The organism is Maritimibacter sp. HL-12 (assembly GCF_900177545.1).
Classification (GTDB): domain Bacteria; phylum Pseudomonadota; class Alphaproteobacteria; order Rhodobacterales; family Rhodobacteraceae; genus Sinisalibacter.
Window position 1 is genome coordinate 2,219,618 of sequence record NZ_FXBQ01000001.1, and the last position, 56,810, is coordinate 2,276,427.

Below are 56,810 nucleotides of genomic sequence, written 5' to 3' on the forward strand. Positions count from 1 at the left end.
CGGCGGCGCTTGGCTCGCCATGGGATATCACCGGCGCCGCGCATCTCGATCCGGGGGTTGCCGGACCCGAGAGCGAGACCCGCGTGCGGATCGAGGGGCTGGCGGCCAGCGTGGATTACCGGATCGGGGCGCTCCAGCGCGAAATCTGCGTCGGCTGGGAGGTGTTTCGGGATGACGACAGCGTGGCGCTTTGGCGGCAGGTGCGCGACGTGGCACCCTTCGCGGATGAGCCTGTCGTGTGGCGGCTGTCGGTGAAGCCCTCGGCGGCCCCGGAGATTTCGGAGGCGCTCGGGGTGGTCGGGCTGGGCCACGCGGCCTTGTATGACTGGGGCGGCGGGCTGATCTGGATTGCGCCCGGGCCGGGGCATGACGATGCGGGCGCGCAAGCAATCCGCGCGCAGATCGCGGCCCATGGCGGGCACGCGACGCTGGTTAAGGCCCCGGCAGACTTGCGCGCGCGGATTGATGTTTTCCAACCTCAAACCGGCGCGGTGGCGGCGCTCAGCCGGGGCCTGAAGCAGCAATTCGACCCACGCGGCATTCTCAATCCGGGGCTGATGGGCTGATGCAGACGTTTTTCACCGATGAGCAGATGGAAGACCCCGGCATCGCCCGCGCCAACGAGATCCTGCGGGCTTGCGTGCATTGCGGCATGTGCACGGCGACCTGCCCGAGCTACCAGGTTCTGGGCGACGAGCTCGACAGCCCGCGCGGACGGATCTACCTGATCAAGGACATGCTCGAAGCGGGTCGCCCGGCCGATGAACGCACGGTGACTCATATTGATCGCTGCCTGTCCTGCCTTGCCTGCATGACGACCTGCCCCTCCGGCGTGCATTACATGCATCTCGTCGATCATGCCCGGGTGCATATCGAAAAGACCTATCGCCGCCCCTTCATGGACCGTTGGCTGCGCCGGGTTCTGGCATGGGTGATCCCGCACCCCGCGCGGTTCCGGCTGGTCCTGCGGGCGGCGAAGCTCGGGCGGCCGTTCAAGGCGCTGATGCCCGACCGCCGCTTGCGCGCGATGCTCGACATGGCACCCGACCGGCTGCCAAAGCCCAGCCCGGGCGACAGGCCGCAGGTGTTTGCCGTGCCCGACCGCAAGAAGCGTGTGGCGCTGATGACGGGTTGCGCCCAGCAGGTGCTCGATACCGATATCAACGCCGCCACGGTGCGGCTGCTCACCCGGCTGGGGGTGGAGGTGGTGGTGCCCGAGGGCATGGGCTGCTGTGGCGCGCTCACCCATCACATGGGGCGCGAGGCTGATGCTCATGCATCGGCGGCGGCCAATATCCGCGCCTTCATGGCGGAGGCGCGCGGGCAGGGGCTTGATGCCATCGTGATCAACGCTTCCGGCTGCGGCACCACGGTGAAGGACTACGGCCACATGTTCCGGGACGGTCCGCTGGCGGAGGACGCAGCGGCGGTTTCGGCGCTGGCCAAAGACATCACCGAGTTCCTGACCGATCTGGGCATTCCGGAGGGGGATATCGGCATGCGCGTGGCCTATCACGCCGCCTGTTCGCTCCAGCATGGCCAGAAGGTGACGGCGGCGCCGAAGGACTTGTTGCGGCGCGCAGGCTTCGAGGTGGTGGAGCCGGTCGACAGCCATTTGTGCTGCGGCTCGGCGGGCACCTACAACCTGATGCAGCCGGAAATCTCGGCCGAGTTGAAGGCGCGCAAGGTGACGACGCTGGAGGCGCGCGCACCGGAGGTGATCGCGGCGGGCAATATCGGTTGCATGGTGCAGATCGGATCGGGCACGGAGGTGCCGGTGGTCCATACGGTCGAATTGCTCGATTGGGCACTCGGAGGCCCGAAACCGTCCAAGCTCGGCGGCTGAGCCGGGCTTTCATCCGGGTGCCATATTCTCGCCCGATCCGCCTGCTATCCGGCGGTGAACAGAAAACACCGGGTTTCCCGCATGAAGTCACTGATCGCCCTCCTCGCGTTCCTCGCGGCACCACTCGCGCTCCACGCCGGCGAAGACAGCGGGTTGCGCAGCCTGATGACCGGCGACGACAGCCGTGGCTGGGAGGGTGTGGGCCGGCTCGACATCGCCGGTGCGAGTTTCTGCACCGGGGCACTGATTGCCGACAACCTCGTGCTCACCGCCGCCCATTGCCTCTACGACAAGACCACGGGCCGTCGCTATGCACCCGAGGAAATCGAGTTTCTTGCCGGCTGGCGGGCGGGGCGCGCGGAGGCCTACCGCGGCGCACGGCGCGCAGTGGCGCACCCGGATTTCCTGCCTGACGGCGACGACCGTGCCAGCGATCTCGCCCTGATCGAGCTGGACCAGCCGATCCGAAATGCCCGCGTAGCACCCTTCGCCACCGGCAAGCTGCCGTTCCTGACCCGCGAGGTGGGCGTGGTGTCCTACGCCCATGATCGCGCCGAGATGCCCTCGATGCAGAACGTCTGCCACGTGCTCGGGCGCTCGAAGGCGTCGCTGGTGCTCGATTGCGATGTCGATTTCGGCTCATCCGGCGCGCCGGTGTTCGACTTCTCGACCGGAACGCCCCGGATCGTCTCGGTGGTCTCGGCCAAGGCCTTCTCCGGCGAGATCGAGGTTTCGCTCGGCACCGACCTTGTCGCGCCGCTGGAAGAGTTGCGTGCGATGCTGGCGGCGGAGGGCGACGGCGTGTTCAGCCGGGTGCGCCCCACCGTGACCACGCTGGAAAGCAACGCGGCGGCGAACCGGACCGGTGCCAAGTTCGTGCGGCCCTGAGCGATGCGCGTCTGGGCTTCGAGGCTTCTCGTTTCGGTCGGCGTGGCGCTCGCGGCCCCGGCGCTGGCCGACAACACCGGGCTCGACCGGCTCACCCTGCGCAGCGATCTGCTCGGCTGGGAGGCGGTCGGGCGGCTCGATCTTGGCGACGGGTTCTGCACCGGGGTGCTGGTGGCCCCCGATCTCGTGCTTACCGCTGCGCATTGCCTGACCACGGCGCAGGCCGAGGGACGGGTAGACCGGCTGAGGTTTCGCGCTGGCTTGCGCGACGGCGAAGCGGTGGCGGAGGCAGGTGTTGCGCGGGCGGTGATGCATCCGGACTACCTGCCAGGGGTCGGGGTGAGCGCCGAGAACATTCGCCATGACGTCGGCCTCGTGCAACTGGCCACGCCGATCCCGGCCGGTGTTGCCGCGCCCTTCCAGGTGGAGAACCTGCCTCGGGCAGGCGCTGCGGTGAGCGTGGTGTCCTATGCCAGCGGCCGGGCCGAGGCCCCCGCGCGGCAGGCGGTTTGCACGGTTCTAGGGCGACAATCGGAGCTGATGGCGTTTGACTGCGACGTAACCTTCGGTGCTTCGGGTGCGCCGGTGTTCGATCTTGCGGGCCGCCGTGCACGGATCGTTTCGCTGATCTCGTCGGGCGGGGTGTCTGGGGCCGACGCCATCGCCTTCGGCATGGAACTGCCCGCCCGGTTTGCGGACCTGAAACATGCGCTGCGCACCGGGGCGGGCGTCTTCCCCGAAACCACCTTCGGCGCACGCCGGGTGACGGTCGGCGAGCGCGGCGCGACGGGGGCGCGTTTCGTGCGGCCCTGAGAGGTCTTGAACCGCGGAAATTCTCTCCTAATTCATGCTTGCGGACGCCGCCGAGCGGGTCCGTTTTCCGCCCGTCCCGTTGGGAGGGCCAACCCAAGTTGTCGCTCAAAGGAGGATGACCCATGCGCAATTTCGACCTTTCGCCGCTCTATCGTGCCACCGTCGGTTTCGACCAGCTTGCCGATATCATGGACCGCGTGTTCACCAATGACGTGAGCCGCGAGAGCTACCCGCCCTACAACATCGAGAAGACCGGCGAGAACGCCTGGCGCATCACCGTGGCGGTGGCCGGTTTCACCGATGCGGAACTGAACGTCGAGGTGAAGGAGAACGCGCTCCTGATCTCCGCCCGCAAGGCGGAAGATGACGACACGCCGCGCACCTACCTGCACCGCGGCATCGCCACCCGCGCCTTCGAGCGCCGTTTCCAGCTTGCCGAGCATGTGCGGGTGACCGGAGCGGTGCACGAGAACGGGCTGTTGCACATCGATCTCCTGCGCGAAGTGCCCGAGGCACTGAAGCCGCGCCGGATCGAGATTGCCAATGGCAACGGCTACGAGGCCAAGGCCATCGAAGGCTGAGGTTCAACTCGATTGACAGACGAGGCGCGCGGAGAACCGCGCGCCTTTTTTGAGGGAACGGCTCGCCGGGGCATGGTTTGGCACCGGCGCGGCGACGGCGAACCCGGTCAATAGCTGTAGTCGGCGTAGATCCGGCTGAGGTCCTGACCCCAGTCGCCCCAGTAGCGTTCCAGCAGTTCGTCGGCGGGGGTCTTGCCGTCTTCCACCGTGTCTTCGAGCGCGGTCAGGAAGTGGCGCTCGTCGGGGACCATGCCGCTGAAGCCGGGGCGGGCGCGGCGGCGCAGGCCTCCGCGCGAGATGTCGAGCACGTTTTCGGCGAGTTGATGGATGTGCAGCTTGCCGACCTGGCCTTGCAGCCCGTCGACGGAAGCCGCCACGCGCAGCGCCTCGCGGGTTTCGGCGTCCCACCCCTTGACGAGATCCCATGCCGCGTCGAGCGCGAGATCGTCGTAGAGCAGGCCGACCCAGAACGCGGGCAGCGCGCAGATCCGCCGCCACGGCCCCCCGTCGGCACCGCGCATTTCCATGAACTTCTTGATCCGGACTTCGGGAAAGATCGTGGTGAGGTGATCGGCCCAGTCCGACAGCGTGGGGATCTCTCCCGGCAGCGCGGGGAGCTTGCCCTTGAGGAAATCACGGAACGACTGGCCGCGCGCATCGACGTATTCGCCGTTCCGGTAGACGAAATACATCGGCACATCGAGGGCGTAATCGACGTAGCGCTCAAATCCCATGCCCTCTTCGAAGACGAAGGGCAGCATGCCGGTGCGGGCCGGGTCGAGATCGCGCCAGATCCGGCTGCGCCACGACTTGTGGCCATTGGGCTTGCCGTCGAGGAACGGCGAATTGGCGAACAGCGCTGTGGCCACAGGTTGGAGCGCGAGGCCGACGCGGAACTTCTTCACCATGTCGGCTTCGGAGGCGAAATCGAGGTTCACCTGCACCGTGCAGGTGCGATACATCATCTGCTTTCCGAGCGTGCCGACCTTGTCCATGTAGTCGGTCATCAGCCGGTAGCGGCCCTTGGGCATCATCGGCATGTCGTCCTGCGACCAGATCGGGGCGGCCCCGAGGCCGATGAAACCGGCGCCGATCTGGTTGGCGACGTGCTGCACCTCGCGCAGGTGTTCGTTCACCTCGTCGCAGGTCTGGTGGATCGTCGCCAGCGGCGCGCCGGAAAGCTCAAGCTGACCGCCCGGCTCCAGCGAGATGTTGGCCCCTTTCATTTCCAGCCCGATGATATGCTCGCCCTCGTGGATCGGGTTCCAGCCGTAGGCGTCGCGCAGGCCCTCCAGCATCGCCTTGATCGAGGTCGGCCCCTCGTAGGGCAGCGGCTTCAGCGTAGCTTTGTCGTAGCCGAACTTCTCGTGCTCGGTGCCGATCCGCCATTCCTCGATCGGCTTGCAGCCCGAGGCGAGATAATCGGCAAGCTGGTCGATGTGTTCGATCGGGCCGCCGCCGGATTGGGGGATGGACATGGGGGCCTCCGGGCTTTTCGTTTTTGCGTGATCTGCTTGGTGGGGCAAGGTGCGGGTGGTGTCAATGCAGGTGCGCGACCGGCCTCGTCCATATCACGATGCTGTGCTCCGGGCGGCTGCGACTGGCACGGATCGCCGCCTCGATATCGACACCGGGCAGCGCGGTGAGCGCATCGAAGAGCTGTTCGGTGCCCTCGGCGGAAGCGGGGATGGCGAGCGTTTCGTATCCGGTGCGAAAGTGCCAGACCGGAAGGCCGGAACGGTCTGGCCCGAGGCTGACCTCGGTGAGCAGATCGAGCGAGGCGATGCCGCCACCGACCGGCGCGAGGTAGGCGATCTGGCGTTCGTCCACCTCGACCACGCCAAGCCCGCCATGACCGCCGTGAAAGCGGGCGCGCTGGAGGCCGGCCCAGAGCAGCGCCGTGCCGCCGATCACAAGCGCCCAGCCGATCCAGCGGATCACCCCGAAGCCGGTGAAGGCCCACCACAGGGCGAGCGCGATGACCGCGCCGGCGGCGATCACCTCGCGCCAGCGCTGCAAGCCCTCGCGCACTTCGGGGCGAATGAAGCTCATGGGTTGGCTCCGATGGTCACGGGTGATTTCAGGATCGCGAGGGCGTAGGTGCCGACGCGGGCAAAGCCGATGGATTCATAAGCCCGGGATGCCGCCGTGCCGGAAGCAAAAAGGATCGCCGCGCGCACGCCGTTTTCGCGCTCTTGCGCCAGATGCAGCGCGACAGCGCGACGGGCGTGGCCTTGGCCGCGCTGGTCAAGCGGGGTGAACACGCCGCCGACCTGCACCATGTCGGGCAGGCGGGCGTTGAGCGCGGTCATCGCCACGGGTATGTCATCGACGACGAGAAGCCGGGTTTGTCCGGTCGCGATTGCCCGCCCGGCCCGCTCGCGGGCAAGGGCGGCGGCGCGGTCGGGCGGGGTGCCCAGGGCTTCCTGTTCGTAGGCATCGAACCAGAGGTGAAGCAGCGCGCGGTCGGCTTCTGTGGGTGGGCGGATGTCTCCCGGCAACCCGGGGATGATGAGTGCGTCGAGATCAAGGCGGTAAAGCGGCTCGGGCCTGTCGAGGGCGAAAGCGGCGCTGTGCAGCCCGAAGGCGCGCTTGGCTTGCGCCACCTGTGCGGCGGTGCCGGTGATCCCGGCGAGCATCCGCCCGGCGACGGCCTCGGCAAAGGCCGACCAGATCTCGGGCGGCGCGTCCGGTGACTGGCACATGGCAAAGCCCGCGTTGGTCAGGCCGAAGACGGCGATGGTGCCGCCATCGCCTTGCGCCAGCCAGTAGGCGGTGCCGTGCGGATGGCTGCGATCTTCGAGGCCGAATTCGCGCAGGTTGCCGCGCAGGAACATGCTGGTGTCGGCATGGTCCGCGAGAAACGCCTCGATCGCGGCCTCGTCACCGGGCATCGCCGCGCGCAGCATCACCAGTCCCCCAGCGTCGATTGCCAAAGCGTCAGCGCCGCGACGGCGGCGGTATCGGCGCGCAGGATGCGCGGGCCGAGGCTGACCGGGTGGGCCTGCGCCATTGCCCGCAACCGCTTGCGTTCGGGCTCGGAAAACCCGCCTTCGGGGCCGATGAAGATCGCCCATGGCGCGCCGCGGGCGGTGTCATCCGCAAGGGCACGAGAACGGCCAACCAGCGCCTCGTCGGCGAACATGATCCGACGCTCGGCGGGCCAGGTGTCGAGCAGCTTCTCGATCTTCTGAAGGTTCTCCACCGGGGGCACGAAGGTGCCGCCGCATTGCTCGGCCGCCTCGACCGCGTGGGCCTGCAAGCGGTCCTGCCGGATCCGCTCGGCATTGGTGAACTCGGTCTGCACCGGCAGGATTCGCGCGGCCCCCATCTCGGCAGCCTTCTCGACGATGAAATCGGTGCGCGCCTTGCGCAGCGGCGCGAAAACCAGCCAGAGGTCGGGCGGATCGAGTTGCGCGGCGCTCTGGCCGAGTACCGAAAGCCGCCCGCCGCGCTTGCCTGCTTCGGTCACCTCCGCTGTCCACTCGCCGGCATGGCCGTTGAACAGTGCCAGCCGCGCGCCGGGGCCAAGCCGCATCACGCCGAACAGGTAATGCGCCTGCTCGCGCGTCAGATCGACGGATTGCCCCACCCCGAGGGCTGTGTCTACAAAGAGACGAGTTTTCTCACGGGTCATCATGGGAGCACGATATGGCGGGCGAGAGCAAGAAGCCAGAGGCGGCGGACCAGGTTGCCGACGCGGTTCGTGGCAACTGGGTGGACCGTCATGCACCGGGCTGGAGCCGTCCCTATCTGCGGCTGTCGCGCGCCGACCGGCCGATCGGCACCTGGCTCTTGTTGCTGCCCTGCTGGTGGGGGCTCTTGCTCGGGATCGGCGAGACCGGCCAGACCGGCTGGCAGGATGCCTGGATCGCTCTGGGCGTGGCCCTCGGCGCGTGGCTCATGCGCGGGGCGGGCTGCACCTGGAACGACATCACCGACCGCGACATCGACGCCGCCGTGGCGCGCACAAGGTCGCGGCCGATTCCCTCGGGGCAGGTGAGCGTGAAGCAGGCGCTGGGCTGGCTTGTCGGGCAATCGCTTGTCGCGCTGCTCATTCTGCTCACCTTCCACCCGTCGGCGATCCTGCTCGGCTTCATTTCGCTCCTGCCGGTGGCGATCTACCCCTTCGCCAAGCGGTTCACCTGGTGGCCGCAGGTGTTTCTGGGCCTTGCCTTCAACTGGGGGGCGCTGCTCGCCTATACCGCCCATACCGGCGCGCTCGGCTGGCCCGCGGTGGTGCTCTATCTCGCCGGGATTTCCTGGACGCTGTTCTACGACACGATCTATGCCCACCAGGACAAGGAAGACGACGCGCTGATCGGGGTGAAATCCACCGCGCTGCTGTTCGGCGATGCCACCCTGCCGTGGCTGCGCGGCTTCCTGATCGCCACCGTGGTGTTGATGACACTGGCCATCGTGATGGCATTCGCGCCCGGGCGGTCGGTGCTGGCGCTGACCGCGGCGCTCGGCGGGGCGTGGTTCATGGGCTGGCACATGGCGTGGCAATTGCGGGTGCTCGACACCGAAGACCCCGACACCTGCCTGCGGCTGTTCCGGGCCAATCGCGACGCCGGGCTGATCCCCGTGCTGTTTCTTGCCACTGCGACCCTGCTGTGATTGCACCCGCTTGCCCGGCGGCTTAAGGAAGCGCAACTGGAACCAGAACCGGGAACCTGACCGCCCATGCGTCTTCCGCGTCTGTCTACCCTGCGCAACCACCCCGGGCTGCTGACCGGGGCGGTCTTCGTTGTTGCCGCGCTTGCCGCCATGCTGGTGGCCTGGGGCGCGCTCAAGGGCATCGAAACCGTCTCGAAAAGCGCTGTCGAACGGGCACTTCTGCTTGAGGGAGAAGATTGGGCCCGGGTCGAGACGAACGGCTTGCAGGTGATCCTCGAAGGCGCGGCGCCGACCGAGTCCGGGCGCTTCCATGCGCTGTCGATTGCCGGAAAGAGCGTGGATGCGAGCCGGGTGATCGACCTGATGCAATTGCCGCCGCCCAAGGACGTTACCCCACCGCGTTTCGCGGTCGAGATCCTGCGCAGCGAAGCGGGGATCTCGATGATCGGGCTGATCCCCGCCGCCGCTGACCGCGAGGCACTGGGCGAACGGATCCAGCAGATCGACCTGGCGCGGACGGTGACCGATCTTCTGGAAACAGCCGATTACCCGATGCCCGAGGGCTGGGACACTGCGACCGCCTTTGCCCTCGACGCGCTCGAAATGCTGCCGCGTTCGAAAATCTCGATCCGTGCCGACCGGGTAGCGATCGAGGCAATCGCGGAGTCAGGCGAGCAGAAGGCCGGCTGGGAGCGCCTGTTGCGTGCAAATCCGCCGCCGGGCGTTCGGGTTGCGCTCGATATATCCGCGCCGCGCCCGGTGATCACGCCCTTCACCTTGCGCTTCACGCTCGACGACGAGGGCGCACGCTTCGATGCCTGCACCGCCTCCAACGAAGCCGGGCGCAACAAGATCGTGGCGGCGGGGATCGCTGCCGGTGTGACCGGCCAGCCGGAATGCCCGATTGGCCTTGGCGAACCTTCGCCCGACTGGCCGGAAGCCGCCGCGCTCGGCATTGCGGCGCTGCACGACCTGGGCGGCGGGTCGCTGACCTTTTCCGATGCCGACGTGACCCTCGTCGCCGCCGAAGGCACGCCGCAGAACAGCTTCGACCGCGTCGTGGGCGAGTTGGAAACCGAGTTGCCCGACGTGTTTTCGCTGCACTCCGTGCTGCCCGATCCGGTGACGATCTCGGGCACCGGCGAGTCTGATGGCCCGCCGGAATTCGTGGCGACGCTCAGCCCCGAGGGCATGGTGCAACTGCGCGGGCGGGTGGCCGATGAACAGGAGCGCACGATCACGGAAAGCTTCGCGCGTGCCCATTTCGGGTCGCAAAAGGTCTATGCCGCGATGCGGCTCGATCCCGAGTTGCCGCGCGGCTGGTCGGTGCGCACGCTGGCCGCGCTCGAGGCGCTCTCGCACCTTGCCAACGGTTCGGTCGTGGTGCAGCCGCGCGTTGTGGATGTGCGCGGTGCCACCGGCGATACCGGTGCCTCGGCCGAGATTTCGCGCGTTCTGTCGAACAAGCTGGGCGAGGCGGAGGATTTTCGCGTCAACGTGCGCTACGAGGAGGCGCTCGATCCGGTGGCGGGGTTGCCGACCCCGCAGGAATGCGCCGCCGAGATCAATGCTGCGCTGACCGAGAGCAAGATCACCTTTTCGCCCGGTTCGGCCGAGATCGAGTCGTCGTCGGCCCGCACCGTCGACAAGATCGCCGAGATCCTGAAAACCTGTCCCGACGTGGCGATGGAGATCGGCGGTTACACCGACAGCCAGGGCCGCGAGGAAATGAACAAGGCGCTGTCGCAGCGCCGGGCCGACTCGGTGCTCTCGGCGCTGCTCGCCCGCCGGGTACTGACCACCAACCTCACCGCCTTCGGTTATGGCGAGGACAACCCGATTGCCGACAACGATACCGAGGAGGGCCGCGAGGCGAACCGGCGGATCGAGTTTCGTCTGATCGGAGACGAGCCTGCCGAGGGGGAGGCAGCGGAAACAGAGACGCAGGACGACGCGGAAACCGAAGATACGGGCGAGGCGGACGACGAAGAGATCGCACCGATTCGCCCGCTTGCCCGGCCCGTCGATCTGGTCGAGGAAGCAGACCGGGAAGCGGGTGACGCGGAGGTGGCCGACACCGCCGACGGGGAGGGGTCAGACCCCGCAGATGCGACCGAGACGGATGCGACGCCGCAGGGCACCGAGGTTCCCGACTCCGAACCCACGCCCGATGAAGGCGACGCGGATAGCACGCCCGATGAAGGCGATGAGGACGCCGCGCCCGGAGATGGCGATGAGGACCCCACACCCGATGAGGCCAGTGAGGACCCCGCCGATGCGACCGGACAGGAGGCTGACCCGGAAACGGATGGCGAGGCCTCCGACACCCCGGCGCAGGACGCGGCGGAAGATCCCGGCGATGCCGGCGAGGCAGAAACCGACGCCCCCGTTGTCGTCCACCCCGAGCTTGAGGGCATCCGCCCGCAACCCCGCCCCGCGCGCGACGACGGCTAGGCCCGCGCCAGAACGGAGAAACATATGAACAGAACCGAGTTCATCATCGTTACCGCCATCATTCTCTTCGTCGCTTTCGCGCTTGGGTGGTTCGCACATTGGCTGCTGCACCGCTTTTCGCGGGTGGCGTCGGGTGACGTGTCGGAGATCGACCGGCTGGCGCAATCGCTGCACGAGGCGGAGGAAACCCGAGATCAGGCGATCACCTACCTGCAACAGCGCGAGGCCGAAATGTCGAGCCAGTTGCACCAGGCCGAAGCCGAGTTGCGGGCCGCGATGGAGGGTTTGCGCGACGCGCGCCACGAGGCCGAGGAATTGCGCGCCTATATCGAACAGATGAACCAGCGCTGAGCCGAGGCGCGGCGCACATGCAAAACGGGGCACCCGAGGGTGCCCCATTTTTTTTCATGTCTGCGCGTCTCAGAGCGCGCGGGTGGCGAAATACCAGTCGATCACCTCGATATCGTCGCCCGCCTCGGCCACGCGCTTCTCGGCGGCGGCATCGGTGGCCGGCGGCGGCACGATCACGCGGTCGCCCGGCTTCCAGTTTTCCGGCATCGCGCAGGCGTTCTCGTCGGCCGTCTGCAGCGCCACCAGCAGGCGGTGGATCTCGTCAACCGAGCGGCCGGCGTTCATCGGGTAGTAGACCATGGCGCGCAGCACGCCTTCGGGGTCGACGATGAAGGTCGCGCGGACGGCGGCGGTATCGGAGGCGCCGGGCTGGATCATGCCGTAGGCCTTGGCCACCTTCATGTCGAGGTCGGCGATGATCGGGAACTTGATGTCGACGCCCCACTTCTCCTTGATGTTGCGCACCCAGGCGATGTGGCTGTAGTGGCTGTCGATCGACAACCCGAGCAGTTCCACGCCCATCGCGGCGAATTCGTCCTGCTTGTTGGCGAAGCCGATGAACTCGGTGGTGCAGACCGGGGTGAAGTCGGCCGGGTGCGAGAACAGCACGAGCCACTTGCCCTTGTAGTCCGCGAGGCTCTTGCGGCCGTGGGTGGTGGGGGCGTCGAAGTCGGGGGCGGCACGGTTCAGGCCGGGGCCCATGGCTTGGATTTCGTCGGTCATTTTCAGTCTCCTCTCGGGTTTCGGTGAAGGCCCTGTTGCCTTCGATGAGACTGAGATAGGGGATTGCGTCTGATTGTTGAAACGAATAAAAAAGATATATGTAATCGAGAAAAACGATCATGAATCTACCCAGCCTGCGTCAGCTCCGCTTTCTCGTGGCCCTTGATGACGAGCTTCATTTCAGCCGGGCCGCCGAACGCTGTTTCGTCACCCAATCCACGCTGTCGTCGGGGTTGAAGGAACTGGAGGATCTGCTCGGCGCGCCGGTGGCCGAGCGCACCAAACGCAGCGTGATGATGACACCGCTCGGCCGCGACCTGGCCGATCGCGCGCGCGGGGTGCTGGCCGACGTGGGCGAGATGGTGGAACTGGCGCAGCGCGAGGCGGGCACCCTGCGCGGGCCGCTGCGTCTGGGCTCGATCCCGACCATCGGCCCGTTTCTGTTTCCGCGCCTGATGCCGCGGCTCCGGCGCGACTTTCCCGAGCTGCGGCTCTACCTGCGCGAGGAACTCACAGAGAGCCTGATCGACGGCCTGCGCGCCGGGCGGCTCGACGTGATCCTGATCGCGCTTCCGTTCGACATCGGTGATCTGGCGTCGGAATCGCTGTTCATGGACGGCTACCAGCTTGCCAGCGCGCCCGAACACCCGCTCGCCGGGCCTGATCCGGTGCACGGTGCCGACCTTGACGATGAAACCCTTCTGTTGCTTGAACGCGGCCACTGCCTCCAGCGCCACGCGCTCGCCGCCTTTCCCGAGAGCCACGCCCGGCAGGACGAAAGCTTTGCCGCCACCTCGCTCGCCACGCTGATCGCGATGGTGGAGGAAGGCGTGGGGATCACGTTGTTGCCGCAACTGGTGATCGACGCGGGCGCGGCGCGGCATGCCGAGATTGCCCTGACGCCGCTGGAGGGAGCCTGGCCGCGCGAGGTGATCCTGGCCTGGCGCAAGTCTTCGGCGCGGGCGGAAGATTTCGCGGTTCTGGCGGAGATCCTGCGCGAAGAACGGGCGCGGCTTGGCGGGGATGCGCGATGATTCAGGGGTGGCCCTGACCTTTGCGGGCCGGGATCAGCTTCGCTTGAGCGCCGCGCGGAAATCCGACATCCGGAAGGCGTGGATCAGGTGGCCGATGCCGAAATAGCTCACGATGCCGGCAAGGATCAGGATGATCAGGGCGATCACGTCGAGACCGGGTGCGCCAAGCAGCGGATGCAGCGGCAAGGTCAGCACCCAGAGCACCGCCCCCATCGCCCATGACGCCACCCCGATCCGCCAGATACGCCGCCAGAAGCGTCGGTCGAACCGCGCGACCTCGCCCATCCGCCAGGTGCCGATCCAGAGCAGCGCGACCATTGCCCAGGCCGCCAGCGTGGTGCCGAAGGCGGCCGCGGTGTAGCCGATCACCGGGGCGAGACCGATGGCGATGGCGGCGTTCACCACCAGCGAGACGAGCGCGAAGTAGAACGGCGTGCGGGTGTTTTCGCGGGCGAAATAGACCGGCTGGAGCACCTTCTGGAGTACGAAGGCGGGCAGGCCGAGGCCGTAGATTTGCACCGCCACGGCGGTGGCGGCGGTGTCGTCGACGGTGAAGGCACCGCGCTGGAACAGCACCTGCACCAGCGGCAGCGGGATCACCAGGAGCGCGACGGCGGCCGGCACGGTGAGCGCGAGTGCCATCTCGCCCGCCCGGCTCAGCGACTCCCGCCCGCCCGCGCTGTCGTCGGCCGAGAGCCTGCGGGCGAGGTCGGGCAGGAGCACCACGCCGATGGCGATGCCGACGACGCCAAGCGGCAACTGGTAGAGCCGGTCGGCGTAGTTCAGCCAGGCGATTGCACCATCGAAGATACTGGCCACCTGCCGTCCGATCAGCAGGTTGATCTGCACCACGCCGCCCGCCAGCGCCGCGGGGGCAGCGATGATTGCGAGGCGCTTGAGTTCCGGCGTCATTCGGGGGCGGCGGGGGATGAGGCGGAACCCGGCGCGGGAGGCGGCGGTCCAGACCAGCGCAAGCTGGGCGATCCCCGCGACCGGCACCGCCCAGACCAGCGTGAGCCCCATGTCCCATCCCAGCCACGCGCCGAGACTGAGGGCGGCGATGAAGATGAGATTGAGCAGCACCGGCGCGGCAGCGGCGGCGGTGAACCGCCCGGTGGCGTTGAGCACGCCCGAGAGCAGCGCCGCGAGCGAGATGAACAGGATGTAGGGAAAGGCGATGCGGCCATAGAGCACCGCGAGGTCGAAGCGCTCGTCGCCGAGAAAGCCCGAGGCCATCGCCAGCACCAGCGCCGGCATGAACACCTGCCCCAGCAGCGTGACGACGAGAACGATCGAGGCCAGCCCGGTCAGCGCGTCGCGGGCGAATTCCTGCGCGCCGTGCCCGGCCTCGACGCGCTTGGCGAACATCGGCACGAAGGCCATGTTGAACGCGCCCTCGGCGAAGAACCGGCGAAACATGTTGGGCAGCGAGAACGCCACCACGAATGCCTCCGCCACCGGCCCGGCCCCGAGGGCCGCGGCGATCACCACGTCGCGCACGAAGCCCAGCACCCGGCTGGCCATGGTCCAGGCCCCGACCGTGAAGAAGCCGCGCGCGAGGCGGATGCCCGCCATCAGGCGTTCGCCCTTTCGGCGCCCTTTTCGATCGCCTCGCGGAGTTTCCTGTCCAGAACCTTGCGCTTGGCCTCGTTGTGAAACTTCAGCCCGAACATGTCTTTCACGTAAAATGTATCGACCACCTGTTCGCCATAGGTCGCGATCACGGCGGAGGCAATATAGACGTTGGCGTCGGCCATCGTGCGGGTGAGGTCGTAGAGCAGGCCGGGACGGTCGCGGGTATCGACCTCGATGATGGTGTAGATCTCCGACCCCTCGTTGTCGAAGGTGATGTTGGTGGGCACCCGGAAGGCGCGTTCGCGCTTTTTCAGCTTGTCGCGGTCGCGCATCGCCTCGCGCGCCACGACTTCGCCGCGCAGGGTCTTGTGGATCATGGCCTCGAGCCGTCCGAGCCGGGCTTCCTCGAAGGGTTTGCCATCGTGATCCTGCACCCAGAACACCGGCGTGGCCCAGCCGTCTTTCGAGGTGTAGGTGCGGGCATCGACCACGTTCGCCCCGACCAGCGCCAGCGCCCCGGCGAGGCGCGAGAAGATCCCCGGATGGTCGGCCAGCGCGAAGGCCGCGCGGGTGGCGTCGCGGTCGTGGTCCTGGGTCAGCTCGATGCGGATTTCCTCGGGGGTGATATCGCGCAGGAGGCGCGCGAAAACGATGTGCTCGGCGGTCGAAAGCCCCTGCCAATAGGGGTCGTAGTGGCGGGCGGTCTCGATGCGGATTGCCTTGCCGTCCCAGTCGGGCAGGGCATCACGCAGGGCCTTGCGGGCTTCCTTCGCGCGCGCGCCGGTCGAGAGCGCCTCGATCCCTTCTTCGAGCGCCAGAGCGGTCTGCTTGTAGAGCTCGCGCAGCAGCATCGCTTTCCAGTTGTTCCAGACCCCGGGGCCGACGCCGCGAATGTCGCAGACGGTGAGCACGAGGAGGAGATCGAGCCGCTCCCTCGACCCCACCGCCTTGGCGAACCCGCGCACTGTGCGCGGATCAGACAGGTCGCGCTTCTGCGCCATGTCTGACATCAACAGGTGATAGCGCACCAGCCATTCCACGGTTTTCGTTTCCGCCTTGGTCAGCCCGAGCCGGGGCGCGATCTGCCGGGCCAGCCGGGCACCGAGGATCGAGTGGTCTTCCTCGCGGCCCTTGCCGAGGTCATGGCAGAACAGAGCGACGTAGAGCACCTTGCGGTTCACCCCTTCGTTGAGAATCCGGCTGGCAACCGGCAGTTCCTCGACCCGCTCGCCGCGCTCGATCTCGGCCAGCGCCGAGATCACCTGGATGGTGTGCTCATCGACGGTGTAGCTGTGATACATGTTGAACTGCATCATCGCCACGATCGGCTGGAACTCGGGGATGAAGGCGGCGAGTACGCCAAGCTCGTTCATCCGCCTGAGTGCGCGTTCGGGGTTGCCGTGCTTGAGCAGCAGGTCGAGGAAGATCCGCACCGCGGTCTTGTCGGCGCGCATCTCGTCGTCGATCTGGTCGAGATTGGCGGTGATCAGCCGCATCGCGTCGGGGTGGATCAGGAGCCCGGTGCGCAGCCCTTCCTGGAAGATGCGCAACAGGTTGACCTTGTCGGCGAGAAACTCTTCCGGGGTTGTCACGGTGAGCCGGCCCTGCCGCATGGTGAACGGCGGGCGCACCTTCTTGCGGCGCCTGATGAAGCCCTGCAGCAGCGGCTCGCGCTTGACATGGCTGGCTTCGAGCGAGGTGAGCAGAATGCGGGTGAGTTCCCCCACCGCGGTGGCGTGGCGAAAGTAATCCTGCATGAAATGCTCGACCGCGCGCCGCCCGCTCTTGTCTTCGTAGCCCATCCGCGCGGCAACCTCGACCTGGAGATCGAAGGTGAGCTGATCCATCGCGCGGCCGGTGATCAGGTGTAGGTGACAGCGCACCGCCCAGAGAAATTCGTCGGCGTCCTCGAAGGTGGCGTATTCCTCGGCGGTGAATACGCCGAGCGGCTTGAGGTCGGCGATCCGGCTGACCTGGTGGACGTATTTCGCCACCCAGAACAGGGTTTGCAGATCGCGCAGGCCGCCTTTGCCTTCCTTGACGTTCGGTTCGACGACGTAGCGCTGGCCTCCCTGCTTCTTGTGCCGGCTCTCGCGCTCGGCCAGCTTGGCCTCGATAAACTCCGCCTCGGTGCCGCGGAACAGCTCTGACCAGAGCCGTTCGCCGAGCTCGGTCGAGATGCTCTCATCGCCGCAGATGTGCCGGTGTTCGAGAAGCGCCGTGCGGATCGTGATGTCGTCCCTGCCGAGGCGCAGGCAGTCTTTCACCGTGCGCGAGGAATGGCCGACTTTCAGGCGCAGATCCCACAGCATGTAGAGCATGCTCTCGATCACGCTCTCGGCCCAGGGGGTGATCTTGTAGGGGGTCAGAAACAGCAGGTCGACATCGGAATGCGGCGCCATCTCGAAGCGACCGTAACCGCCCACCGCGAGCAGAGCCAGACGCTCGCCGGAAGTGGGGGAATTGAGCGGGTGCAGGTGCCGGGTGGCCACCTCGAACACCGTGCGCACGATGCAATCGGTGAGCCAGGCCTGGGCACGCACCGCAGGGTGGGCATCGAACGGACGTTCCGCGATCGCCGCCGCGATTGCCGCGCTGCCGGTGTCGAGCGCCGCCCGCAGGAGCCTGACGGTCAACGCGCGCAAGCCGGCGGCGTTGCGGTCGGCGGCACCGGCATCGACCGCCGCCATGATTGCCCCGCGGTCGAATATTTCGTCCGCGGGGCAAATCAGGTGGTCGGGCGTGGGTTCGGCCAGGTCTGGACGGGGCTCAGGAACCGGCACCGGCGAAGCTTCTCGGGGCCGGATCGATCACCACGATTTCCTTGTCCTGAACCTGCGCGATGGCGAGGCCACGCTCGGCGGTGCCGTCGCCGCGCAGCCGGAACACCCCGTTTACCCCGACGAAGCCCTGCGCCTGGGTCAGCGCAGCACCGGTGAGCGCATCGGCCTGTCCCGCCCGCACCAGCGCGCCGATGGCGGCGATGCCGTCATAGGCCAGCCCCGCAATGGCATGCGGCTGGTTGCCGTAGGCGGCCATGTAACGGCTCTGGAACTGCTCCTGGAGGTTCGGGTCGGGCATGGCGAACCAGCCGTCCTGAAGCCCGGGCAGGGTGCGCGCCGAGGTCGGGATGTCCCATCTTTGCAGGCCGACGTACTGGATCTCGCTCGGCGGCAAGCCGTTTTCGGGGAGGAGCTGGGCAAGGAAGGGGATCGCCCCGTCGGTGCCGGAGGTAAGGAAGATCGCGTCGGCACCGGAGGATTTCGCGGTGTCTGAAATGTCGCGCACCGCGTCGATCACGCCGGTCTGCGAAACCTCGAAGCTGAGCGCCCCGGCCTGTTCGGCACCCGGCGTTGCCGAGATCGCCCGGGCAATGGCCTGCGCGCCAGATCTTTCGGCCGAATTCTCGCCGTTCACGATCAGGATATTCCCCTTGTCGGAGGCGGCGGCGTAGCGCACCAGCCGGTTGGCGGTGTTCTGGAAGGTGTTGCCGAGCACGAAGACGTTGCCGCCGGCGACCTCGGGGTTGTTGGAGAACGCAAGCACGTTGACCCCGCCGGCGGCCGCCCCGGCGGATGCGGCGTTGGCGGCATAGACCGGCCCGAGGATGATCTTGGCACCGTCGTTGACCGCTTCTCGTGCCACCGTTCCGGCCTGGGTCGCGCTGCCGGCGGTGTTGTAGACCCGCAGGTCGATGGTCACGCCCTGGAGTTCGCCCATCGCCAGCCGGGCCGCGTTTTCGAGCGATTGCGCCATCGCGTCGTCGGCCTCGTTGTCGCCACCGGCGGGCACCAGCAGCGCCACCGGCACCGGTCGCGAAGTATCGATTCGCTGTCCCGCGGTATTCGGCATATCGCCACAAGCGGCCAGTAGGCCGAGCGACAGAACCGCGATGATGGTGACCCGGAGCTTGCGGGCGGCGCGCAAAAACGCAAACATGCTACAATCCTCTTTTTTTCGGTCGGGTGTCGGCTTCGAATATGGCGAGACTCACAGCGCCCCGAACAAGAGGTATAATAGACGCAACGCTACACAGGTCCACCCTCGATGCCAGACCCCAAGCCCCTCGCCCCAGGGCTCTATCTCGTCGCCACCCCGATCGGGAACGCCCGCGACATCACGCTGCGGGCCCTCGACATTCTCGGCATGGCCGATGTGATCGCGGCGGAAGATACCCGGACCGCGCGCAAGTTGATGGAAATCCACGGCATTGCGCTCGGCGGGCGTCCGCTTATCGCCTATCATGATCATTCCGGCGCGCGCGGGCGGGCGGGCATCGCCAAGCTGCTCGCGGGCGGGAAATCGGTGGCCTATGTCAGTGAGGCGGGCACGCCGCTGGTCTCCGATCCGGGCTATGCGCTGGCGCGCGAGGCGGCCGAAGCGGGGTATCTCGTCACCGCAGCGCCGGGTGCCTCGGCGCTGCTCGCCGCGCTCAGCCTGTCGGGCCTGCCATCGGACCGGTTCCTGTTTGCCGGTTTTCCGCCGGCGCAGCACGCGGCGCGGATGCGCTGGATCGAGGAATTCCGGGACGTGCCCGCGACGCTTGTGTTTTATGAAAGCCCGAGGCGCGTTCATGAATTGTTAGATGATCTGCGCGAAACTCTGGGTGCGGAGAGGCCGGCGGCGATCTGCCGGGAACTCACCAAGAAGTTCGAAGAGGTGCTGCGCGGCACGCTCGGCGATCTCGCGGAACGAATCGCCGAGCGCGACCTGAAGGGCGAGATGGTGGTGCTGGTGGATCGCGGCACGGGCGCGGTGGCGGACGAGACGATGGAGGCGGCGCTGGTGCGCGCGATGGCGGAGATGAGCCTCAAGGATGCCGCGGCAACGGTGGCCGAGGCTTACGGAATACCGCGCCGCAAGGTCTACCAGGCGGCGCTGGAGATGGAGAAGGCGCGATGAGCGGAATGGTGTCCTATCTGGCCGGGATCGCGGCCGAAGAGGCGGTGGCCGACAATTATGTGCGCCGGGGCCATGCACTGGCCGCCCGGCGCTGGCGCGGCTCGGGCGGCGAACTTGACCTGGTGTTTCGCGATGGCGCCGGGGTGATCGTGGTCGAGGTAAAGCAGGCGCGCGATTTCGCCCGCGCCGTTGCCCGCCTGTCGCGCGCGCAGCTTCAGCGCATCTACGGCACGGTATCGGAATACGTCGCAGGCGAGCCGCGCGGCCAGCTCACCGATGTACGGCTCGATCTTGCGCTGGTCGACGGCACCGGGCGGATGCGGATCATGGAAAACCTCTGGGCGTAGCGCCCATTGCTCTCGGCCCCGGCTCGGGCCATGTAAGACAAAAAGCCGGGAGAGACGCATGAGCCTGAAAGTTGCCGTCCAGATGGACCCGATCGGCGCGGTCGATATCGACGCCGATTCCACATTTCGAATCATGGAAGAAGCGCAGGCCCGGGGCCATACGCTGTTCTATTACACGCCCGACCGGCTGTCCTACCGAGAAGGGCGCATTCTGGCCGGTGGATGGCCGGTGACCCTGCGGCGCGAGCGCGGCAACCATTTCAGCCTCGGGGCGGAAACGGAGGTCGATCTCGCCGATTGGGACGTGGTCTGGCTGCGCCAGGACCCGCCGTTCGACATGGGGTATATCACCACCACCCACCTGCTCGACATGATCCACCCCGAGACACTCGTGGTGAACGATCCGTTCTGGGTGCGCAACTACCCCGAGAAGCTCCTGGTCCTGCGTTTCCCCGATCTCACGCCGCCGACGATGATCGCGCGCGATCTGGCCAGCTTGCGCGCCTTCAAGCACGAGCATGGCGATATCATCCTCAAGCCGCTCTACGGCAACGGCGGTGCGGGGGTGTTCCGGCTCGATCCGAACGACCGCAACCTCGCGTCGCTCCACGAGCTCTTCACCGGGATGAACCGCGAGCCGCTGATCGCGCAGAAATTCCTGCCCGCGGTCGCGGCGGGCGATAAGCGGATCATCCTCGTCGATGGTGCGCCGGTCGGCGCGATCAACCGGGTGCCCGCGGCGGGGGAGACGCGCTCGAACATGCACGTCGGCGGGCGGCCGGAAAAGATCGGCCTCACCGCGCGCGACCGCGAGATCTGCGACGCGATCGGCCCGCTCCTGCGCGAGAAGGGGCAGATCTTCGTCGGAATCGACGTGATCGGCGACTGGCTCACCGAGATCAACCTCACCTCGCCGACCGGGATCCAGGAGCTTGAACGGTTCGACGGGGTCAACGTCGCGGCGAAGATCTGGGAGGCGATCGAGTCGCGACGATCGTGAGCTTGCAGCTTCGCCTCCTCACCGCCATCGCGCGCGGAATCTTCAAGCCGATGGTCGCCCACGCGGACGATCCGGTGGCATTGCGCGCGCGCTTCGAGCGGATTGCGCGGCGGGTGTTTCGTCTCCCGCCCGCCAGTCTCGTGCGCGAGATCACGCTCGCGCCGGACATCCCCGCGCTCGCGATCTCGAACCGTCCCGGCTCGCACCCGCCGCGCGCCCGCAAGCTGGTGCTGTATTTCCACGGTGGCGCCTTCGTCGCCGGCAGCCCGCGCACCCATGCGGCGCTGCTGGCACGGCTCGCGCGGCTCGCCCGCGTCGAGATCATCGCGCCGAGTTACAGGCTTGCGCCGGAACACCCCTTCCCGGCCGCGCCGGACGATGCCCGCGCGGCCTGGGATGCGCTCATCGCGCGCGGCTACCGCGCCGGTGACATCGCGCTGGGCGGCGACAGCGCCGGGGGCAACCTCGCGCTGGGCCTGCTCGCGGGTTTGCTGGCCGAGGGCCAGCGCCCGGCCGGGCTTTTCGCCTTTTCGCCGGTCACCGACCTGACCTTTTCCGGCCCCACGATCACCTCCAACGTGCGCCGCGATTCGATGCTGCCGAGCTCGCGCACGGCGGATCTGTTGGGCTATTATCTCCCCAATTCCCCCGCCGACGATCCGCGCGCCTCACCGCTGTTCGCGCGGTTTCCCGACCCGCCGCCGGTGTTCCTGCAATACGCCGCGACCGAGATCCTCGCCGACGATTGCCGCCGGATCGCCGACCGGCTGCGCGACAATGGCGGCGAGGTCATCTGCGATGAATGGCCCGACGCACCGCATGTCTGGGTGATCTTCGACGGCTACGTGCCGGAGGCGCGCGAGGGTTTGCACCGCGCCGCGCGCTTCGTATCGGCGGTTCTCGAGCCCGATCAGGCCAGCGCCATCGCGCCCGCGATCCGGTAGGCCAGCGCCTCGGCCACGTGTGGCTTGCGCACCGACTGCGCGCCTTCGAGATCGGCGATCGTGCGGGCCACCCGCAGCACGCGGTGATAGCCCCGCGCCGACAGCCCGAACCGTTCCGCCGCCTTCAGCAGCATCTCGCGACCCTCGGCATCGGGCGTTGCCACTGCTTCGAGCGCCGCGCCTTCGGCGTCGGCGTTGACCCGGGCATGGCTGCCTTCGTACCGCGCCGTCTGCACCGCGCGGGCGCGGGCGACGCGTTCGGCCACGACAGCCGAGGGTTCGCCGCCATCGGGCAGATCGAGGTCGGTGAAGGCCACCGGGGGCACGTCGAGGCGCAGATCGAAGCGGTCCATCAGTGGCCCGGAAATGCGCCCGAGGTAATCCTCGCCGCAGCCGGGCGCGCGCGAGCAGGCGCGGGCGGCATCGGCAAGGTGGCCGCATTTGCAGGGGTTGGCGGCGGCCACCAGCATGAAGCGACAGGGATAATGAACATGGGCGTTGGCGCGGGCGACCACCACTTCACCGGTTTCCACTGGTTGGCGGAGGGTTTCGAGCACCGGGCGGGGAAACTCGGGGAACTCGTCGAGAAACAGCACGCCGTTGTGCGCAAGGCTGATCTCGCCGGGCTTGGCCCCGCGCCCGCCGCCGACAATGGCCGCCATCGAGGCGGTGTGATGCGGTTCGCGGAAGGGCCGGGTGCGCGAGATGCCGCCCTCGGAGATCAGCCCCGCGAGGGAATGGATCATCGAGGTTTCCAGCGCCTCCTGCGGGGTGAGCGGCGGCAGGATCGAGGGCAGCCGCGCGGCCAGCATCGACTTGCCGGAGCCGGGGCTGCCGACCATCAGCAGGTGATGGCGACCGGCGGCGGCGATCTCCATCGCGCGCTTGGCGCGTTCCTGGCCCTTGACGTCGGCAAGGTCGCGCCCGCCCGTGTCTTCGCGCACCTCGCCCGGTTCGGCCGGTTCCAGCGGCGCCTGGCCGGTGAAATGGCGGATCACCGCCACGAGCGTCGGCGCGGCCAGCACCCGCGCCGCACCAACCCAGGCCGCCTCCGCGCCGCAGGCCCTGGGCACCACCAGCGACCGCCCGGCTTCGGCGGCCGCCATGGCGGCAGGGAGCGCGCCGGTGACCGCCACCAGCGAGCCGTCGAGCGACAATTCACCCAATGAGACCGTGTGTTCCACCTCCTCCGCCGGGATCGCCCCGATCGCGGCGAGCAGCGCCAGCGCGATCGGAAGGTCGTAATGCGAGCCCTCCTTGGGCAGATCGGCGGGCGAGAGGTTGACGGTGATCTTCTTCGACGGCAGCGCGATGGCCATCGCCGTGAGCGCCGCGCGCACCCGCTCGCGCGCCTCGCTCACCGCCTTGTCGGGCAGGCCGACGATGGCAAAGCCCGGCAGCCCCGCCGAGAGCGCGCATTGCACCTCGACGGGCCGCGCCTCGATGCCGACGAACGCCACGGTATAGGCCCGCGCCACCATCCCCGATCTCCTCGCATCCAACCGGGAAAGGTTAACGCGGTGTTGGTTTAGGAATGGTTAACGCAGGCCTGCCGTCGCGGTTTATCCCAGCATGTGCTGGTAGCTGGCGGGGACGTAGTGGAAGCCCTCTCCGCGCGCCTCGACGAAGCCCATCGCGGGCCATGGCATGTGATAGCCGATGAACGGCAGCTTGTCGGATGCCAGCATGCCGAGCAGACGGCGACGGGTTTCGGCCGCCATGGCCTTGTCCTGATCGAACCTCACCTCCCAATCGGGATGCGCCAGCGACCAGACGTAATGGTTGGCGAAATCGGCTCCGAGCAGCAGCCCCTGGCCCTCGCTCTCGATCATGAAGGCCATGTGCCCGGGGGTATGCCCGAAGGCTTGCATCGCGGTGATGCCCGAGGCCGGGCTGCCGCCGTCGTCGAGGAAGGCCATGCGTTCGGCGAAGGGGCGCACCTTGGCTTCGAAGGCCTCGTTGCCCGACATGTCCCAGGCGTCGAACTCGACCGCCCCGGTGACGTAGCGGGCATTGGCGAAGGTCGGCGCGCCGCTGTCGTCGGTCATGCCGCCGATGTGGTCGCCGTGCATGTGGGTGAGCACCACCAGGTCCACCTGGTCGGCGGTGTAGCCTGCCGCCTCCAGCGCGGCGACGATCCCGCCATGGTCCGTCCCGGTGTCGAACAGCACCAGCTCGCTGCCGGTGTTCACCACCGTGGGCGTGAAGAAGAATTGCGCCTTGTCGGTGGGGATCATCGCCGCTGCACTGGCCTCGGCGAACTCCTCCTCGGAGGCGTTCAGCCCGAAGATCCCGTTGGGGTCTTCCACCGTGCGGGTGCCCGCGAGCAGCGCGGTCACCTCGAAGGCGCCGTGTTTGAAGCGGTTGAAGCGGGTGGTCGCCAGGCCCATCATATCGGCGGCGGCGAAGGCCCCGGTTGTCGAGGCCGCGAGCGGCAGTGCCGCGGCACCCAATATCATCGCGCGGCGGTTTAGTGTCAGATCGTGTTCAGCCATTTGGTCCTCCTGTTGTGGTTTTCCGTGGTGATCGGCGCTAGGATAGCCAGGCATGCCGCGATTGCCGCAACACGAGGCCGTGAAGGGGGGGAAGTGAGCGAAAACAAGACCCAACCCACCGACGAAGAGGTCGCCGCCTTTCTCGCCACGGTCGAGCACCCGACCCGCCGCGCCGATGCCCTTTCACTTGATACGTTGTTTCGCGAGGTCACCGGGTGGCGGCCTCGGATGTGGGGGCCTTCGATCGTCGGCTACGGCAGCTATCGTTACACCTATGACAGCGGCCGCAGCGGCGAGATGTGCGCCACCGGCTTCAGCCCGCGCAAGGCGAACCTGTCGATCTACATCATGCCCGGCTATGCCGACTTCGGCGATATCCTCGCCGACCTCGGCAAGCACCGTCTCGGGAAAGCCTGCCTTTACGTCAACAAGCTCGCCGATATCGACCGCGCGGTGCTCAAGCGGCTGATCCGGGCCGGGCTGGACGATCTCGCGGCACGCTGGCCGGTCGCACCGAGTTGACGGTCGCTCACTCCCACCAGCGGTCGATCGCGGCGATATCGCCGTCGGACCAGCCGAAATGGTGGGCGAGTTCGTGCACCAGCACATGCGACACCAGCGCGGCGAGGTCGACGTCGCCCCGGTCGATCCATTCGTCGAGGATGGCGCGGCGGAACAGCCAGATCGCATCGGGACCGTGCGGCACGTCCATCACCGATTTCTCGGTGAGCGGAATGCCGTCATAGAGCCCGGTAAGCTCGAAGGCGTCCTCGATTCCCATCTCGTCGAGGATGTAGTCGGGGGCAAGATCCTCGACGCGCAGCGTCACCTTGCCCGCCGCGTCGCGGTAGGGCTTGGGCAGGGCCTCGATCGCGGCGCGGGCCATTTCCTCGATCTCGTCGAGGCCAGGGGCGATTCTCGGGCCGCTCATCACAAGCCCCCGGTGCGGATGAAGGCACCTGCCAGCACGAAGAGCACCGAAAACAGCGTCACGCCCCGGATGTGCCAACCCATCAGCGGCAGGGTCTCGGCCGAAAGCCGCGGGATCACACGGAACCGGGCGTTCAGGGCGAGCGCGGCGGTGGCGGCGAGAAGCGCGAGCTTCACCCCGACCGCCGCACCGACAGGATCGGCGGCGGAGAACCAGTCGCGCCAGTCGGGCACCAGGTATAAGGCCAGCCAGAGCCCGGTGGCCACCTGCACCAGCAGAGCAGGAATGCCGATCCGCTCATAGCCGGCCTCGAAATCGGTCAGCACACGCGGATCGCCTGCCCGGAGCGCGCGCGGCAGCACGGTGAAGGCAAGCACGAGATGGCCGCCTGTCCAGATCGCCGCGCCGAGCAGGTGCAGGGCCAGAATGGTATAGAACATCGCGCGCTCCTTGTTTCGCCTCCTGCCCGATATGGACAAAACCCGCCCGGTATGAAAGAGCAACCGCGACAGGAGACACCCATGACCGTTACCCGTTTCGCGCCCTCCCCCACCGGCTATCTGCACGTCGGCAACCTGCGCACCGCGCTTTTCAATTTCCTCATCGCCCGCAAGGCGGGCGGGCAGTTCATCCTGCGTCTCGACGATACCGACCCGGAACGCTCGAAGCAGGAATACGTCGACGCGATCATGGAAGACCTCGAATGGCTCGGGCTGACCTGGGATCGGGTGGAGCGCCAGTCGTCCAGGCTGGAGCGCTACGAGGCGGCGGCGGAGGAGTTGCGCGCAAAGGGCCGGTTCTACGAGTGTTTCGAGACCCCGACCGAACTCGATCTCAAGCGCAAGAAGCAGCTCAACATGGGGCGCCCGCCGGTCTATGACCGCGCGGCGCTGAACCTTTCCGAGGCCGAGAAGGACCGGTTGCGCGCCGAGCGCGGGCAGGGGCACTGGCGCTTCAAGCTCGATCAGGAACGCATCGAATGGGAAGATGGCATCCTTGGCGCGCTTTCGATCGACGCCGCCAGCGTCTCGGACCCGGTGCTGATCCGCGCCGACGGGCAGTTTCTCTACACGCTCGCCAGCGTTTGCGACGATATTGACTTCGGCATCACCAACGTGGTGCGCGGCTCGGACCACGTTACCAACACCGCGACGCAGATCCAGATCATCGAGGCGCTGGGCGGCACGGTACCCGGGTTTGCCCACCATTCGCTGCTGACCGGGCCGCAGGGTGAGGCGCTTTCGAAACGGCTGGGCACGCTGGCGTTGCGCGATCTGCGCGCGCAGGGGATCGAGCCGCTGGCGCTTCTGAGCCTGATGGCGCGGCTCGGCTCCTCGCAGCCGGTGGAATTGCGCAGCTCGCTCGACGAAATCATCGAAGGCTTCGATCTGTCGGCTTTCGGCGCGGCCCCCACCAAGTTCGACGTGAACGATCTGTTCCCGCTCACCGCGCATTACCTCGCCCAGCAGCCTTTCGAGGCGGTGGCCGAGCAGGTGCGCGCGCTGGGCGTGCCCGATGACATCGCGGAAGCCTTCTGGACGGTGGCGCGCGAGAACATCACCACGCTGACCGATCTCGAAGGCTGGTGGGCGCTTTGCCGTGACGGCGCCGAGCCGGTGGTGGCGGACGATGACCGCGAGATGGTTGCCGCCGCGATGGCGCTGTTGCCGGAGCCGCCCTACACGGCGGAAAGCTGGGGCGCGTGGACGGCGGCAGTCAAGGAAGCCACCGGGCGCAAGGGCAAGGGGCTGTTCATGCCGCTCAGGAAGGCGCTGACCGGGATGGACCACGGGCCCGACATGGCGTCACTGATGCCGCTGTTGCAGAAGGTGCGGCGCTGAAGGCGGGCGGCCCCGGCTTTCAGCCCTTCAATATTATCGGCAGAAATATCGGGGTACAGCCGTGCCCTGCTTGTCTGAATCGCGCTTTTGCGGTCAGCTCCGGTCGCGCCAGCGGTTGACCATCGGGTAGCGCCGGTCGAGCCAGAAGGCGCGCTTGGTGAGGCGCGTGCCGGGGGCGGACTGGAAGCGCTTGTATTCCGAGATGAAGATCAGGTGTTCCACCCGCTTGACAGTCGTGCGGTCGAAGCCTTCCGCCACCAGCTCGCCCACGCTGGCCTCGCGGTCGATCAACCCCTCGAGGATCGCATCGAGCACCTCGTAGGGGGGAAGTGAATCCTCGTCCTTCTGGTCTTCGCGCAGTTCCGCCGAGGGCGGTTTTTCGATCACACGGGGCGGGATGACCTCGCCTGCCGGGCCATTCATCCACGCCCGGTGATGGACATTGCGCCATCGACAGGTCTCGAAAACGCGGGTCTTGTAGAGATCCTTGATCGGGTTGTAGCCGCCCGCCATGTCGCCGTAGATCGTGGCATAGCCCACCGCCACCTCTGACTTGTTGCCGGTGGTGAGCAGCATTTCGCCGAACTTGTTCGACAGTGCCATGAGCAGCAGCCCGCGCAGGCGCGACTGGATGTTTTCTTCCGTGAGATCGGGCTCGGTGCCCGCGAAGAGCGGTGCCAGCGCCTCGGTGACCGCTGCCTGTGGCTCCGAGATCGGCACGACATCGCAGCGCACGCCGAGCGCCGCCGCGACCGCCTCGGCATCGTCGCGCGATGCCTTGGACGTGTATTGCGAGGGCAGCATCACGCAGCGGACGTTTTCGGCCCCGAGCGCATCCACCGCGATGGCGGCCACCAGCGCGGAATCGATCCCGCCCGAGAGGCCGAGCAGAACCTTCTGAAAGCCGGTTTTTGCCACGTAGTCGCCCAGCCCCATCACCATGGCGCGGTAATCGGCCTCCCACTCGTCGGGCGCGGGCACGATCTCGCGGGTGGCAACGCGCCAGCCGTCGGCGCGGCGAACGAGGTCGACATGGGCCAGCATTTCCTCGAACTGCGGCAGTTGGAAGGCGATCTCGCCGCCCGGGTTCACCGCGAAGCTGGCACCGTCGAACACCTGGTCGTCTTGCCCGCCCACCATGTTGAGATAGACCAGCGGCACACCGGTTTCGGCAACCCGCGACCGCATGAGCCCCTGCCGAACCGGCACCTTGCCGCGAGAATAGGGCGAGCCGTTCGGCACCACCAGCACCTCCGCCCCGGCCTCAGCCATTGTGGTGCAAACGTGGTTTTCCCACCAGGCATCTTCGCAGATCGGCGTTCCGATCAGCAGCGGGCCGATCCGGAAGGGGCCTTGATCGGGGCCGCGGGCGTAGAGCCGCTTTTCGTCGAACACCTCGACGTTCGGCAGCACCTGCTTGAGGACGTGCAACCGCACCGCGCCGCCTTCGAGGATGCAATAGGCGTTGTAGAGGTCGCGCCCGTCGTGGAACGGCGCTCCGATACCGATCGCGGGGCCGTCGGCGGTGTCGGCGGCGAGCGCGGCGGTGGCGTCCATCGCGTCGCGCCAGAATGCCGGGCGGGTCACCAGATCCTGCGGCTGGTAGCCGATCAGGAAGGCCTCGGGAAAGACCACGAAATCCGCCCCCGACGCCTTCGCCTCATCCCAGGCCGCGCGCGCCTTGGCGGCGTTTCCGGCAATGTCGCCCAGCGTGGGGTTAAGCTGGGCCAGCGTGAGGCGGAAGGTGTCGCTCATGATGCGCCTTCGGGATTGGTGAGTTCGGCTTCGGTTTAACAGGTTTGTGGGCGAGGAAAAGCCAGCGCCGCAGCGCCGGGGGCGAAAAGCGTTGTCTCGAAGGGGGGGCTCGCATAGGTTTTGGGCAACCAGCCGGACGGCTGGACAATCGGGGAAAGAGGGAAGCGATGTCGGAGCAGGTTTGGGGATGGAAGCCGACGGTTCTGGCCCTGGCGGTTGCGCTGGCGGCCCCGGCGGGCGTGCTGGCGCAGGACGGTGGCGCGCTGGAAGTGGTTCAATACGACGACGGCTCGATCTACGAGGGCCAGTTGAAGGACGGGGTGCGGCACGGTCGCGGCACTTTGCGTACCCCCACGGGCTATGAATACGCCGGCAGCTTTGTCGATGGCGAGATCCGCGGCGAGGGTGTGGCCCGCTTTCCGAACGGTTCGGTCTACGAGGGCGGCTTCGCCAAGGGCCGCCCGCACGGGTTTGGCAAGGTCACCTATGCCGATGGCACCTCCTATGAGGGCGATTGGGTCGACGGCAAGATCAACGGCAGCGGGCTTGCGATCTATGCCAACGGTTTCAAGTACGAAGGTGGCTTCCGCACTGGCCAGCACCACGGCCAGGGGCGGCTCGAAAGCCCTTCGGGCACCGTCTACGAGGGCGCCTGGGTGATGGGCGAAAAGCAGGGGCAGGGCGAGCTCACCGAAGCCGATGGCTCGGTGTACGAAGGCACTTTCGAGGATGGCCAGCCCAATGGCGAGGGGGTGTTCGTGGCCGCCGACGGGATGCGCTACGAAGGCACCTGGACCGATGGCCAGATGGACGGCGAGGGCAAGCTCACCGAGGCGAATGGCGACGTCTACGAAGGACCCTTCGTGATGGGCGTGCGCTCGGGCGTGGCGAAGGTTACCTATGCCAACGGCGATGTCTACGAGGGCGATTTCGTCTCCAACCGGCGGTCGGGGCAGGGGGAGTTCATTGGGGCCGATGGCTACCGCTACGAAGGCGCCTGGATCGACGACCGGATCGAGGGTGAAGGCGTCGAGACCTATCCCGATGGATCGGTCTACACCGGCCAGTTCCGTGCCGGACTGCCCGATGGCGCAGGGCGTATCGAATACCCGGACGGGTCAATCTACGAGGGCGATTTCCGCGACGGTGTCTTCGAAGGGCAAGGCACGCTCACCCGCGCCGATGGCACCATTTACGAGGGTGCTTTCGTCTCGAATCTCTACGAGGGCGAGGGCACGCTCACGCTGCCTTCGGGGGTGATCTACGAGGGAAGCTGGAAGGCCGGGTTTGCCGATGGCAGCGGCAGGCTCACCCGGCCCGACGACACCTTCTACGAGGGTAGCTGGAAGAACGGCACGCGCGATGGCGAGGGCCGGGAGCGTTACGAGGACGGCACGATCTACGAGGGCGGTTTTACCGACGGCATGCGCGAGGGGCGCGGCACGGTGACCTACCCCGACGGTGAGAGCGTGACGGCGCAATGGGAGCAGGGGGTGATGACCTCGGCGCTCGATGACGAAGCGGACAATGCCGAACCCGCCGAACAATAGCGCAACCTCCGGATGGCATGAACAGGAAAAGGGCCGCCCCTGGAGGCGGCCCTTTTTTCAACCGGCGATCAGGTCACTGGATTTTGTTGATCTTCATCACCTTCATGGCGAGCTTCTCATAGAACGGCTCTGACACGCCCTTCTTGATCTTGCGCATGAAATACCATTCGAAAGCGAGCTTGGCCCAGTGCACCCATTTGCCTTCGCTGGCCCAGTTGACGTTGCGCGGCGGGTTTTGCGGCATCGCGAGGAAGGCAGCGCCACGGTCGCCGAAATCGGCAAGGCAGAGCGCGTTCCACGAAGGCAGTTCGTTCGGTTCCTCGCCGCGCAGGATGCGGGGCAGGTTGTGCGCGGTCGCGGTCACCATGCTCTCGATCATGAAGCCGGTTTTCGGCACGCCGGTGGGCACCGGGGTGACAACCGGCGGCGCGATGGCGATGGCCACGCCGATACCGAAGATGTTGCGGTATTTCGGGTTGCGCTGGTACTCATCGACGATCACGAACCCACGCGGGTTCACCAGCCCTTCGATCCCCATCAGCGCCGGGATGCCCCGGAACGCCGGCAGCATCATCTTATATTTTGCCGGGATCTCGTGCTTTTTCTTCTCGTTGCCGTCCTCGTCGAACTCGGTGATGTGGATCGCGTCCTCGGTGAACTTCTCGGTCTTGGCGTTGGTGATCCACTTGATGTCGCGGTCGCGCATGATCGATTCGAGCATGCCCTTGGTATCGCCCACGCCGCCGAGGCCGAGATGGCCGATATAGGGTTCGGAGGTGACGAAGGTCATCGGCACCTTGTGCTTGATCTTGCGTTTGCGCAGGTCGGTGTCGAGCGTCAGCAAGTATTCATAGGCCGGGCCGAAGCATGAGGCACCTTGAACCGCGCCGATGACGATCGGGCCGGGATCGGCGCAGAACTGGTCCCAGGCACCGCCGGGGCCGCCCGACTTGACCGCATCCTCGACATGGCAGACCGAGTTGGTGTGCTTGTCGGGGCCGAAACCCTCGATCTCGTCGAAGGCCAGATCGGGCCCGGTGGCGATCACGAGGTAGTCGTAGCCGACCTCGCGGCCGGATTCGAGGATGACCTTGTTTTCGTCCGGCACCAGCTTGGCCGCACCGTCGCAGATGAAGTCGATCCCGCGGCGCTGCATCACCGGGGCAAGATCGACGGTGAGCTCATCCTGTTTGCGCCAGCCCACGCCCGCCCATGGGTTCGAGGGGGTGAACTGGAAATAGGGCTTGTTGGAAATCACCGTGATCTTGTCGCTGCGGGTGAGGGTATCCTTGAGCTCGTAGGCCTGGATCGTTCCCCCGAGGCCCGCGCCCAGGATGACTACATGTGCCATTGATATGTCCCTTTTTCTTGGCTGAACCTGTGTCGCCAGCCCCGTTGGTCTTGTCCTGCCCATGCCGGGGCAGAACAATTCTTGCATACAAATCCAACTATTCCAAATTTTGTGATTGGATCATAAGCAAAGGCGCAATTTTACACAAACCCCGACCTCGGGAAGGACTGGGGCAAAACGACGCGGGGTAGTGGGGTTGATCTGCTCTGCGGCCGTCAGGCGCGGAAGCTGTCGATCAGGCCGCCGATCACGCGGCCGCCTTCATCGACAAGGCTGAAACTCTGGTTGTCGAGCAACCAGCGCAGCGAGATACCCTGCATCGCCGACGTGACGAGGTGGGCGGCATCCTCAGCGGCGATCTCGGCATGATGGATGCCGGCGGCCTGTGCCGCCGTGATCAACCGCGTGAACTCAGCGCCCTTGACGGCAAAATACTCGGAAAACCTGCTGCGCAGCGGTTCGTTTTCGGCATGAAGCTCGCGCGAGAACAGGATCGCCGGGATCGCCGGTTGGCCCTCGATATGCACGAAATGTCGCCCGACCAGTTGCTTGAGGCGATCATGTGGATCGTCTTGCGCGATCACGACGGGGTGGCTGTGCAAAGCCTGCATCTCGTCCACGATCCGGACACCAACCGCCGCCCAGATATCCGTCTTGGTCGCAAAGTGGCGAAAGATCGCGGGCTGGGTGACGCCCACGGCGTCGGCCAGGTGTTGGGTGGTCACCCGGTCAGGGCCGATCGTCGCCGAAAGACGGATCGCGGAGTCGACAATCTCCGCCTTGCGATCGACAGAACTTTTTCGTGTTCGCGGTTGCGACATGACCCAACTTCCTTTTCAGCACTCGCCTGTTCACTCGTAAACGCTCGCTGCACCAGAAGGATACGGCGGTTCGGACATGTTTTGCGCCAATTTTCCGGCCGCGTCCAGTGGCGGGGCCGCAATGAGCGGGTACACGTTAAATACGCTATCCTCCGGCCCGCCCGGGTGATCGCCGCGCTGCCGCGCGTGCATACCGGCCGAAACAAACCGCGAGCGCCCGCGCGAATGGCTCGCAAGACGCGCGGGCGGCGGCTTACCAGGGGACGGGTTTGCCGGCCCAGTCGAAAAACCCGCCGGTATCGGCGGGAGACAGGCCATCGAGCACATCGAGAAGATGGGCGGCCGCGGCTTTCGCCGGCACGCGGGCGTGCCCGGCACCGTGGGTTTCGGTCAGCCGGGTGGCGACCGTGCCCGGGTGCAGCACGACACAGACAGCCTCGTGGTGGCTGCGCGCAAGCTCGATCGCCGCGCCGTGCACGAGTTGGTTGAGCGCGGCCTTGGCGGCGCGGTAGCCGTGCCAGCCGCCGAGACGGTTATCGCCGATCGAACCGACACGGGCCGAAAGCGCGGCGAAGCGGCTCGGGCGGTCGCGCGGCAGGAGCCGGGGCAAGTGGCGCAGCACCAGGGCGGGGCCGGTGGCATTGAGCGCGAACTGCGCCGCCAGCGCCTCGGCATTGATCTGGCGCAGCGCCTTTTCCGGCCTGTGGCCGCCGGGTTCCAGCGCGCCTGTGGCGACGAGAACGGTCTCGAACGGACCGTCGAGCGCGCCGAGCAAACGCTCGACGCTGGCGGGATCGGTCAGCTCGAGCCCGTCGTCGCGCCGCGACAGCCGGGTGACGCGAGCGCCGCGCGACTCCAGCACCGATGCAAGGGCGGACCCGATGCCGCCAGAAGCGCCGATCACGAGTGCATTGTGTGTCATGCCCTCACTACGGCAGATGCGGCGCAGCAGACCAAAAAGCTCTTTTCATCGTGATCGTGGCGGCTATAGTGCGCGCCATGATCAACGCGGCACATATCGCTTTCTTGTCCGGGGCACCTCTGCGCCCGGCCGCCGCGCTGCTTCTGCTTCTTAGCCGCCTCTGAGCGTGCCCCTTGGCGCGACCGCTCAGAGGTTTTCATTTGCGCGCCACTTGACGCAGACCGGCTAAGACCAAGAGAGAGATACCACCATGAGCATTCCCACCGAACAGGACCGCGTCCTGATTTTCGACACGACGCTGCGCGACGGCGAGCAAAGCCCCGGCGCAACCATGACCCACGAGGAAAAACTCGAGATCGCCGAGATGCTCGACGAGATGGGGGTGGACATCATCGAGGCGGGCTTTCCAATCGCCTCGGAGGGCGATTTCAACGCCGTGAAGGAAATCGCGCAGCGCTCCAAGGACGCGGTGATCTGCGGGCTGTCGCGGGCCAATTTCAAGGATATTGACCGGTGCTGGGACGCGGTGAAGCACGCGGGTAAACCGCGCATTCACACCTTCATCGGCACCTCGCCGCTGCACCGCGAGATCCCCGGTCTGAGCCAGGACGCGATGGCCGACCTGATCCACGAGACCGTGAGCCACGCCCGCAACCTGTGCGACAACGTGCAGTGGAGCCCGATGGACGCCACCCGCACCGAGCACGATTATCTTTGCCGGGTGATCGAGATCGCGATCAAGGCCGGGGCGACGACGATCAACATCCCCGATACCGTGGGCTATACCGCCCCGCGCGAGAGCGCCGATCTGATCCGGATGCTGATCGAGCGGGTGCCGGGGGCCGACGAGGTCGTCTTTGCCACCCATTGCCACAACGATCTCGGGATGGCCACGGCGAACGCGCTGGCCGCCGTCGAGGCCGGTGCCCGCCAGATCGAGAGCACGATCAACGGGCTGGGTGAGCGCGCCGGCAACACCGCGTTGGAAGAAGTGGTGATGGCGCTCAAGGTGCGCAACGACATCATGCCTTTCAGCACCGGGGTGGACACAACCAAGATCATGTCGATCAGCCGCCGGGTGGCGCAGGTCTCGGGCTTCCCCGTGCAGTTCAACAAGGCAATCGTCGGCAAGAACGCCTTCGCCCACGAGAGCGGCATCCACCAGGACGGGATGCTGAAAAACCCGCAGAACTTTGAGATCATGCGGCCCGAGGATATCGGTCTGGCCGAATCCTCCTTGCCGCTCGGCAAGCACTCGGGCCGCGCCGCGCTGAAGGCGAAGATGAAGGGATTGGGCTACGAACTGGCCGACAACCAGCTCGCCGATGTTTTCGTGCGCTTCAAGGAACTGGCCGACCGCAAGAAGGAAGTGTTCGACGAAGACCTGATCGCGCTGATGGGCGACGGCACCGATACCGCGAATGACCGGATCAAGGTGAAGTTCCTGCGCGTGATCTGCGGCACCGAGGCACCGCAGTCGGCCGACCTCACCCTCACCGTCGATGGGGTCGACAACCAGGTGACGGCGACCGGCGACGGCCCGGTGGATGCCACCTTCAACGCGATCAAGAACCTCTTTCCGCATACCGCCCGCCTCAACCTCTACCAGGTGCACGCGGTGACCGAGGGCACCGATGCGCAGGCGACGGTGACGGTGCGGATGGAAGAGGACGGCAAGATCGTCACCGGGCTTTCCTCGGATACCGACACCGTGGTGGCCTCTGCCAAGGCTTACGTCAACGCGCTCAACAACCTCATCGTGCGGCGCGAGAAAACCAAGCCCGAGGGCGTTTGACCCCGAAACAGGCGGTGGCGAAAAACTGCCGTGAGGCGCAGCGCCGGGCCTTCCCACGCGCTGCGCCCACGCCTATAAGGCCCGGACGGGTGAAGTCCGTTCACCGGGGTTTAAACACAGGGTTTTCGCAGCGATGGCATTATTTTCCGGCCTCTTCTCGTCCGATATGGCGATTGATCTCGGCACGGCAAACACGCTCGTCTACGTCAAGGGCCGCGGGATCATCCTGAACGAACCCTCGGTGGTTGCCTACCACGTCAAGGATGGGGTGAAGAAGGTGCTTGCGGTCGGCGAGGACGCCAAGCTCATGCTCGGGCGCACCCCCGGTTCGATCGAGGCGATCCGGCCTATGCGCGATGGCGTGATTGCCGATTTCGACAGCGCCGAGGAGATGATCAAGTATTTCATCCGGAAGGTGCACAAGCGCACGACCTTCTCAAAGCCCAAGATCATCGTCTGTGTGCCACATGGTGCCACGCCGGTCGAGAAGCGCGCCATTCGCCAATCGGTGCTGAGCGCCGGGGCGCGACGCGCCGGGCTGATCGCCGAACCGATCGCTGCGGCGATCGGCGCGGGGATGCCGATCACCGATCCCACCGGCTCGATGGTTGTCGATATCGGTGGCGGCACGACCGAGGTGGCGGTGCTCAGCCTCGGTGATATCGTCTATGCCCGCTCGGTGCGCATAGGGGGTGACCGGATGGATGAGGCCGTCGTCAACTTCCTGCGCCGCCAGCACAACCTGCTCGTGGGCGAAGCCACTGCCGAGCGGATCAAGACCTCGATCGGGTCCGCGCGGATGCCCGATGACGGACGCGGGGTGAGCATGATGATCCGCGGGCGTGACCTTCTCAACGGCGTGCCCAAGGAGATCGAGATCAACCAGGCGCAAGTCGCCGAGGCGCTGGCCGAGCCGGTGCAGCAGATCTGCGAGGCGGTGATGACCGCGCTGGAAACCACTCCGCCCGATCTTGCCGCCGATATCGTCGACCGGGGCGTGATGCTCACCGGCGGCGGCGCGCTGCTTGGCGAGCTTGACCTTGCATTGAGGGAACAGACCGGGCTTTCGATCTCGGTGGCCGACGAGTCACTCAATTGTGTGGCGCTGGGCACGGGCCGGGCACTGGAATACGAAAAGCAACTGCGACACGTTATCGACTACGATAGCTGACGCCGGGGGAGGCCCCCGTTGCGTGGGAGGCCGGTTTGGCGAAGAACAAACGGCACGGAGAAGACTATGTAACCCCCGTCAGGCGCATCCTGGTGGGGCTTCTGGTGTTCGTGTTGCTGGCCGTGTTCCTGATCTGGCGGATCGACAGCCCCCGGGTCGAGCGTTTCCGGGCCCAGATCGTCGACGCGCTGGTGCCCAACATGGAATGGGCGCTGGTGCCTGTCACCAAGGCCGCGGGGTTGATCGAGGGCTTTCAGTCCTACGCCCGGCTCGCGGAACAGAACCAGGAGTTGCGCCGCGAACTTCAGCAGATGAAGGCATGGCGCGAGGCGGCGCTCCAGCTTGAGCAGGAAAACGCGCGCCTTCTCGATCTCAACAACGTTCGTCTCGATGCGCGGCTGTCGTTCGTTTCCGGCGTGGTGCTCGCCGATTCAGGCTCGCCGTTTCGCCAGTCGGTGTTGCTCAACGTCGGCGCGCGCGATGGCGTGGTCGATGGATGGGCCGCGATGGATGGGCTCGGCCTCGTGGGACGGATCTCGGGGGTCGGCGGGCAGACAGCGCGGGTGATCCTGCTCACCGATTCGAGCAGCCGCATTCCCGTCACCGTCCAGCCTTCCGGCCAGACCGCGCTCCTGCGCGGTGACAACACCGGCCAGCCGCCGCTCGACTTTCTCGAAAACCCCGACGAAGTCCGGCCCGGAGACCGGGTGGTTTCGTCGGGAGATGGCGGGTTGTTCCCCGCCGGTCTGCTCGTGGGCGAGGTGGTGCGTGGCCCCGACCGGCGGCTCCGGGTCTGGCTTGCCGCCGATTACGAACGGCTCGAATTCCTGCGGGTGCTGCGGTCGCACGAGGGCGAGCGCATCGAGGACGCGGGCGCGCTGATCGTGCTGAACCCGGCGCTCGCCCCGGTTGGCGAGAACGAGGGCCCCGACGACCTCACCGCCCGGGCAGCGGGCGAGAACGGGGAGGCAGAGCAATGATTTCGCCGCTCTCGCTTCAACGCTGGATCTTCACCGGCCTCTTTTTGCTGCTTTCGATGTTCATCATCTTCGCGCGAGTCCTGCCACTGGGGGCGGATACCAGCGGCATGCCGCCGCCCGACACCATCGTTCTGCTGGGATTCGCATGGGTGCTGCGGCGGCCCGATTTCGTGCCCGTCGCCCTGTTCGCCGCGATCCTGCTGGTGAGCGATCTCCTGTTTCTGCGCCCGCCGGGGCTGGCAACCGCGATGGCGGTGATCGGGCTTGAATGGTTGCGCGCCCGCTCCGACCTGATGCGCGAACGTGGGTTCATCATCGAGTGGGCGACGGTGGCGAGCGTGCTTGCGCTGATGCTGCTGGGCGAGCGCATCTTGCTTGTCCTGCTCGTCGTGCCGCAAGACAACCTTGGGCTGGCCGTTGTCTCGCTTGCGGTCGACATCCTGTTCTACCCGTTGATCGCCGCGCTTTCGGTCTGGGGTTTCCGGGTGCGCCGCCTGGCCCCCGGCAAACACGCGGCGGAGGCGCGGCTGATATGAGACGGTCTCCCGCAGACAGCGAGAAGAGCGCCCGCGTGATCACCCGGCGCGGGCTGATCCTTGGCGCGGCACAGCTCGGCTTCGTCGGGGTTCTGGCAGGGCGGATGCGCTACATGCAACTCGAACAGGCGGACGAATACCGCCTGCTTGCCGAGCGCAACCGGATCAACATCCGTTTGCTTCCCCCGTCCCGTGGGCTGATCTTCGACCGCAAGGGGGTGCTGCTCGCCGGCAACGAGCAGAACTATCGCATTGTCATGGTGCGCGAGGATGCCGGCGACCCCGAGGCGGTGCTCGACCGCCTTGGCAAGCTGATCTGGCTCGATGCGGCGGCGAAAGATCGGGCGCTCGACGAGATGCGTCGCCGTTCGCCCTTCGTGCCGGTCACCATCGCTGACCGGGTGAGTTGGGAAGATGTCGCGAAGGTCGCCGTCAACGCCCCCGCGCTGCCCGGCGTGTTCCCCGAGATGGGGCTGAGCCGAATCTACCCGCTGGACGCCGATTTTGCCCATGTCGTTGGTTACGTCGGACCGGTGTCGGAGCGCGATCTGGACCGGCTCGAAGACCCCGACCCGCTGCTCCAGATCCCGCGGTTCCAGATCGGCAAGACCGGGGTGGAGGCGGAACTGGAGCCGGTGCTGCGCGGCAGCGCGGGGACCAGCCGGGTTGAGGTCAACGCCGTGGGGCGCGTGATGCGCGAACTCGGCCGGGAAGAGGGCATGCCGGGCGCGAGTGTGCAACTCACCGTGAACCACGCGCTGCAGAACTTCTGTGAAGCCCGAGTTGCGGGCGAGAGTGCTGCCGTCGTGGTGATGGACGCGCGAAACGGCGATATCCTCACCCTTGCCTCCGCGCCCACTTTCGATCCCAATCTTTTCGTGCGCGGGATTTCATCAAAAGACTACAGCGCCCTGCTGGAAGATCCCTATCGGCCGCTCCCAAACAAGGCGACGCAGGGTATTTACCCGCCCGGCTCGACCTTCAAGATGGTCACCGCGCTTGCGGCCCTGGAAGACGGGTTGATAGATCCGGAAGAAACCTTCACCTGCCGCGGCTTCGTCGAGGTCGGCTCGCGGCGGTTCCATTGCTGGAGCCGGGGCGGCCATGGTCGTGTCGATCTGATGCGGTCGCTGAGTGAAAGCTGCGATGTCTATTATTTCGAACTGGCGCAACTCGTCGGGATCGAGCGCATCGCCGCGATGGCGCGCAGGCTCGGGCTTGGCGTTCACCATGATCTGCCGCTCGCCTCGGTGTCGTCGGGGTTGATCCCCTCGCGAAGCTGGAAACGTGAAAACGACCGTGGCGACTGGGTGATCGGCGACACGCTCAATGCCGCCATCGGCCAGGGCTTCGTGCTCGCCTCGCCGTTGCAACTGGCGGTGATGACGGCGCGAATTGCCGCCGGTACCCAGATCGCGCCGCGGCTCGTGCGCTCGATCGAAGGGGTGGAGCAGCCCGTGGTCGGGCAGGAGCCGCTCGGGCTCGACCCCGACAACCTCGCGCTGGTGCGCCAGGGCATGTATGACGTGGTGAACGGAAACCGCGGCACCGCCGGCAGCTCGCGCGTGGTGGCCGAGGGCCTGCGGATGGCGGGCAAGACCGGCACCAGCCAGGTGCGCAACATCACCGCCGCCGAACGCGCCAGCGGCGTGACCTCGAACGAAGACCTGCCGTGGGAGCGGCGCGACCATGCGCTCTTCGTCGGCTACGCGCCGCACGATGCGCCGGAACTTGTGGTTTCGGTGGTGGTCGAACATGGCGGCGGCGGCTCGACGGCGGCCGCACCGATTGCCCGCGACGTGCTGCTCGCCGCGCTCTACGATGACGTGCCTCCGCTGACGGCCTACCCGTCGGCGCAGCGCAACACGATCCGCACCCGGTTCGAAAACCTCGACCTGCGCCCGCCGCAAGCGCCCTCGCAAGGCAGGAGCCAAGCGTGAGCTATCTTGAATACAACATCAAGTGGACTCCCAGCGGGTTGGCCAAGGTGCTCTACCTCAACTGGGCGCTGCTGCTCCTGTTGGCGGCGGCGGCGGGGATCGGCTTTTTGATGCTCACCTCGGTGGCGGGCGGCGACATCGGGCGCTGGGCGGAACCGCAGATGAAGCGTTTCGGCCTCGGCATGGCGCTGATGCTGTTCGTGGCGATGGTGCCGATCTGGTTCTGGCGCAACATGGCGGCGCTGGCCTTCGTGGTCTCGCTTGGCCTGCTGCTGGCGGTGGAGTTCTTCGGCGAGACGGGCATGGGCGCGCAACGCTGGATCGACCTTGGCGTCCTGCGCCTGCAACCCTCGGAACTGGCCAAGATTACCTTGGTCATGGTGCTCGCCGCCTATTACGACTGGCTCGACGTCAACAAGGTATCGCGCCCGTTGTGGGTTCTGGTACCGGTGGTGATCATCCTGATGCCCACCGCGCTCACGCTCTCCCAACCCGACCTTGGCACCGCGCTCCTGCTGATGCTGGGCGGCGTGGTGCTGATGTGGCTTGCGGGCGTGCATATCTTCTACTTCCTCGCCGTCGGTGCGCTCGGTGTGGGCACGGTCGCAGCGGTGTTTCTCTCGCGCGGCACCCCTTGGCAATTGCTGAAAGACTACCAGTATCGCCGGATCGACACCTTCCTCGACCCCGCCAGTGATCCGCTTGGCGCAGGCTATCACATCACCCAGTCCAAGATCGCGCTCGGCTCGGGTGGCTGGACCGGGCGGGGTTTCATGGAAGGCACCCAAAGCCGGCTGAATTTTTTGCCCGAGAAGCACACCGATTTCATCTTCACCACGCTGGCGGAGGAATTCGGCTTTGTCGGCGCCGGGTCGCTCCTTGCGCTCTACGTCGGCATCATCGTTGTTGCCGTGTTCTCGGCGATGCGCAATGCCGACCGTTTTGGCTCGCTGGTCACCTTTGGTATTGCCGCAACCTTCTTTTTCTACTTCGCGGTCAACATGTCGATGGTGATGGGGCTGGCACCGGTCGTGGGCGTGCCGCTGCCGCTGGTCAGCTATGGCGGCTCGGCGATGCTGGTGCTGATGATCGGCTTCGGCCTCGTGCAATCGGCGCATGTGCACAGGGCGCGTTCAAAATGAGCGTGGCGGTGCAGTTCATCACCTCGCGGGAGGTGTTCGAGGAGTATCGCGTTGCGCTTTCAGCGGCACTGGCCGAGACCGGCGTGGAGGCCGATCTGGCAATGGATCACCCGCCCGAGGCGGTGGATTACATCGTCTACGCCCCGCATGAGGGTGCGGTGGACCTTTCGCCCTATAGCCGCGCCAAGGCTGCGCTCGGGCTATGGGCCGGGGTCGAGACAATCATCTCCAACCCGACGCTCACCATGCCCTATGCAAGGATGGTCGATCCGGGGCTGACCGAGGGGATGGTGGAGTGGGTCACCGGCCATGTGCTGCGCCATCACCTCGAGATGGATGCCGATATTTGCCGCAGCGCGCCGAAATGGGAGAAACACGTCCCCCCGCTGGCCCGCGACCGGCGCGTGGGCGTGCTCGGGCTGGGCGAGCTTGGTGCGGCCGTGGCCCGGGCGCTGGCCGGGCTGAACTTCGACGTGGCCGGGTGGTCGCGCCGGACCAAGGAGATCGAGGGCGTGAGCTGCCATGCCGGGAGCGGGGGCCTCGACGCGGTGCTGGCGCAGTCCGAAATCCTCGTGCTCCTGCTGCCACTGACCCCGGCGACCGAGAACATCCTTGATAGCTCGGCACTGGCGCGGTTGCCCGAGGGCGCGGTGATCGTCAATCCCGGACGCGGTGCCTTGGTCGATGACGCCGCCTTGCTCGCCGCGCTCGATGCCGGGCAAGTCGGCCATGCCACGCTCGACACCTTCCGGGTTGAGCCATTGCCCGAGGATCATCCTTTCTGGCACCACCCGCGGGTGACGGTGACGCCCCATATCGCCTCCGAAACCCGGGCCGGGACGGCGTCGCGGGTGATCGCCGAGAATATCCGGCGAGGCGAGGCGGGGGAGCGGTTGCTGCATCTCGTCGACCGCGCGGCGGGCTACTGATCACGCGGGTTTCCAACGCAAACCGCCTTGCCCGAAGGCTCGGGCGCGCGGTCAGAAGATCCCGATTTCGGCCAGTTGCGCGGAGAGTTCCGCGGGCAGGGCATCGTCGCCCTCGCGGTCGGCGCGAAGATCGGCCGGCGCGTCGCTCGCGGCGAGGTAGCGCCAGCCCTGAAAGGCGCGGCGCGGCGCGGTGTTGGTGCGGTGAATATCGCGCGCAAGCACGAGGCCGCAGCGCCGGATACCGTCCTGCCCGATCACCTCGTCAAGCCGCAGGATGCGCTGGCGGGCAAGAATCGCGCCCTTGATCACCCAGTAGAGCGAGCCGCCCGCGAGCAATTCGGCCTCGCGCTTGGGCCACATCCGGGTGACGTGACGCGGCAGCCAGTCGGGGTCGCCCATCCCGCGCTCGCGCTGATAGCGGGCGAGATCCTCGACGCTTTCGCAGCCGACGCAAAGTTTCACCAGGTTGACGTATTGCGGCATGGGCACCCCCTTGCCACAAGATACCGGGTGAACCGCCGGGCGCAAGTTGACCATTCGCGGTCCTCCGCGTATCGTGATGGGCCTTCCCCTGCCGCAACAGGAAACCCTCCGATGAGCCGTTTCACCGCCCCGATCGCCGAGTCCATCTGGGACATGAAATACCGCCTGAAGGCGGCGGACGGCACGCCGATCGACCAGAGCGTGGAAGACAGCTGGCGGCGCGTGGCGCGCGCGCTGAGCGAACACGAGCCGGAGCGCGAGGCGGAGTTCTATGCCGCGCTCGAAGATTTCAAGTTTCTGCCCGCCGGGCGCATCCTCGCTGGCGCGGGAACCGGGCGCAGCGTGACCCTGTTCAACTGCTTCGTGATGGGCACGATACCCGATTCGATGTCGGGCATCTTCGAGAACCTGCGCGAGGCGGCGCTGACGATGCAGCAAGGCGGCGGCATCGGCTATGATTTTTCCACCATCCGGCCCAAGGGGGCCGACGTGAAGGGGGTGGCGGCCGATGCCTCCGGCCCGCTGTCCTTCATGGATGTCTGGGACGCGATGTGCCGCACGATCATGAGCGCGGGCAGTCGTCGCGGCGCGATGATGGCGACGATGCGCTGCGATCACCCCGACATCGAGGATTTCATCGCCGCGAAATCAGACCCGGCCCGGCTGCGCATGTTCAACATGTCGGTGCTGGTGACCGACCCGTTCATGGAGGCGGTCAAGGCAGGAACGAGTTGGGATCTGGTCTTCGACGGCAAGGTTTATCACACCGTCGAGGCGCGCGATCTGTGGAACCGGATCATGCAGGCGACCTATGATTACGCCGAGCCGGGGGTGATCTTCATCGACCGGATCAACCAGGCCAACAACCTGAACTATTGCGAGACGATTTCGGCCACCAACCCCTGCGGCGAGCAACCGCTGCCGCCCTATGGGGCCTGCCTGCTCGGCTCGATCAACCTGGCCAAGCTGGTGATCGACCCGTTCGGGGCGCGTGCGCGGCTCGATGCGGCGGCGCTCAAGGACCTGGTGCGGGTTGCCGTGCGGATGATGGACAACGTGGTGGATATTTCGCGTTTTCCGCTCGAGGCGCAGCGCCAGGAAGCGCAGGCCAAGCGCCGGATCGGGCTGGGGGTAACGGGCCTTGCCGATGCGCTGTTGATGCTGGGGCTGCGGTATGGCTCCGACAAGGCGGTGCGGCAGACCGAGATATGGATGCACAAGATCGCCTGCGCCGCCTATCTTGCTTCGGTCGATCTGGCCCGCGAAAAGGGCCCCTTCCCGCTGTTCGACGCCGAACGGTTTCTCGCGTCCGGCAACATGCAGGAGATGGACGAAAGCGTGCGCGAGGCCATCGCCCAACATGGCATCCGCAACGCGCTGGTGACCTCGATCGCGCCGACCGGAACGATCAGCCTCTATGCCGGGAATGTGAGTTCAGGCATCGAGCCGGTGTTTGCCTACGCCTACAGGCGCAAGGTTCTGCAAAAAGACGGGTCGCGCAGCGAGGAGGAGGTGGTCGACTACGCCGTTCAGATGTGGCGCGACAAGTTCGGCGATGCCCCCCTTCCCGAGCATTTCGTCAACGCCCAGACGCTGGCGCCGGCCGATCATGTCAGGATGCAGGCGGCAGCCCAGAAATGGGTGGATTCCTCGATTTCCAAGACCATCAACGTGCCCGAGGATATCGGGTTCGAGGCATTCAAGGATGTCTACATGCAAGCCTACGAAACCGGCTGCAAGGGCTGCACCACCTACCGGCCGAACGACGTGACCGGCAGCGTGCTCAGCGTGAGCGAGGCGAGCGAGGAAGCCCCCGAAGCCGATCAAGGTGCCGACGTGATCTACATGTCCGAGCCGCTCGACAGGCCGTCGGCGCTCGAAGGTGCCACCTACAAGCTGCGTTGGCCCGAGAGCGAGCACGCGATCTACATCACCATCAACGACCTCATCGTGAACGGCCACCGGCGGCCTTTCGAGGTGTTCATCAACTCCAAGAACATGGAGCATTTCGCCTGGACCGTGGCGCTCACCCGGATGATCTCGGCGGTGTTCCGGCGCGGCGGCGACGTGTCGTTCGTGGTGGAGGAACTCAAGGCGGTGTTCGATCCGCGCGGCGGGGCCTGGATCGGCGGCAAATACGTGCCCTCGATCCTCGCCGCGATCGGCGGCGTGATCGAGCGCCACATGGTCGAGACCGGGTTTCTCGCGGGCGAGGGGCTGGGGCTGAAGTCCGACCCGCAATCGCAGGTCGTCAACCTCGGGATTCAGCGTGGCCCGGCCTGCCCGCGCTGCGGCCAGTACGAGATGCGCATGGTCGAAGGCTGCATGACCTGCGGTGCCTGCGGCCATTCCAAATGCGGCTGAGCGCGGGGCAGGTTGCCCGACCACTGTGCCATCGGCGCGGATAAACCGGCAAAAATGGGCCTTGTCGGCGCTACAGGCTCGGCTGAGCCTAGACATGCGCGGCCGAGTAGCCTAGCGATGCCTTTCTTTGGCGCGCCACGTCGGCGCATGGCCACACGGATGCTTCTCACATGATCTCGACCCTTTCCGACGCCCTTGCCGAACGCGGCTTCGACACGCTTACCGATGTTCAACAGGCGGTGACGGCCCCTGAACTGGCAGAGGCCGACCTGCTGGTCTCGGCCCAGACCGGATCGGGCAAGACCGTGGGCTTTGGCCTTGCGATCGCGCAAACCCTGATGGGCGCGGAGGAGCGCTTTGGCCCACCCGCCGCGCCGCTGGCGCTGGTTGTTGCCCCGACCCGTGAACTGGCGTTGCAGGTGCAACGTGAACTGGTCTGGCTTTATTCCCGAGCGGGCGCGCGCGTGGTCTCCTGCATCGGCGGGATGGATGCGCGCGAGGAACGCCGCGCGCTGGATCGCGGTGCGCATATCGTCGTCGGCACGCCGGGCCGGTTGCGCGATCATATCACCCGCGGCGCGCTCGACCTGGGCGATATCCGGGCGATCGTGCTCGACGAGGCCGACGAGATGCTCGATCTCGGCTTTCGCGAAGACCTTGAATTCATGCTCGGGGCGGCCCCGGCGGATCGCCGCACGCTGCTGTTCTCGGCCACGGTTCCGCCCGCCATTGCCGAACTGGCCAAGCAGTTCCAGCGCGATGCGGTGCGGGTCACCACGCTCGGGCGCGGAACCCAGCACGCGGATATTGCCTACCAGGTGGTGCAGGTTGCCGCCGCCGATGCCGAACACGCGATCATCAACATGCTGCGCTTCCACGATGCGCCGACAGCGATCGTGTTTGCCAATACCCGTGCCGCGGTCAGCCGGTTGGCGGCCCGCTTCGCCAACCGGGGCCTCGCCGTGGTCAGCCTGTCGGGTGAGTTGAGCCAGGACGAACGCAGCCACGCGCTGCAAGCGATGCGCGACGGGCGGGCCCGGGTTTGTGTCGCCACCGACGTGGCCGCGCGCGGCATCGACCTGCCGAACCTCGACCTGGTGATCCATGCCGATCTGCCGAGCAATACCGAGGGGTTGTTGCACCGGTCGGGACGCACCGGGCGCGCCGGGCGAAAGGGCATCTCGGCGTTGATCGCGCCCGACAAGATGGCGAACAAGGCTGCGCGGCTTCTGAAATGGGCGAAGATCGAGGCCGAGTGGACCCACGCGCCAACGCCCGAGGAAATCTTCGCGCTCGACGAGACCCGGCTTCTGGCCGATCCGGTCTGGAGCGCCGACCTCACGGATGCGGAGGCCGCGTTCGCCGCCAGGATGGTGGCTGAAAAGACCCCCGAGCAGATCGCGGCCGCTTGCCTGCGGCTCTACCGGGCGGGCCTGTCGGCCCCTGAAGAGCTGAATGCGCCGACCGGCCAGAAACAACGCACCGAACGTGCCGCTTTCGGGCCTTCGGTCTGGTTTGAGCTTTCGGTCGGGCTGGATCGCCGGGCCGAAGCGCGCTGGTTGCTGCCGCTCCTGTGCCGCGCCGGAAATCTCGACAAGGCCCATATCGGCAAGATCCGGGTGCAGCCCGAAACAACCCTGGTTGAAATCGCCGAGGTCGCCGCGGCGGGCCTGCTCGACAGTCTCGGCCCCGATGCCGTGCTGGAAGACGACATTCGGGCGCGCAAACTCGATGGCCCGCCAGATAGCGCGGCCCGGCCTTCGCCTGCCGCGCAGCCTGCGCGCCCCGCCTCGAAGGATCGCACAGGCCCCCGACCGGACCGGAAGGCCGCGCCACGCGGCGATGCGCCACGCGGCAAGCCGCCCCGCGAGAAGGCCCCCGCGCCGCGCGGCAAGCCGTATGCCGGCAAGAGCCCCGAAAAGGTTGCGCCGGCCCCGAAAACCGCGGCCCCGGAGCCGGTGTCTGCAAAGGCCCCGTCCAAGCCGGCCAAGGATGCGCCGCGCAAGCCGCGCCAGACCGGGCCGCGCAAGACCGACTGGACCAAGCCTGCGAATCCGTCGCAATCCGGTGCGGGTCGCGACAAGGCGCGCGAAACCGGCAGTAGCAAGACAAGGTCGGGTGCCACCGACACGTCACAGCGCATGGACCGACCCGGCAACAAGAAGCCGCGCACCGGAAACCAGAAACCCAACAGGTCAGGCGGCGACGCCCCGCCCCGGCGCAAACGGTAAGCCGTTGTGCCCGGAACGTGGTGCCGCGCCTTAAACCAGGAAGTCGTCGATCAAGGGTGAGGGCTTGGCCAGGCTTTCCAGGTCCTTGCGGTCGGCTATGGTGATTTGGCTGCCGGCCACCCGCACGCCGTAGGGCTGCAGTCCCTTGAACGCCCGGCTGAGATTCTCGGGCGTCATGCCAAGGAGCGAGGCAAGCCGGCGCTTTTCGTAAGGCAAGGTGAACTCCTCGGCACCATCGACGCGCGTCTGTTGCCGCAACAGGCAATTGGCCAAACGTTCCAGCGAGCTGCGAAGTTTGAGATCTTTCTGGGTTTTCACCACTGATCGGTAGGCGAGGGCGAGTTCGGCCACGATCGCGCGGGCGAAATCGCCATCGGTATCAAAGACCGCGCGCACATCCTGGCTCGGGATGAGCGCAATACGGCTTTTCTCAAGGGTGCGCGCCGACATCAGGTAGGGCGCATCGCGAATCGTGGCGGCGAGAATGAAGGTGGAAACTGGCCGCAGGGTTGCCAGCGAGGTTTCGCGATTGTTCCAGCGCGCAAAAAGATCGACCTCGCCGGAGAGGACCACGTGGAGAAAATCGCTCGGATCTCCCTCCGAAATCAATTCGATCTGCGGCGGGAAGTTCTGCACATAGGCCGCACGCATCAGGTCGGCGAAGTTGTCTGCCGACATCTTCGAGAACAGGTGCAGACTGCGCACATCCTCGAAAAAGGTATCGGGCATCACAGCGTCCAATCGTTGGCTCCGTCGGAGCCTCGGTCTTCAATTGATATTTGTCAAGGACTCTCCCGAATGATGTTGATGCAGGAATTGATCAATATCCAAAGCGAACCCGAAATATTTCGGTAAGCCATTTATTTCAAACAGTTTTCTTGGCGTTTCTGATCTGGATCAACTTTTTCCCGGCGGCGGTGGTCTTCAAGGAGTCCAAACGCGCGTGGTGCCCGGTTCGGGCAATATCCGGAGGACATAATGGACTTGATGCTGGCTTACGATCATTCGCGCAACGCGCGGATCGCGCTGGACGCGGTCATTGAAATGTTCGGCCCCTTGAAGCCGACCGTCACGCTCGTGACAGTGATCGAGGATGTGGGCAGTGCCACCGCCGACGTCGACGAATTGTTCAGCGAGCAATACGCGCTTCAGAAAACCGGCGTGGAGCGGGCGGCGGCGGAGTTGGCCGCGGCCGGCTTCGAGGCCCGCGTGATCCTTGCCGAGGGCGATGCCCGCAAGATGATTCTGCGCGCCGCCGAAGAGCGCAAGCCGGATCTCCTGGTCATGGCCCGCCACAGTCACCAGCCCGACAGCGGGCCGTTGCGCTTCATAACCCGGCGCATCGACGCGCTGGTCGAGGAGTTCGATCACATGACCTTCGGGTCGGTCTCGGCCTTCCTCGCGCGCCGGGTCAAGTGCCCGATCATGATCATTCCCACGCATCTGACCGACACCGAGATGTCGGCGGCGCAAAAATAAGAACAAGGACGCAAACCATGCAAGTTTCGGACCTGTTCCGGGTAAGAAACCCCGAAATCCGGGCGCTTCACCTGACCTGGATCGCCTTCTTCATCACCTTCTACGTCTGGTTCAACATGGCGCCGCTGGCCTCCTCGATGCTGGCGTCGGTGGACTGGCTGACCAAGGACGACATCCGCCTCTTCGCGATCGCCAACGTCGCGCTGACCATTCCCGCCCGGATCATTGTCGGCATGGCGCTTGACCGGTTCGGGCCGCGCCGGGTGTTCTCGGTGCTGATGGTCACCATGGCGGTGCCGACGATGTTCTTCGCCTTTGGCGACAGCGCGATGCAGCTTTTCGTCGCCCGCCTCGTGCTCTCGTCGGTCGGCGCCTCGTTCGTGGTCGGCATTCACATGACGGCGCTGTGGTTCAAGCCGCGCCACATCGGCTTTGCCGAAGGCTTCTATGCCGGCTGGGGCAACTTCGGCTCAGCGGCGGCGGCGATGACCATTCCCACCGTCGCGCTGGTGATCTTCGGCGGCGATGACGGCTGGCGCTATGCCGTGGCCACCTCGGGCGTGATCATGGCGCTTTACGGCGTGTTCTACTGGTTCGCGATCACCGACGGGCCGACCGCCGATACCCACAAGAAGCCGCGCAAGGCGATGGCGCTGGAGGTATCGACCTACAAGGATCTCGTGCTGCTGGTGATCTTCACCGTGCCGCTGATCGGCGTGCTCTCGATCCTCGTCTACCGGGTGCAGGCGATGGGCTATATCGACGGCTTCGTGGCCGCGATCGCCTATGCGTCGATCGCCGTGATCGTGGTCTACCAGATCTGGCAGGTGCTTCGGGTGAACCTCCCGATCCTGCGCAAAGGTGTGCCCGAGGACGACCGCTACCCGTTCAAATCGGTCGCCGCCCTCAACACCACCTATTTCGCCAACTTCGGCGCGGAACTGGCCGTGGTGTCGATGCTGCCGTTCTTCTTCCAGGAAACCTGGGGGCTGACGGCGGTGGCGGCGGGCCTGATCGCCTCGTCCTTCGCCTTCATCAATCTCGTAGCGCGGCCGATGGGTGGGCTGGTTTCCGACCGGATGGGCAACCGCCGATTCGTCATGCTGGCCTACATGCTCGGGATCGCCATCGGCTTTGCGTTGATGGGCCTGCTCAACAGCACCTGGCCGCTGGTCATCGCCATCGCGATCACCATCGCCACCTCGTTCTTCGTGCAGGGCGCGGAAGGCGCGACCTTCGGCATCATCCCCTCGATCAAGCGTCGGGTGACCGGGCAGATCGCGGGCATGGCGGGGGCCTACGGCAACGTCGGCGCGGTGTTCTACCTCTTCGTCTTCATGTTCGTCGAGCCTTCGACCTTCTTCTTCATCATCTCCGCCGGGGCGCTGGTCTCGTGGGTGGTCTGCTACCTGTGGCTCAAGGAGCCCGAGGGCGGTTTCGACGAGGAATACGTCCTGAGCTCGGTTGACCAGGCCATCGCCGTGGAAGCCGCGCAGAAGGTCGAAGCCAAGCGCGAACTGGCGGAATTGTTCGAAGGCTCCAGGAAGATCGGGCTTTCCGATCACGGCGACGGCCTGACCATCACCGCCCAGTTCAATGATCTCGAAGACCTGCGCGCGGCGCTTGCCCGGCTTGGCAGCGGGCGGACCAAAGCCACCGCAGAATGATCCAATGGCCGGCCGGGGGGCGCCCGGCCGGGTTCCAAAACGCCACATTTCAAGGAATAGACACATGGCGATCTCCTCAACTTCCACTGGCCAGACCGGCCACGTTCTGACCGACTGGCGGCCTGAAGAGTCCGAGTTCTGGGAACAGAAGGGCAAGGCCATCGCCCGTCGCAACCTCTGGATCTCGATCCCCAGCCTGCTTCTCGCCTTCGCGGTGTGGATGGTCTGGTCTGTCGTTGTGGCCCGGTTGCCCGCGATCGGCTTCGACTTCTCCACCGGCCAGCTTTTCTGGCTGGCCGCTCTGCCCGGGCTTTCGGGGGCGACATTGCGCATCTTCTACAGTTTCGTGGTGCCGATCTTCGGCGGGCGGCGCTGGACGGCGATTGCTACCGCCTCGCTGCTGCTGCCCGCTCTCGGCATCGGCTTCGCGGTGCAGGACCCCGAAACGCCCTACTCCATCTTTGTAATCCTTGCGCTTCTGTGCGGCTTCGGCGGCGGCAACTTTGCCTCGTCGATGTCCAACATCAACTACTTCTACCCGAAGGCGCAGAAGGGTAACGCGCTGGCGCTGAATGCCGGCCTCGGCAACCTCGGCGTGTCGGTGGTGCAATTCGTCGTGCCCGTCGTCATCACCATGGGCCTGTTCGGCGCGATGGGCGGTCAGGCGCAGGAGATTTCCGACGGCGGCCAGCTCTGGCTGCAGAACGCCGGGTTCATCTGGGTGCCCTTCCTCGTGATCTTCACCCTGCTGGCCTGGTTCGGGATGAATGACATCGCCGACGCCAAGGCCTCGCTCGGTGACCAGCTCAGCATCCTCAAGCGCAAGCACAACTGGATCATGTCGGTGCTCTACGTCGGCACCTTCGGCAGCTTCATCGGCTACTCGGCGGGCTTTCCGCTGTTGATGAAAACCCAGTTCCCGATGATGGAAACCCTGCACCTCGCCTTCCTCGGGCCGCTGGTGGGCGCACTCTCGCGCTCGGCCACCGGCTGGATCTCCGACAAGTTCGGCGGCGGGCGCGTCACGCTCTTCGTGTTCATCGGCATGATCGTCGCGGTGGTGAGCGTGATCTACTTCCTGCCGCTCGGCGGCACCGAGGGCAACTTCGCGGGCTTCTTCGTGGCCTTCATGGCGCTGTTCTTCCTGACCGGCGTGGGCAATGCCTCGACCTTCCAGATGATCCCGATCATCATGCGGCAGGAAATCCCGCGCCTGCGCCCCGATCTCGATGAGCGCGAGACGCTGCGGGTGGCCGAGCGCGAGAGCGGTGCGATCATCGCCTTCACCTCGGCGGTGGCCGCCTACGGTGCCTTCTTCATCCCCAAGTCCTACGGCACCTCGATCGAGATGACCGGCGGACCGGCCGCCGCGCTTTGGGGCTTCGCCGCCTTCTACGCGCTCTGCGTTGTGGTGACCTGGTTCTACTACACCCGCTCGAACGCCTCGAACCCCTGCTGACCCCTGACCCGCGGCGCCCGCCCAGATGCCGGGCACCGCAAGCCAACCGATAGGAGATATCGATGAGCCACCTGCTCGACAGACTGAACTTCTTCCAATCCAAGGAATTGGAGCAATTCTCCAACGGCCACGGTCAGGTGACCCGCGAAAGCCGTGCCTGGGAAGACACCTACAGGAACCGCTGGCGCCACGACAAGATCGTGCGCTCGACCCACGGGGTGAACTGCACCGGCTCGTGCTCGTGGAAGATCTACGTGAAGTCGGGGATCGTCACCTGGGAAACCCAGCAGACCGACTATCCGCGCACGCGGGCCGATCTGCCCAACCACGAGCCGCGCGGCTGTGCCCGGGGCGCTTCCTACAGCTGGTATCTCTACAGCGCCAACCGGGTGAAGAACCCGCTGGTGCGCGGTCGGTTGATGAAGGTCTGGCGCGAGCTGCGCAAGACGAAGAGCCCGATCGAGGCGTGGACCGATATTCAGAATGATCCGGTGTTGCGCGCCGCCTATTCGGAAACCCGCGGCAAGGGTGGCTTCGTGCGTGCAAGCTGGGACGAGGCGGTCGAGATCGTGGCCGCTGCCAACCTCTACACCGCCAAGAAGTGGGGCCCTGACAGGGTGTTCGGTTTCTCGCCGATCCCGGCGATGTCGATGGTGTCCTACGCCGCCGGTTCGCGTTATCTCAGCCTGCTCGGCGGCACCTGCATGTCGTTCTACGACTGGTACTGCGACTTGCCGCCCGCCTCGCCGATGACCTGGGGCGAACAGACCGACGTGCCGGAATCGGCCGACTGGTACAACGCGGGCTACCTGCTCTTGTGGGGCTCGAACGTGCCGCAAACCCGCACGCCGGATGCGCATTTCTACACCGAGGCGCGCTACAAGGGCACCAAGTCGGCGGTGATCAGCCCCGACTATTCCGAGGCCGCCAAGTTCGGCGATGTCTGGCTCAACCCCAAGCAGGGCACCGACGCCGCGCTCGCCATGGCCTTTGGCCACGTCATCCTGCGCGAGTTCCACCTCGATCGGCAGGCGGAGTATTTCGAGGACTACACCCGCAAGTATTCCGACTTCCCGATGCTGGTGAAGCTCGACGAGAAGGACGGCCACTTCATCCCCGGTCGTTTCCTGCGGGCCGATGACCTCGACGGGCACCTCGGCGAGGAAAACAACCCCGAATGGAAGGTCGTGGCCCTTGATGACGCCACCGGCAAGCTCGTCGCGCCGAACGGTTCGGTGGGCTACCGCTGGGGCGAGGACGGCAAGTGGAACCTCGAAGAGAAAGCCCAGGGCGACGACACCCGGCTGCGGCTGTCCCAGATCCTCGACAGCGACCATGACGACGTGGTCGGGGTCGATTTCCCCTATTTCGGTGCCGATGCCACCGAAGCCTTCTCGACCGGAGACGTCCGTCCGAACGTGCTCACCAAGCAGGTGCCGGTGAAGCGGATCGCAACCGCCGAAGGCGAGGTGGCCGTGGCCACGGTGTTCGACCTGTTCTGCGCCAACTACGGGCTCGATCGCGGCCTTGGTGGTGACTGGGTTGCACACGATTACGCCGACGACGTGCCGGGCACCCCGGCCTGGGCCGAGAAGATCACCGGCGTTCCGGCCGACAAGATTGCCCATGTTGCGCGTGAATTCGCCCAGAATGCCGAGCAGACGCAAGGCCGCTCGATGGTAATCCTCGGGGCCGGTCTGAACCACTGGTATCACATGGACATGAACTACCGCGGCATCATCAACATGCTGGTGATGTGCGGTGCCGTGGGCCAATCCGGCGGCGGCTGGGCGCATTACGTCGGCCAGGAAAAACTCCGTCCGCAAACCGGTTGGCTGCCGCTTGCTTTCGCGCTCGACTGGGGCCGCCCGCCGCGGCAGATGAACTCCACCTCGGCGTGGTATGCCCACACCGATCAATGGCGTTACGAGACACTCACCGCTGGCGAGATCCTGTCGCCCACTGCGCCGGAAGGCGATTGGGACGCGAGCATGATCGACTACAACATTCGGGCCGAGCGGATGGGCTGGCTGCCGTCCGCGCCGCAACTCAAGCAAAACCCGCTCGACGTGGCCAAGGCCGCCAAGGCGGCGGGGCAGGACGTGGCCGTCTATGTCGCCGAAAAGCTCAAGTCGGGCGAGCTGGAAATGTCGTGCGAAGACCCGGACGCACCGGAGAACTGGCCGCGAAACCTGTTCGTCTGGCGCTCGAACCTGCTCGGCTCGTCGGGCAAGGGGCACGAGTATTTCCTCCGTCACCTGCTCGGCACCGACAACGGTGTCATCGGCAAGGATCTGGGCGAGGAAGGCGGCGACAAGCCCAAGGAGGCGAAGTGGCACGAAGAGGCCCCGCGCGGCAAGCTCGACCTGCTCGTGACCATCGACTTCCGGATGAGCACCACGGCGGTCTATTCCGACATCGTGCTGCCCACCGCGAGCTGGTATGAGAAGAACGACCTCAACACCTCCGACATGCACCCGTTCATCCACCCGCTTCAGGCGGCGGTGGATCCGGCCTACGAGTCGAAGTCGGACTGGGAGATCTTCAAGGCCATCGCCAACAAGGTTCAGGAGATTACGCCCGAGTTCCTCGGCCAGGAAACCGACGTGGTTGCCCTTCCGATCCTGCACGATACCCCGGCCGAGATTGCCCAGGACCAGGTGAAGGACTGGAAGAAGGGCGAATGCGATCTCATCCCCGGCAAGACGGCGCCCAATTATATCGCCGTGGAGCGCGACTACACCGCCATCGGTGACCGTTTCATGTCGCTTGGCCCGCTGATGGAAAAGATCGGCAACGGCGGCAAGGGGATCTCGTGGAACACCGAGGAAGAGGTGAAGAACCTGCGCGACCTAAACGGCGTGTGGGAAGACGGACCGACCAAGGGCAGCGCCCGGATCGTGAGCGATATCGACGCCACCGAGGTGGTGCTGATGCTCGCGCCCGAGACCAATGGCGAGGTCGCGGTGAAATCGTGGCAAGCGCTCTCAAAAGCGACGGGACGTGAGCACGCCCACCTCGCAGAAGGGGCGCATCACACCAAGATCCGCTTCCACGACATCGCCGCCCAGCCGCGCAAGATCATCTCCAGCCCGACCTGGTCGGGGATCGAAAGCGACGAGGTGAGCTACAATGCCGGCTGGACCAACGTGCACGAACTGATCCCGTGGCGCACCCTGACCGGACGCCAGCAGCTCTACCAGGATCACCTCTGGATGCGGGCCTTCGGCGAGGGTTTCATGTCGTATCGCCCGCCGGTCGATCTCAAGACGATCACTGCCGAGATCAACACCGATGCGCGTGACAAGGCGCCCCACGTGGTGCTGAACTTCATCACGCCGCACCAGAAATGGGGCATCCACTCCACCTATTCCGACAACCTGTTGATGCTTACGCTCAACCGGGGCGGGCCGGTGATCTGGATTTCGGAGAACGACGCGAAGATCGCGGGAATCGTCGATAACGACTGGGTCGAGCTCTACAACGCCAACGGCGCGCTGACCGCGCGGGCGGTGGTGAGCCAGCGCATGAAGGATGGAACCACCTTCATGTACCACGCCCAGGAAAAGATCGTGAACACGCCGGGGTCGCAAAAGACCGGCTTGCGCGGGGGGATCCACAACTCGGTCACCCGTGCGGTTCTGAAACCGACCCACATGATCGGCGGCTACGCGCAGCAGTCCTACGGCTTCAACTACTACGGCACCGTAGGCTCGAACCGCGACGAGTTCGTGATCGTCAGGAAAATGACCAAGGTCGACTGGCTCGACCAAGAAGCGACCGAGAAGGAGGCCGCCCAATGAGAATCCGCGCACAAATCGGCATGGTGTTGAACCTCGACAAATGCATCGGGTGCCACACCTGCTCCGTGACCTGCAAGAACGTCTGGACCAGCCGCGACGGCGTCGAATACGCCTGGTTCAACAACGTCGAAACCAAGCCCGGCACCGGCTATCCGACCGACTGGGAAAACCAGGAGCGTTGGAACGGCGGCTGGGAGCGGACGAAATCCGGCAAGCTCCAGCCCAAGCAGGGCGGCAAGTGGCGGATGCTGGCGAACATCTTCGCCAACCCCGACCTGCCGGAGATCGACGACTATTACGAGCCCTTCGATTTTGACTATGACCACCTGAAGTCGGCGCCCGAGATGAAGGCGTTCCCGACCGCGCGGCCGCGATCGAAGATCACCGGCGAGCGGATCGAGAAGATCGAGAAAGGCCCGAACTGGGAGGAAATCCTCGGCGGCGAGTTCTCCAAGCGCGGCGAAGACTACAACTTCGAGGGCATCCAGAAGCAGATCTACGGCGAATACGAGAATACGTTCATGATGTATCTCCCCCGGCTCTGCGAGCACTGCCTCAACCCGACCTGCGCCGCCTCCTGCCCCTCGGGTGCGATCTACAAGCGCGAGGAAGACGGCATCGTGCTGATCGACCAGGAGAAATGCCGGGGCTGGCGGATGTGCGTCTCGGGCTGCCCCTACAAGAAGGTCTACTACAACTGGTCGACCGGCAAATCCGAGAAATGCACGCTCTGCTATCCGCGGATTGAATCGGGCAATCCGACCGTGTGTTCGGAAACCTGCGTCGGGCGCATCCGCTACCTTGGCGTGATGCTCTACGACGCCGACAAGATCGAGGAGGCGGCGAACGCGGCCGACAAGACGGACCTCTACGACGCCCAGCTCGGCGTCTTCCTCGATCCCAACGACCCGGTGATCATCGAGACCGCGCGTGCCGACGGTATCCCCGAGGACTGGATCAAGGCCGCCCAGGAAAGCCCGATCTGGAAGATGGCGATGGAATGGAAGGTCGCCTTCCCGCTGCACCCGGAGTACCGGACCCTGCCGATGGTGTGGTATATCCCGCCGCTCAGCCCGATCCAGAACGC

The 56,810-nt window shown here is 66.0% G+C and carries 48 protein-coding genes (2 of these 48 running past the window's edge); 30 read left to right on the forward strand and 18 right to left on the reverse strand.

From position 1 onward, the window contains the following. The 5 genes from B9Y97_RS11190 to B9Y97_RS11210 all read left to right on the forward strand — a co-directional run. Positions 1-566: the 3' portion of an FAD-binding protein gene (locus B9Y97_RS11190; protein ID WP_085526816.1), read on the forward strand. 580 nt of this gene lie to the left of the window's left edge; 566 of the gene's 1,146 nt are visible here — the last part of the coding sequence; its start codon lies off the left edge, out of view; it ends in the stop codon at positions 564-566. Continuing rightward, positions 566-1,846 (forward strand): glycolate oxidase subunit GlcF, encoded by a 1,281-nt coding sequence (gene glcF / locus B9Y97_RS11195; protein WP_085526817.1) that lies wholly within the window; start codon positions 566-568, stop codon positions 1,844-1,846. Before B9Y97_RS11190 ends, glcF begins: the two co-directional genes overlap by 1 nt. An 81-nt stretch (positions 1,847-1,927) precedes the next feature. Beyond that, positions 1,928-2,734, forward strand: coding sequence for a trypsin-like serine peptidase (locus B9Y97_RS11200; RefSeq protein ID WP_085526818.1), 807 nt, complete (start codon positions 1,928-1,930; stop codon positions 2,732-2,734). A 3-nt stretch (positions 2,735-2,737) separates the two neighbouring features. Further along, on the forward strand, positions 2,738-3,547 hold the full coding sequence (locus B9Y97_RS11205; RefSeq protein ID WP_085526819.1) for a trypsin-like serine peptidase: 810 nt from the start codon (positions 2,738-2,740) through the stop codon (positions 3,545-3,547). A gap of 122 nt (positions 3,548-3,669) precedes the next feature. Then, on the forward strand, positions 3,670-4,128 hold the full coding sequence (locus tag B9Y97_RS11210; protein ID WP_085526820.1) for an Hsp20 family protein: 459 nt from the start codon (positions 3,670-3,672) through the stop codon (positions 4,126-4,128). 107 nt (positions 4,129-4,235) lie between these two features. Here B9Y97_RS11210 and B9Y97_RS11215 read toward each other — a convergent pair whose 3' ends face one another. From B9Y97_RS11215 to B9Y97_RS11230, 4 genes are all read right to left on the reverse strand, one after another. Continuing rightward, positions 4,236-5,606 (reverse strand): glutamate--cysteine ligase, encoded by a 1,371-nt coding sequence (locus B9Y97_RS11215; protein WP_085526821.1) that lies wholly within the window; start codon positions 5,604-5,606, stop codon positions 4,236-4,238. 61 nt (positions 5,607-5,667) lie between these two features. Further along, the gene (locus tag B9Y97_RS11220) at positions 5,668-6,180 is read right to left on the reverse strand and encodes a hypothetical protein (RefSeq protein ID WP_085526822.1); all 513 of its coding nucleotides are present in this window, start codon (positions 6,178-6,180) and stop codon (positions 5,668-5,670) included. Then, positions 6,177-7,037, reverse strand: a complete 861-nt coding sequence (locus B9Y97_RS11225) for a GNAT family N-acetyltransferase (protein ID WP_085526823.1) — start codon at positions 7,035-7,037, stop codon at positions 6,177-6,179. The genes B9Y97_RS11220 and B9Y97_RS11225 overlap by 4 nt, the downstream gene beginning before the upstream one ends. Next, positions 7,037-7,765, reverse strand: a complete 729-nt coding sequence (locus tag B9Y97_RS11230) for a 16S rRNA (uracil(1498)-N(3))-methyltransferase (protein ID WP_085528217.1) — start codon at positions 7,763-7,765, stop codon at positions 7,037-7,039. Before B9Y97_RS11230 ends, B9Y97_RS11225 begins: the two co-directional genes overlap by 1 nt. Positions 7,766-7,779: 14 nt before the next feature. On the opposite strand from B9Y97_RS11230, the gene ubiA reads away from it, so the two are divergent. The 3 genes from ubiA to B9Y97_RS11245 all read left to right on the forward strand — a co-directional run bounded on the left by ubiA (position 7,780) and on the right by B9Y97_RS11245 (position 11,553). After that, complete coding sequence (gene ubiA / locus B9Y97_RS11235; protein WP_085526824.1) at positions 7,780-8,748, forward strand: 4-hydroxybenzoate octaprenyltransferase; 969 nt, start codon at positions 7,780-7,782, stop codon at positions 8,746-8,748. Positions 8,749-8,814: 66 nt separating this feature from the next. Beyond that, positions 8,815-11,202, forward strand: coding sequence for an OmpA family protein (locus B9Y97_RS11240; protein WP_085526825.1), 2,388 nt, complete (start codon positions 8,815-8,817; stop codon positions 11,200-11,202). Between the two features lie 24 nt (positions 11,203-11,226). Then, positions 11,227-11,553, forward strand: coding sequence for a hypothetical protein (locus B9Y97_RS11245; RefSeq protein ID WP_085526826.1), 327 nt, complete (start codon positions 11,227-11,229; stop codon positions 11,551-11,553). A gap of 69 nt (positions 11,554-11,622) precedes the next feature. On the opposite strand, the gene B9Y97_RS11250 is transcribed toward B9Y97_RS11245, so the two are convergent. Then, positions 11,623-12,276 carry a peroxiredoxin gene (locus B9Y97_RS11250; RefSeq protein WP_085526827.1) on the reverse strand — a complete coding sequence of 218 codons (654 nt, stop codon included), beginning with the start codon at positions 12,274-12,276 and terminating at the stop codon, positions 11,623-11,625. Between the two features lie 119 nt (positions 12,277-12,395). Between B9Y97_RS11250 and B9Y97_RS11255 the strand changes: the two genes are divergently transcribed. Continuing rightward, entirely contained in the window at positions 12,396-13,310 is a 915-nt protein-coding gene (locus B9Y97_RS11255; RefSeq protein ID WP_085526828.1) for a hydrogen peroxide-inducible genes activator, read from the forward strand. A 33-nt stretch (positions 13,311-13,343) separates the two neighbouring features. On the opposite strand, the gene murJ is transcribed toward B9Y97_RS11255, so the two are convergent. Genes murJ through B9Y97_RS11270 form a run of 3 tightly spaced genes read right to left on the reverse strand, consistent with a single transcriptional unit; the run spans position 13,344 to position 18,824 of the window. Beyond that, positions 13,344-14,885: a murein biosynthesis integral membrane protein MurJ gene (murJ, locus tag B9Y97_RS11260; protein ID WP_085526829.1), complete on the reverse strand. Its 1,542-nt coding sequence runs from the start codon at positions 14,883-14,885 to the stop codon at positions 13,344-13,346. Then, a complete protein-coding gene (locus B9Y97_RS11265) occupies positions 14,885-17,668 on the reverse strand; it encodes a [protein-PII] uridylyltransferase (RefSeq protein ID WP_254900900.1) in 2,784 nt (927 codons plus the stop codon). Before B9Y97_RS11265 ends, murJ begins: the two co-directional genes overlap by 1 nt. Continuing rightward, entirely contained in the window at positions 17,655-18,824 is a 1,170-nt protein-coding gene (locus B9Y97_RS11270) for a penicillin-binding protein activator (protein WP_085526831.1), read from the reverse strand. Before B9Y97_RS11270 ends, B9Y97_RS11265 begins: the two co-directional genes overlap by 14 nt. A 108-nt stretch (positions 18,825-18,932) precedes the next feature. Between B9Y97_RS11270 and rsmI the strand changes: the two genes are divergently transcribed. From rsmI to B9Y97_RS11290, 4 genes are read left to right on the forward strand one after another with little or no spacing between them, the layout of a single operon-like run. Further along, entirely contained in the window at positions 18,933-19,787 is an 855-nt protein-coding gene (gene rsmI, locus B9Y97_RS11275; RefSeq protein WP_085526832.1) for a 16S rRNA (cytidine(1402)-2'-O)-methyltransferase, read from the forward strand. Next, entirely contained in the window at positions 19,784-20,134 is a 351-nt protein-coding gene (locus B9Y97_RS11280; RefSeq protein WP_085526833.1) for a YraN family protein, read from the forward strand. Before rsmI ends, B9Y97_RS11280 begins: the two co-directional genes overlap by 4 nt. Before the next feature lie 58 nt (positions 20,135-20,192). Continuing rightward, positions 20,193-21,134: a glutathione synthase gene (gene gshB, locus B9Y97_RS11285; RefSeq protein WP_085526834.1), complete on the forward strand. Its 942-nt coding sequence runs from the start codon at positions 20,193-20,195 to the stop codon at positions 21,132-21,134. Beyond that, a complete protein-coding gene (locus B9Y97_RS11290; protein WP_085526835.1) occupies positions 21,131-22,078 on the forward strand; it encodes an alpha/beta hydrolase fold domain-containing protein in 948 nt (315 codons plus the stop codon). The genes gshB and B9Y97_RS11290 overlap by 4 nt, the downstream gene beginning before the upstream one ends. On the opposite strand, the gene B9Y97_RS11295 is transcribed toward B9Y97_RS11290, so the two are convergent. Together B9Y97_RS11295 and B9Y97_RS11300 are read right to left on the reverse strand one after the other, a co-directional pair. Then, complete coding sequence (locus tag B9Y97_RS11295) at positions 22,045-23,559, reverse strand: YifB family Mg chelatase-like AAA ATPase (protein WP_085526836.1); 1,515 nt, start codon at positions 23,557-23,559, stop codon at positions 22,045-22,047. The two genes, B9Y97_RS11290 and B9Y97_RS11295, sit on opposite strands and share 34 nt — an antisense overlap. Positions 23,560-23,640: 81 nt before the next feature. After that, positions 23,641-24,573, reverse strand: a complete 933-nt coding sequence (locus tag B9Y97_RS11300; RefSeq protein ID WP_139828282.1) for an MBL fold metallo-hydrolase — start codon at positions 24,571-24,573, stop codon at positions 23,641-23,643. A gap of 93 nt (positions 24,574-24,666) precedes the next feature. Between B9Y97_RS11300 and B9Y97_RS11305 the strand changes: the two genes are divergently transcribed. After that, entirely contained in the window at positions 24,667-25,095 is a 429-nt protein-coding gene (locus tag B9Y97_RS11305; RefSeq protein WP_085526837.1) for a DUF1801 domain-containing protein, read from the forward strand. Positions 25,096-25,102: 7 nt separating this feature from the next. Here B9Y97_RS11305 and B9Y97_RS11310 read toward each other — a convergent pair whose 3' ends face one another. Both B9Y97_RS11310 and B9Y97_RS11315 read right to left on the reverse strand, forming a co-directional pair. After that, positions 25,103-25,504, reverse strand: coding sequence for a metallopeptidase family protein (locus B9Y97_RS11310; protein ID WP_085526838.1), 402 nt, complete (start codon positions 25,502-25,504; stop codon positions 25,103-25,105). Then, the gene (locus tag B9Y97_RS11315; RefSeq protein WP_085526839.1) at positions 25,504-25,944 is read right to left on the reverse strand and encodes a CopD family protein; all 441 of its coding nucleotides are present in this window, start codon (positions 25,942-25,944) and stop codon (positions 25,504-25,506) included. Before B9Y97_RS11315 ends, B9Y97_RS11310 begins: the two co-directional genes overlap by 1 nt. A gap of 81 nt (positions 25,945-26,025) precedes the next feature. On the opposite strand from B9Y97_RS11315, the gene gltX reads away from it, so the two are divergent. Then, complete coding sequence (gene gltX, locus B9Y97_RS11320; protein ID WP_085526840.1) at positions 26,026-27,345, forward strand: glutamate--tRNA ligase; 1,320 nt, start codon at positions 26,026-26,028, stop codon at positions 27,343-27,345. Between the two features lie 93 nt (positions 27,346-27,438). Here gltX and B9Y97_RS11325 read toward each other — a convergent pair whose 3' ends face one another. Beyond that, positions 27,439-29,100 (reverse strand): NAD+ synthase, encoded by a 1,662-nt coding sequence (locus B9Y97_RS11325; RefSeq protein WP_085526841.1) that lies wholly within the window; start codon positions 29,098-29,100, stop codon positions 27,439-27,441. Positions 29,101-29,267: 167 nt separating this feature from the next. Here B9Y97_RS11325 and B9Y97_RS11330 point away from each other — a divergent pair, with 167 nt between their 5' ends. Then, a complete protein-coding gene (locus B9Y97_RS11330) occupies positions 29,268-30,650 on the forward strand; it encodes an MORN repeat-containing protein (protein ID WP_085526842.1) in 1,383 nt (460 codons plus the stop codon). Positions 30,651-30,723: 73 nt separating this feature from the next. On the opposite strand, the gene B9Y97_RS11335 is transcribed toward B9Y97_RS11330, so the two are convergent. From B9Y97_RS11335 to B9Y97_RS11345, 3 genes are all read right to left on the reverse strand, one after another. Further along, positions 30,724-32,001 (reverse strand): NAD(P)/FAD-dependent oxidoreductase, encoded by a 1,278-nt coding sequence (locus B9Y97_RS11335; RefSeq protein ID WP_085526843.1) that lies wholly within the window; start codon positions 31,999-32,001, stop codon positions 30,724-30,726. A 215-nt stretch (positions 32,002-32,216) separates the two neighbouring features. Further along, entirely contained in the window at positions 32,217-32,822 is a 606-nt protein-coding gene (locus tag B9Y97_RS11340; protein WP_085526844.1) for a TetR/AcrR family transcriptional regulator, read from the reverse strand. A 253-nt stretch (positions 32,823-33,075) separates the two neighbouring features. Then, entirely contained in the window at positions 33,076-33,744 is a 669-nt protein-coding gene (locus B9Y97_RS11345) for an SDR family NAD(P)-dependent oxidoreductase (protein WP_085526845.1), read from the reverse strand. A gap of 250 nt (positions 33,745-33,994) precedes the next feature. Here B9Y97_RS11345 and B9Y97_RS11350 point away from each other — a divergent pair, with 250 nt between their 5' ends. The 7 genes from B9Y97_RS11350 to B9Y97_RS11380 all read left to right on the forward strand — a co-directional run bounded on the left by B9Y97_RS11350 (position 33,995) and on the right by B9Y97_RS11380 (position 42,237). Further along, positions 33,995-35,539 (forward strand): 2-isopropylmalate synthase, encoded by a 1,545-nt coding sequence (locus B9Y97_RS11350; protein ID WP_085526846.1) that lies wholly within the window; start codon positions 33,995-33,997, stop codon positions 35,537-35,539. A 133-nt stretch (positions 35,540-35,672) separates the two neighbouring features. Next, positions 35,673-36,710 (forward strand): rod shape-determining protein, encoded by a 1,038-nt coding sequence (locus B9Y97_RS11355; RefSeq protein ID WP_085526847.1) that lies wholly within the window; start codon positions 35,673-35,675, stop codon positions 36,708-36,710. A 35-nt stretch (positions 36,711-36,745) separates the two neighbouring features. After that, positions 36,746-37,690 (forward strand): rod shape-determining protein MreC, encoded by a 945-nt coding sequence (mreC, locus tag B9Y97_RS11360; protein ID WP_085526848.1) that lies wholly within the window; start codon positions 36,746-36,748, stop codon positions 37,688-37,690. After that, a complete protein-coding gene (locus B9Y97_RS11365) occupies positions 37,687-38,226 on the forward strand; it encodes a hypothetical protein (RefSeq protein ID WP_085526849.1) in 540 nt (179 codons plus the stop codon). The genes mreC and B9Y97_RS11365 overlap by 4 nt, the downstream gene beginning before the upstream one ends. Continuing rightward, positions 38,223-40,166 carry a penicillin-binding protein 2 gene (mrdA, locus tag B9Y97_RS11370; RefSeq protein WP_085526850.1) on the forward strand — a complete coding sequence of 648 codons (1,944 nt, stop codon included), beginning with the start codon at positions 38,223-38,225 and terminating at the stop codon, positions 40,164-40,166. The genes B9Y97_RS11365 and mrdA overlap by 4 nt, the downstream gene beginning before the upstream one ends. Then, on the forward strand, positions 40,163-41,308 hold the full coding sequence (gene rodA / locus B9Y97_RS11375; protein WP_085526851.1) for a rod shape-determining protein RodA: 1,146 nt from the start codon (positions 40,163-40,165) through the stop codon (positions 41,306-41,308). The genes mrdA and rodA overlap by 4 nt, the downstream gene beginning before the upstream one ends. After that, complete coding sequence (locus tag B9Y97_RS11380; protein WP_085526852.1) at positions 41,305-42,237, forward strand: 2-hydroxyacid dehydrogenase; 933 nt, start codon at positions 41,305-41,307, stop codon at positions 42,235-42,237. Before rodA ends, B9Y97_RS11380 begins: the two co-directional genes overlap by 4 nt. Positions 42,238-42,288: 51 nt before the next feature. Here B9Y97_RS11380 and B9Y97_RS11385 read toward each other — a convergent pair whose 3' ends face one another. Beyond that, positions 42,289-42,720: a DUF1489 family protein gene (locus tag B9Y97_RS11385; protein WP_085526853.1), complete on the reverse strand. Its 432-nt coding sequence runs from the start codon at positions 42,718-42,720 to the stop codon at positions 42,289-42,291. 111 nt (positions 42,721-42,831) lie between these two features. Here B9Y97_RS11385 and B9Y97_RS11390 point away from each other — a divergent pair, with 111 nt between their 5' ends. Together B9Y97_RS11390 and B9Y97_RS11395 are read left to right on the forward strand one after the other, a co-directional pair. Further along, positions 42,832-45,084, forward strand: a complete 2,253-nt coding sequence (locus B9Y97_RS11390; protein WP_085526854.1) for an adenosylcobalamin-dependent ribonucleoside-diphosphate reductase — start codon at positions 42,832-42,834, stop codon at positions 45,082-45,084. Between the two features lie 170 nt (positions 45,085-45,254). Next, on the forward strand, positions 45,255-47,315 hold the full coding sequence (locus tag B9Y97_RS11395; protein WP_085526855.1) for a DEAD/DEAH box helicase: 2,061 nt from the start codon (positions 45,255-45,257) through the stop codon (positions 47,313-47,315). 30 nt (positions 47,316-47,345) lie between these two features. Here B9Y97_RS11395 and B9Y97_RS11400 read toward each other — a convergent pair whose 3' ends face one another. Beyond that, positions 47,346-48,044, reverse strand: a complete 699-nt coding sequence (locus tag B9Y97_RS11400; protein ID WP_085528219.1) for a cyclic nucleotide-binding domain-containing protein — start codon at positions 48,042-48,044, stop codon at positions 47,346-47,348. A gap of 249 nt (positions 48,045-48,293) precedes the next feature. Between B9Y97_RS11400 and B9Y97_RS11405 the strand changes: the two genes are divergently transcribed. The 5 genes from B9Y97_RS11405 to narH form a co-directional block, all read left to right on the forward strand. Beyond that, positions 48,294-48,794, forward strand: coding sequence for a universal stress protein (locus tag B9Y97_RS11405; protein ID WP_085526856.1), 501 nt, complete (start codon positions 48,294-48,296; stop codon positions 48,792-48,794). Between the two features lie 17 nt (positions 48,795-48,811). Next, positions 48,812-50,461, forward strand: a complete 1,650-nt coding sequence (locus B9Y97_RS11410; RefSeq protein ID WP_085526857.1) for an MFS transporter — start codon at positions 48,812-48,814, stop codon at positions 50,459-50,461. 64 nt (positions 50,462-50,525) lie between these two features. After that, the gene (locus B9Y97_RS11415) at positions 50,526-51,920 is read left to right on the forward strand and encodes a NarK family nitrate/nitrite MFS transporter (protein ID WP_085526858.1); all 1,395 of its coding nucleotides are present in this window, start codon (positions 50,526-50,528) and stop codon (positions 51,918-51,920) included. A gap of 62 nt (positions 51,921-51,982) precedes the next feature. After that, positions 51,983-55,723 carry a nitrate reductase subunit alpha gene (locus tag B9Y97_RS11420; protein ID WP_085526859.1) on the forward strand — a complete coding sequence of 1,247 codons (3,741 nt, stop codon included), beginning with the start codon at positions 51,983-51,985 and terminating at the stop codon, positions 55,721-55,723. After that, positions 55,720-56,810: the 5' portion of a nitrate reductase subunit beta gene (gene narH / locus B9Y97_RS11425; protein ID WP_085526860.1), read on the forward strand. 433 nt of this gene lie beyond the right edge of the window; 1,091 of the gene's 1,524 nt are visible here — the first part of the coding sequence; its start codon is at positions 55,720-55,722; its stop codon lies off the right edge, out of view. Before B9Y97_RS11420 ends, narH begins: the two co-directional genes overlap by 4 nt.

What these genes read in the sequence shown, in the direction of transcription:
- glcF (WP_085526817.1), top strand. Translation starts at nt 566, where the DNA reads ATGCAGACGTTTTTCACCGATGAGCAGATGGAAGACCCCGGCATCGCC.
- B9Y97_RS11200 (WP_085526818.1), top strand. Translation starts at nt 1,928, where the DNA reads ATGAAGTCACTGATCGCCCTCCTCGCGTTCCTCGCGGCACCACTCGCG.
- B9Y97_RS11205 (WP_085526819.1), top strand. Translation starts at nt 2,738, where the DNA reads ATGCGCGTCTGGGCTTCGAGGCTTCTCGTTTCGGTCGGCGTGGCGCTC.
- B9Y97_RS11210 (WP_085526820.1), top strand. Translation starts at nt 3,670, where the DNA reads ATGCGCAATTTCGACCTTTCGCCGCTCTATCGTGCCACCGTCGGTTTC.
- B9Y97_RS11215 (WP_085526821.1), bottom strand. Translation starts at nt 5,606, where the DNA reads ATGTCCATCCCCCAATCCGGCGGCGGCCCGATCGAACACATCGACCAG.
- B9Y97_RS11220 (WP_085526822.1), bottom strand. Translation starts at nt 6,180, where the DNA reads ATGAGCTTCATTCGCCCCGAAGTGCGCGAGGGCTTGCAGCGCTGGCGC.
- B9Y97_RS11225 (WP_085526823.1), bottom strand. Translation starts at nt 7,037, where the DNA reads ATGCTGCGCGCGGCGATGCCCGGTGACGAGGCCGCGATCGAGGCGTTT.
- B9Y97_RS11230 (WP_085528217.1), bottom strand. Translation starts at nt 7,765, where the DNA reads ATGACCCGTGAGAAAACTCGTCTCTTTGTAGACACAGCCCTCGGGGTG.
- ubiA (WP_085526824.1), top strand. Translation starts at nt 7,780, where the DNA reads ATGGCGGGCGAGAGCAAGAAGCCAGAGGCGGCGGACCAGGTTGCCGAC.
- B9Y97_RS11240 (WP_085526825.1), top strand. Translation starts at nt 8,815, where the DNA reads ATGCGTCTTCCGCGTCTGTCTACCCTGCGCAACCACCCCGGGCTGCTG.
- B9Y97_RS11245 (WP_085526826.1), top strand. Translation starts at nt 11,227, where the DNA reads ATGAACAGAACCGAGTTCATCATCGTTACCGCCATCATTCTCTTCGTC.
- B9Y97_RS11250 (WP_085526827.1), bottom strand. Translation starts at nt 12,276, where the DNA reads ATGACCGACGAAATCCAAGCCATGGGCCCCGGCCTGAACCGTGCCGCC.
- B9Y97_RS11255 (WP_085526828.1), top strand. Translation starts at nt 12,396, where the DNA reads ATGAATCTACCCAGCCTGCGTCAGCTCCGCTTTCTCGTGGCCCTTGAT.
- murJ (WP_085526829.1), bottom strand. Translation starts at nt 14,885, where the DNA reads ATGGCGGGCATCCGCCTCGCGCGCGGCTTCTTCACGGTCGGGGCCTGG.
- B9Y97_RS11270 (WP_085526831.1), bottom strand. Translation starts at nt 18,824, where the DNA reads ATGTTTGCGTTTTTGCGCGCCGCCCGCAAGCTCCGGGTCACCATCATC.
- rsmI (WP_085526832.1), top strand. Translation starts at nt 18,933, where the DNA reads ATGCCAGACCCCAAGCCCCTCGCCCCAGGGCTCTATCTCGTCGCCACC.
- B9Y97_RS11280 (WP_085526833.1), top strand. Translation starts at nt 19,784, where the DNA reads ATGAGCGGAATGGTGTCCTATCTGGCCGGGATCGCGGCCGAAGAGGCG.
- gshB (WP_085526834.1), top strand. Translation starts at nt 20,193, where the DNA reads ATGAGCCTGAAAGTTGCCGTCCAGATGGACCCGATCGGCGCGGTCGAT.
- B9Y97_RS11295 (WP_085526836.1), bottom strand. Translation starts at nt 23,559, where the DNA reads ATGGTGGCGCGGGCCTATACCGTGGCGTTCGTCGGCATCGAGGCGCGG.
- B9Y97_RS11300 (WP_139828282.1), bottom strand. Translation starts at nt 24,573, where the DNA reads ATGGCTGAACACGATCTGACACTAAACCGCCGCGCGATGATATTGGGT.
- B9Y97_RS11310 (WP_085526838.1), bottom strand. Translation starts at nt 25,504, where the DNA reads ATGAGCGGCCCGAGAATCGCCCCTGGCCTCGACGAGATCGAGGAAATG.
- B9Y97_RS11315 (WP_085526839.1), bottom strand. Translation starts at nt 25,944, where the DNA reads ATGTTCTATACCATTCTGGCCCTGCACCTGCTCGGCGCGGCGATCTGG.
- gltX (WP_085526840.1), top strand. Translation starts at nt 26,026, where the DNA reads ATGACCGTTACCCGTTTCGCGCCCTCCCCCACCGGCTATCTGCACGTC.
- B9Y97_RS11325 (WP_085526841.1), bottom strand. Translation starts at nt 29,100, where the DNA reads ATGAGCGACACCTTCCGCCTCACGCTGGCCCAGCTTAACCCCACGCTG.
- B9Y97_RS11330 (WP_085526842.1), top strand. Translation starts at nt 29,268, where the DNA reads ATGTCGGAGCAGGTTTGGGGATGGAAGCCGACGGTTCTGGCCCTGGCG.
- B9Y97_RS11335 (WP_085526843.1), bottom strand. Translation starts at nt 32,001, where the DNA reads ATGGCACATGTAGTCATCCTGGGCGCGGGCCTCGGGGGAACGATCCAG.
- B9Y97_RS11340 (WP_085526844.1), bottom strand. Translation starts at nt 32,822, where the DNA reads ATGTCGCAACCGCGAACACGAAAAAGTTCTGTCGATCGCAAGGCGGAG.
- B9Y97_RS11345 (WP_085526845.1), bottom strand. Translation starts at nt 33,744, where the DNA reads ATGACACACAATGCACTCGTGATCGGCGCTTCTGGCGGCATCGGGTCC.
- B9Y97_RS11350 (WP_085526846.1), top strand. Translation starts at nt 33,995, where the DNA reads ATGAGCATTCCCACCGAACAGGACCGCGTCCTGATTTTCGACACGACG.
- B9Y97_RS11355 (WP_085526847.1), top strand. Translation starts at nt 35,673, where the DNA reads ATGGCATTATTTTCCGGCCTCTTCTCGTCCGATATGGCGATTGATCTC.
- B9Y97_RS11365 (WP_085526849.1), top strand. Translation starts at nt 37,687, where the DNA reads ATGATTTCGCCGCTCTCGCTTCAACGCTGGATCTTCACCGGCCTCTTT.
- mrdA (WP_085526850.1), top strand. Translation starts at nt 38,223, where the DNA reads ATGAGACGGTCTCCCGCAGACAGCGAGAAGAGCGCCCGCGTGATCACC.
- B9Y97_RS11380 (WP_085526852.1), top strand. Translation starts at nt 41,305, where the DNA reads ATGAGCGTGGCGGTGCAGTTCATCACCTCGCGGGAGGTGTTCGAGGAG.
- B9Y97_RS11385 (WP_085526853.1), bottom strand. Translation starts at nt 42,720, where the DNA reads ATGCCGCAATACGTCAACCTGGTGAAACTTTGCGTCGGCTGCGAAAGC.
- B9Y97_RS11390 (WP_085526854.1), top strand. Translation starts at nt 42,832, where the DNA reads ATGAGCCGTTTCACCGCCCCGATCGCCGAGTCCATCTGGGACATGAAA.
- B9Y97_RS11395 (WP_085526855.1), top strand. Translation starts at nt 45,255, where the DNA reads ATGATCTCGACCCTTTCCGACGCCCTTGCCGAACGCGGCTTCGACACG.
- B9Y97_RS11400 (WP_085528219.1), bottom strand. Translation starts at nt 48,044, where the DNA reads ATGCCCGATACCTTTTTCGAGGATGTGCGCAGTCTGCACCTGTTCTCG.
- B9Y97_RS11405 (WP_085526856.1), top strand. Translation starts at nt 48,294, where the DNA reads ATGGACTTGATGCTGGCTTACGATCATTCGCGCAACGCGCGGATCGCG.
- B9Y97_RS11410 (WP_085526857.1), top strand. Translation starts at nt 48,812, where the DNA reads ATGCAAGTTTCGGACCTGTTCCGGGTAAGAAACCCCGAAATCCGGGCG.
- B9Y97_RS11415 (WP_085526858.1), top strand. Translation starts at nt 50,526, where the DNA reads ATGGCGATCTCCTCAACTTCCACTGGCCAGACCGGCCACGTTCTGACC.
- B9Y97_RS11420 (WP_085526859.1), top strand. Translation starts at nt 51,983, where the DNA reads ATGAGCCACCTGCTCGACAGACTGAACTTCTTCCAATCCAAGGAATTG.